General features: G+C 41.7%; 53 protein-coding genes, 1 tRNA gene and 1 pseudogene (2 of these 55 cut by a window edge). 19 read left to right on the forward strand and 36 right to left on the reverse strand.

What is annotated here, in order from left to right:
- Both ACTQ9S_RS10170 and ACTQ9S_RS10175 read left to right on the forward strand, forming a co-directional pair.
- Positions 1-70 carry the 3' end of a thymidylate synthase gene (locus ACTQ9S_RS10170; RefSeq protein ID WP_440454879.1) on the forward strand. The gene continues 818 nt to the left of window position 1, outside the view, so 70 of the gene's 888 nt are visible here — the last part of the coding sequence; the start codon falls outside the window, past its left edge; its stop codon occupies positions 68-70.
- A 49-nt stretch (positions 71-119) separates the two neighbouring features.
- Entirely contained in the window at positions 120-689 is a 570-nt protein-coding gene (locus ACTQ9S_RS10175; RefSeq protein ID WP_440454880.1) for a dihydrofolate reductase, read from the forward strand.
- Positions 690-1,173: 484 nt separating this feature from the next.
- Here ACTQ9S_RS10175 and uvrC read toward each other — a convergent pair whose 3' ends face one another.
- Both uvrC and ACTQ9S_RS10185 read right to left on the reverse strand, forming a co-directional pair.
- Positions 1,174-3,018 (reverse strand): excinuclease ABC subunit UvrC, encoded by a 1,845-nt coding sequence (gene uvrC / locus ACTQ9S_RS10180; RefSeq protein ID WP_440454881.1) that lies wholly within the window; start codon positions 3,016-3,018, stop codon positions 1,174-1,176.
- Between the two features lie 169 nt (positions 3,019-3,187).
- Positions 3,188-4,714, reverse strand: coding sequence for a DUF3360 family protein (locus ACTQ9S_RS10185; protein WP_068038333.1), 1,527 nt, complete (start codon positions 4,712-4,714; stop codon positions 3,188-3,190).
- Positions 4,715-5,211: 497 nt separating this feature from the next.
- Between ACTQ9S_RS10185 and ACTQ9S_RS10190 the strand changes: the two genes are divergently transcribed.
- Complete coding sequence (locus tag ACTQ9S_RS10190; RefSeq protein ID WP_440454882.1) at positions 5,212-5,769, forward strand: DUF4442 domain-containing protein; 558 nt, start codon at positions 5,212-5,214, stop codon at positions 5,767-5,769.
- 194 nt (positions 5,770-5,963) lie between these two features.
- Here the strand turns inward: ACTQ9S_RS10190 and rplS are convergent, their stop codons facing one another.
- The 4 genes from rplS to rpsP form a co-directional block, all read right to left on the reverse strand.
- On the reverse strand, positions 5,964-6,383 hold the full coding sequence (rplS, locus tag ACTQ9S_RS10195) for a 50S ribosomal protein L19 (RefSeq protein ID WP_068038340.1): 420 nt from the start codon (positions 6,381-6,383) through the stop codon (positions 5,964-5,966).
- A gap of 161 nt (positions 6,384-6,544) precedes the next feature.
- Entirely contained in the window at positions 6,545-7,339 is a 795-nt protein-coding gene (trmD, locus tag ACTQ9S_RS10200; protein WP_440454883.1) for a tRNA (guanosine(37)-N1)-methyltransferase TrmD, read from the reverse strand.
- A 63-nt stretch (positions 7,340-7,402) separates the two neighbouring features.
- Entirely contained in the window at positions 7,403-7,936 is a 534-nt protein-coding gene (gene rimM, locus ACTQ9S_RS10205; protein ID WP_068038346.1) for a ribosome maturation factor RimM, read from the reverse strand.
- 166 nt (positions 7,937-8,102) lie between these two features.
- Complete coding sequence (gene rpsP / locus ACTQ9S_RS10210) at positions 8,103-8,372, reverse strand: 30S ribosomal protein S16 (protein ID WP_068038349.1); 270 nt, start codon at positions 8,370-8,372, stop codon at positions 8,103-8,105.
- Between the two features lie 253 nt (positions 8,373-8,625).
- Here rpsP and ACTQ9S_RS10215 point away from each other — a divergent pair, with 253 nt between their 5' ends.
- A complete protein-coding gene (locus tag ACTQ9S_RS10215) occupies positions 8,626-10,095 on the forward strand; it encodes an ATP-binding protein (protein ID WP_068038353.1) in 1,470 nt (489 codons plus the stop codon).
- Between the two features lie 46 nt (positions 10,096-10,141).
- On the opposite strand, the gene ACTQ9S_RS10220 is transcribed toward ACTQ9S_RS10215, so the two are convergent.
- The 13 genes from ACTQ9S_RS10220 to ACTQ9S_RS10280 all read right to left on the reverse strand — a co-directional run bounded on the left by ACTQ9S_RS10220 (position 10,142) and on the right by ACTQ9S_RS10280 (position 23,194).
- Positions 10,142-10,321, reverse strand: coding sequence for a hypothetical protein (locus ACTQ9S_RS10220; RefSeq protein WP_068038356.1), 180 nt, complete (start codon positions 10,319-10,321; stop codon positions 10,142-10,144).
- 201 nt (positions 10,322-10,522) lie between these two features.
- Positions 10,523-12,211, reverse strand: coding sequence for an ATP-binding protein (locus ACTQ9S_RS10225; RefSeq protein ID WP_440454884.1), 1,689 nt, complete (start codon positions 12,209-12,211; stop codon positions 10,523-10,525).
- Between the two features lie 324 nt (positions 12,212-12,535).
- Entirely contained in the window at positions 12,536-13,246 is a 711-nt protein-coding gene (locus ACTQ9S_RS10230; protein WP_068039516.1) for a response regulator, read from the reverse strand.
- 539 nt (positions 13,247-13,785) lie between these two features.
- Positions 13,786-14,202: a F0F1 ATP synthase subunit epsilon gene (locus tag ACTQ9S_RS10235; RefSeq protein ID WP_068038362.1), complete on the reverse strand. Its 417-nt coding sequence runs from the start codon at positions 14,200-14,202 to the stop codon at positions 13,786-13,788.
- 104 nt (positions 14,203-14,306) lie between these two features.
- Entirely contained in the window at positions 14,307-15,740 is a 1,434-nt protein-coding gene (gene atpD / locus ACTQ9S_RS10240) for a F0F1 ATP synthase subunit beta (RefSeq protein ID WP_068038365.1), read from the reverse strand.
- Between the two features lie 38 nt (positions 15,741-15,778).
- The gene (gene atpG, locus ACTQ9S_RS10245) at positions 15,779-16,660 is read right to left on the reverse strand and encodes a F0F1 ATP synthase subunit gamma (RefSeq protein WP_068038369.1); all 882 of its coding nucleotides are present in this window, start codon (positions 16,658-16,660) and stop codon (positions 15,779-15,781) included.
- A gap of 218 nt (positions 16,661-16,878) precedes the next feature.
- On the reverse strand, positions 16,879-18,423 hold the full coding sequence (atpA, locus tag ACTQ9S_RS10250) for a F0F1 ATP synthase subunit alpha (RefSeq protein ID WP_068038372.1): 1,545 nt from the start codon (positions 18,421-18,423) through the stop codon (positions 16,879-16,881).
- Between the two features lie 92 nt (positions 18,424-18,515).
- Positions 18,516-19,139, reverse strand: a complete 624-nt coding sequence (locus tag ACTQ9S_RS10255) for a F0F1 ATP synthase subunit delta (RefSeq protein ID WP_068038375.1) — start codon at positions 19,137-19,139, stop codon at positions 18,516-18,518.
- Positions 19,140-19,152: 13 nt separating this feature from the next.
- On the reverse strand, positions 19,153-19,623 hold the full coding sequence (locus ACTQ9S_RS10260; RefSeq protein ID WP_068038378.1) for a F0F1 ATP synthase subunit B: 471 nt from the start codon (positions 19,621-19,623) through the stop codon (positions 19,153-19,155).
- Positions 19,624-19,740: 117 nt separating this feature from the next.
- Positions 19,741-19,989, reverse strand: coding sequence for a F0F1 ATP synthase subunit C (gene atpE / locus ACTQ9S_RS10265; RefSeq protein WP_010197960.1), 249 nt, complete (start codon positions 19,987-19,989; stop codon positions 19,741-19,743).
- A gap of 33 nt (positions 19,990-20,022) precedes the next feature.
- Positions 20,023-20,892: a F0F1 ATP synthase subunit A gene (gene atpB / locus ACTQ9S_RS10270; RefSeq protein ID WP_068038382.1), complete on the reverse strand. Its 870-nt coding sequence runs from the start codon at positions 20,890-20,892 to the stop codon at positions 20,023-20,025.
- Positions 20,893-21,717: 825 nt separating this feature from the next.
- Positions 21,718-22,116, reverse strand: coding sequence for an ATP synthase subunit I (locus ACTQ9S_RS10275; protein ID WP_068038385.1), 399 nt, complete (start codon positions 22,114-22,116; stop codon positions 21,718-21,720).
- Positions 22,117-22,402: 286 nt separating this feature from the next.
- On the reverse strand, positions 22,403-23,194 hold the full coding sequence (locus ACTQ9S_RS10280) for a metal ABC transporter solute-binding protein, Zn/Mn family (RefSeq protein WP_350657109.1): 792 nt from the start codon (positions 23,192-23,194) through the stop codon (positions 22,403-22,405).
- 359 nt (positions 23,195-23,553) lie between these two features.
- Here ACTQ9S_RS10280 and ACTQ9S_RS10285 point away from each other — a divergent pair, with 359 nt between their 5' ends.
- The 6 genes from ACTQ9S_RS10285 (at position 23,554) to gluQRS (ending at position 29,108) form a co-directional block, all read left to right on the forward strand.
- Complete coding sequence (locus tag ACTQ9S_RS10285) at positions 23,554-24,081, forward strand: Fur family transcriptional regulator (protein WP_440454885.1); 528 nt, start codon at positions 23,554-23,556, stop codon at positions 24,079-24,081.
- A gap of 62 nt (positions 24,082-24,143) precedes the next feature.
- Positions 24,144-24,956, forward strand: coding sequence for a metal ABC transporter ATP-binding protein (locus ACTQ9S_RS10290; RefSeq protein WP_440454886.1), 813 nt, complete (start codon positions 24,144-24,146; stop codon positions 24,954-24,956).
- A gap of 76 nt (positions 24,957-25,032) precedes the next feature.
- Positions 25,033-25,836 (forward strand): metal ABC transporter permease, encoded by an 804-nt coding sequence (locus ACTQ9S_RS10295; RefSeq protein WP_068038391.1) that lies wholly within the window; start codon positions 25,033-25,035, stop codon positions 25,834-25,836.
- Between the two features lie 196 nt (positions 25,837-26,032).
- A complete protein-coding gene (locus tag ACTQ9S_RS10300; protein ID WP_440454887.1) occupies positions 26,033-26,869 on the forward strand; it encodes a metallophosphoesterase in 837 nt (278 codons plus the stop codon).
- Between the two features lie 577 nt (positions 26,870-27,446).
- On the forward strand, positions 27,447-27,887 hold the full coding sequence (gene dksA / locus ACTQ9S_RS10305) for an RNA polymerase-binding protein DksA (protein WP_068038396.1): 441 nt from the start codon (positions 27,447-27,449) through the stop codon (positions 27,885-27,887).
- Positions 27,888-28,139: 252 nt separating this feature from the next.
- The gene (gene gluQRS / locus ACTQ9S_RS10310) at positions 28,140-29,108 is read left to right on the forward strand and encodes a tRNA glutamyl-Q(34) synthetase GluQRS (protein ID WP_440454927.1); all 969 of its coding nucleotides are present in this window, start codon (positions 28,140-28,142) and stop codon (positions 29,106-29,108) included.
- A 105-nt stretch (positions 29,109-29,213) separates the two neighbouring features.
- Here the strand turns inward: gluQRS and ftsW are convergent, their stop codons facing one another.
- Both ftsW and murD read right to left on the reverse strand, forming a co-directional pair.
- Complete coding sequence (gene ftsW / locus ACTQ9S_RS10315; RefSeq protein WP_203226561.1) at positions 29,214-30,410, reverse strand: putative lipid II flippase FtsW; 1,197 nt, start codon at positions 30,408-30,410, stop codon at positions 29,214-29,216.
- Between the two features lie 264 nt (positions 30,411-30,674).
- Positions 30,675-32,111 carry a UDP-N-acetylmuramoyl-L-alanine--D-glutamate ligase gene (murD, locus tag ACTQ9S_RS10320; protein WP_068038405.1) on the reverse strand — a complete coding sequence of 479 codons (1,437 nt, stop codon included), beginning with the start codon at positions 32,109-32,111 and terminating at the stop codon, positions 30,675-30,677.
- A 629-nt stretch (positions 32,112-32,740) separates the two neighbouring features.
- Here murD and ACTQ9S_RS10325 point away from each other — a divergent pair.
- The 4 genes from ACTQ9S_RS10325 (at position 32,741) to ACTQ9S_RS10340 (ending at position 37,577) form a co-directional block, all read left to right on the forward strand.
- Positions 32,741-34,240 carry a SulP family inorganic anion transporter gene (locus ACTQ9S_RS10325; protein ID WP_068038408.1) on the forward strand — a complete coding sequence of 500 codons (1,500 nt, stop codon included), beginning with the start codon at positions 32,741-32,743 and terminating at the stop codon, positions 34,238-34,240.
- A gap of 124 nt (positions 34,241-34,364) precedes the next feature.
- Complete coding sequence (locus ACTQ9S_RS10330; RefSeq protein WP_068038410.1) at positions 34,365-35,219, forward strand: universal stress protein; 855 nt, start codon at positions 34,365-34,367, stop codon at positions 35,217-35,219.
- A gap of 605 nt (positions 35,220-35,824) precedes the next feature.
- A complete protein-coding gene (locus ACTQ9S_RS10335; RefSeq protein ID WP_010197981.1) occupies positions 35,825-36,163 on the forward strand; it encodes a P-II family nitrogen regulator in 339 nt (112 codons plus the stop codon).
- A gap of 151 nt (positions 36,164-36,314) precedes the next feature.
- Positions 36,315-37,577, forward strand: coding sequence for an ammonium transporter (locus ACTQ9S_RS10340; protein ID WP_068329692.1), 1,263 nt, complete (start codon positions 36,315-36,317; stop codon positions 37,575-37,577).
- Positions 37,578-37,720: 143 nt separating this feature from the next.
- On the opposite strand, the gene ACTQ9S_RS10345 is transcribed toward ACTQ9S_RS10340, so the two are convergent.
- The 3 genes from ACTQ9S_RS10345 to ACTQ9S_RS10355 form a co-directional block, all read right to left on the reverse strand.
- A complete protein-coding gene (locus ACTQ9S_RS10345; RefSeq protein WP_068038415.1) occupies positions 37,721-38,104 on the reverse strand; it encodes a DUF2147 domain-containing protein in 384 nt (127 codons plus the stop codon).
- Between the two features lie 231 nt (positions 38,105-38,335).
- Positions 38,336-38,599 (reverse strand): hypothetical protein, encoded by a 264-nt coding sequence (locus tag ACTQ9S_RS10350; protein ID WP_068038418.1) that lies wholly within the window; start codon positions 38,597-38,599, stop codon positions 38,336-38,338.
- Between the two features lie 64 nt (positions 38,600-38,663).
- Complete coding sequence (locus ACTQ9S_RS10355; RefSeq protein ID WP_440454888.1) at positions 38,664-39,512, reverse strand: DNA/RNA non-specific endonuclease; 849 nt, start codon at positions 39,510-39,512, stop codon at positions 38,664-38,666.
- 177 nt (positions 39,513-39,689) lie between these two features.
- On the opposite strand from ACTQ9S_RS10355, the gene ACTQ9S_RS10360 reads away from it, so the two are divergent.
- Positions 39,690-39,780: transfer RNA gene (locus ACTQ9S_RS10360), tRNA-Ser, on the forward strand.
- A gap of 181 nt (positions 39,781-39,961) precedes the next feature.
- On the opposite strand, the pseudogene ACTQ9S_RS10365 reads toward ACTQ9S_RS10360, so the two are convergent.
- A pseudogene (locus ACTQ9S_RS10365) lies at positions 39,962-40,168 on the reverse strand (M48 metallopeptidase family protein); the annotation flags it as partial.
- Between the two features lie 131 nt (positions 40,169-40,299).
- On the opposite strand from ACTQ9S_RS10365, the gene ACTQ9S_RS10370 reads away from it, so the two are divergent.
- The gene (locus tag ACTQ9S_RS10370) at positions 40,300-41,016 is read left to right on the forward strand and encodes a hypothetical protein (RefSeq protein ID WP_440454889.1); all 717 of its coding nucleotides are present in this window, start codon (positions 40,300-40,302) and stop codon (positions 41,014-41,016) included.
- 93 nt (positions 41,017-41,109) lie between these two features.
- Here ACTQ9S_RS10370 and ACTQ9S_RS10375 read toward each other — a convergent pair whose 3' ends face one another.
- The 5 genes from ACTQ9S_RS10375 to ACTQ9S_RS10395 all read right to left on the reverse strand — a co-directional run bounded on the left by ACTQ9S_RS10375 (position 41,110) and on the right by ACTQ9S_RS10395 (position 44,764).
- Complete coding sequence (locus ACTQ9S_RS10375) at positions 41,110-41,355, reverse strand: hypothetical protein (RefSeq protein WP_440454890.1); 246 nt, start codon at positions 41,353-41,355, stop codon at positions 41,110-41,112.
- Positions 41,356-41,636: 281 nt separating this feature from the next.
- Entirely contained in the window at positions 41,637-42,050 is a 414-nt protein-coding gene (locus tag ACTQ9S_RS10380; RefSeq protein WP_068038431.1) for a PaaI family thioesterase, read from the reverse strand.
- Between the two features lie 197 nt (positions 42,051-42,247).
- Positions 42,248-43,192, reverse strand: coding sequence for a DMT family transporter (locus ACTQ9S_RS10385; protein ID WP_440454891.1), 945 nt, complete (start codon positions 43,190-43,192; stop codon positions 42,248-42,250).
- A gap of 814 nt (positions 43,193-44,006) precedes the next feature.
- Positions 44,007-44,252, reverse strand: coding sequence for a hypothetical protein (locus ACTQ9S_RS10390; RefSeq protein WP_440454892.1), 246 nt, complete (start codon positions 44,250-44,252; stop codon positions 44,007-44,009).
- 260 nt (positions 44,253-44,512) lie between these two features.
- A complete protein-coding gene (locus tag ACTQ9S_RS10395) occupies positions 44,513-44,764 on the reverse strand; it encodes a hypothetical protein (RefSeq protein WP_068329730.1) in 252 nt (83 codons plus the stop codon).
- 277 nt (positions 44,765-45,041) lie between these two features.
- Between ACTQ9S_RS10395 and ACTQ9S_RS10400 the strand changes: the two genes are divergently transcribed.
- Positions 45,042-45,341 (forward strand): hypothetical protein, encoded by a 300-nt coding sequence (locus tag ACTQ9S_RS10400; protein WP_440454893.1) that lies wholly within the window; start codon positions 45,042-45,044, stop codon positions 45,339-45,341.
- A gap of 152 nt (positions 45,342-45,493) precedes the next feature.
- Here the strand turns inward: ACTQ9S_RS10400 and ACTQ9S_RS10405 are convergent, their stop codons facing one another.
- Positions 45,494-47,038, reverse strand: coding sequence for an alanine/glycine:cation symporter family protein (locus ACTQ9S_RS10405; protein WP_440454894.1), 1,545 nt, complete (start codon positions 47,036-47,038; stop codon positions 45,494-45,496).
- 788 nt (positions 47,039-47,826) lie between these two features.
- On the opposite strand from ACTQ9S_RS10405, the gene ACTQ9S_RS10410 reads away from it, so the two are divergent.
- Both ACTQ9S_RS10410 and cls read left to right on the forward strand, forming a co-directional pair.
- Positions 47,827-48,267, forward strand: a complete 441-nt coding sequence (locus tag ACTQ9S_RS10410) for a hypothetical protein (protein ID WP_440454895.1) — start codon at positions 47,827-47,829, stop codon at positions 48,265-48,267.
- Positions 48,268-48,469: 202 nt separating this feature from the next.
- Positions 48,470-49,945 carry a cardiolipin synthase gene (gene cls / locus ACTQ9S_RS10415; RefSeq protein ID WP_440454896.1) on the forward strand — a complete coding sequence of 492 codons (1,476 nt, stop codon included), beginning with the start codon at positions 48,470-48,472 and terminating at the stop codon, positions 49,943-49,945.
- 160 nt (positions 49,946-50,105) lie between these two features.
- Here cls and ACTQ9S_RS10420 read toward each other — a convergent pair whose 3' ends face one another.
- The 5 genes from ACTQ9S_RS10420 to ACTQ9S_RS10440 all read right to left on the reverse strand — a co-directional run.
- Positions 50,106-51,068: a putative RNA methyltransferase gene (locus ACTQ9S_RS10420; protein ID WP_440454897.1), complete on the reverse strand. Its 963-nt coding sequence runs from the start codon at positions 51,066-51,068 to the stop codon at positions 50,106-50,108.
- A gap of 153 nt (positions 51,069-51,221) precedes the next feature.
- Positions 51,222-52,340, reverse strand: coding sequence for a phospho-N-acetylmuramoyl-pentapeptide-transferase (mraY, locus tag ACTQ9S_RS10425; RefSeq protein WP_068038464.1), 1,119 nt, complete (start codon positions 52,338-52,340; stop codon positions 51,222-51,224).
- Positions 52,341-52,343: 3 nt separating this feature from the next.
- Positions 52,344-53,792 carry a UDP-N-acetylmuramoyl-tripeptide--D-alanyl-D-alanine ligase gene (locus tag ACTQ9S_RS10430; RefSeq protein ID WP_350657311.1) on the reverse strand — a complete coding sequence of 483 codons (1,449 nt, stop codon included), beginning with the start codon at positions 53,790-53,792 and terminating at the stop codon, positions 52,344-52,346.
- Between the two features lie 98 nt (positions 53,793-53,890).
- The gene (locus ACTQ9S_RS10435; protein ID WP_440454898.1) at positions 53,891-55,504 is read right to left on the reverse strand and encodes a UDP-N-acetylmuramoyl-L-alanyl-D-glutamate--2,6-diaminopimelate ligase; all 1,614 of its coding nucleotides are present in this window, start codon (positions 55,502-55,504) and stop codon (positions 53,891-53,893) included.
- 149 nt (positions 55,505-55,653) lie between these two features.
- Positions 55,654-57,671, reverse strand: the 3' portion of a protein-coding gene (locus tag ACTQ9S_RS10440) for a peptidoglycan D,D-transpeptidase FtsI family protein (RefSeq protein WP_440454899.1). It continues 82 nt past the right edge of the window; only the last 2,018 of its 2,100 coding nucleotides appear in the window; its start codon lies beyond the right edge, outside the window; the stop codon is at positions 55,654-55,656.

Raw genomic sequence — 57,671 nt, forward strand, 5'->3', positions numbered from 1 at the left:
TAAATATGAAGATATTAGCGTTAATGGTTATGAATCCCATCCAGCTATTAAAGCAAGAGTAGCGGTATAAAAATCTGTTTTTTACTTCATTTTTCTGATGAGAATAATAAGGATATATTATGAGTTATGCCCATACTGAAGTTGCCCAAATCGTTGCTATCAGTAGCAATCGCTGTATCGGCAAAGATAATGAGCTACCGTGGCATATCTCAGCAGATTTGCAGCATTTTAAAAAGATGACGACTAAACCAAATGATGGCGATATTCAAGGTATTGTCATTATGGGTCGTAAGACTTTTGAGTCGATGAACAGCAAGCCATTGCCAAATCGTGTTAGCTTTATCATTACGACGCAGCTAGATTATGCCGAGAAAAAAGGCCTCAAAGGCCGTGATGACGCTTATGTCGTACATAATTTAGATGACGCATTAACGCAAGCAGCCAGTCTCGCACACGGTGCGCATCTTGATACGATTTGCGTGATTGGTGGCGAGCGCGTCTTTAGAGAAGCATTTATGTATACCGATCGTATTGAGCTGACTCATGTAGATACTGAAATTACTGATGGCGATGCCTTTTATCCTAAGCTGCCAAAAAACTTTGAAATGTCAGCAGAATCTGAGCAGATGCACGATGAGAAAAGTGGGTTAGATTTTAGATTTGCGACTTATAGAAAAAAAGAAGGCTAATGTCATTTGATGTGACGTTGATTATTTATTACTACAGAGGAGAAACCAAATATGCAAAATTAAAAAAGCTCAGCAAAATTAATTGCTGAGCTTAAAAAAACTTTTAGATTAGACAGCTATGGAGCTAGACTCCGTTGTTAGCATACTAATAAAGTTTATTTACCTTGCAGGGTTTATATATTTTATAGTAAATGCTGAGAATAGCAAATGCTAATAAATGTCTGTGCTTCATAGTTGTGAAATTATTATCATAATTATGGAGGTCATAATGACCATTCAATGCGGTTATCCTAAAGCTGTGCACGTACGTTGGTATCGGAGATATAGATTTAATCGATGGGAGCGCGTTTGTGAGCACTGCCGCAGTTATCCAAACCAACAGTTAAGTTTCGATTTTTAACGATTAGAAGCTTTTAATTGTTCATTATTAGTTTTGAAATGACAATAGTCTTAGGCTGTTGTCATTTTTCTATGGAAAACTCACTTATTCATGCAGCACTTTATAAACGGTTTTCGCTAATACCGGACCAATCCCTTGCACGCCTGCCAGCTCTTGTTGGGATGCGCCAAGCAACTGCTGCATACCGCCAAAATGATTCAGCAAGTCACGACGACGCTTTTCTCCCAACCCCGGTATAACTTCTAGCACCGACGATGAACGGCGCTTATCGCGCTTCTTACGGTGCGCAGTGATAGCAAAACGATGGGCCTCATCGCGAATATGCATCAATAAATGCAACGCCTTGCTATCCATTGGCAAATCAAGCGCCTCATGATCGATAAAGTGCAATACTTCAAGTCCGGCCTTACGACCCTCACCTTTTGCCACGCTGATGAGCAACGTATCATTAAGAATACCTAACTCTGTCAATACTTCTTTAGCGATTCCAAGCTGACCTTTACCACCATCAATAAGCAATAAGTCAGGTAATGGCTGTTTTTTATAGCGGCGTGTTAGCACTTGCTTCATCGCTGCGTAGTCATCCCCACCTTGGATATCATGGATGGCATACTGGCGGTAATCGCGTCGGCGTGAGCCACCTTGGTCAAAGACTACGCAGCTACCAATGGTCGCCTCACCCATGGTATGGGAAATATCAAAACACTCGATCCGATCAATGGTTCGGTCAGTAACATCGGCCAGCACGTCTTTGAGTGCGCCAAAGCGCGAATGTAATTCTAAATAATCACCCAGCTTAGTCTTAAGCGCATTGTTGGTATTCAGTTTGGCTAAGTCCATCCATTCTGAACGATGTTCACGTACATTGGTTTTAATGACGACTTTGCTACCGAAATGCGTAGCCAGTGCTTCACTCACCGCAACCTGATCAGGTAGCTCATGGCTCAATATAATCTCTGCTGGTAAGTCATCGGTCACCTGAAAATAAAACGAGGTAATAAAGGCGGATAAATTATCAGCGAGCGGCTCGCTACTATCGACATCAGGGAAGTAATTTTTACCACCAAGTACGCGCCCACCGCGTACCGTCAATACGTTGACACAAGTCATGCCTGCCTGACTAGCAATAGCAATCACATCGGCCTCACCCTGTACGGTATAAACCGCTTGCTTTGCCTGTACTTCGCGTAGCATAGACAGCTGGTCGCGATAAAAGACCGCTTTTTCAAAGTCTAACTCTTCGGCGGCGCCTTCCATTTTTTCAATCAAAGCGCTGTGAATGTCACTAGAGTCGCCTTTTAAAAAGCGAATGGTATTATTCACATCCTCTGCATATTCTTCTGACGATACCAAACCCACGCAAGGCGCACGGCAACGCTTAATTTGATACTCCAGACAAGGGCGCTTACGTTGCTTAAAAAAAGTATTGGTACATTGGCGCATCTGAAACATTTTTTGCATCAAAACTAATGTCTCTTTTGCCGCATGAGCAGAGGGGAAAGGCCCAAAAAAACGACCTTTTTGATGATTGCCTTTGCCGCGTCCATAAGCCAGTCTCGGATAAGGTTTATCCGCTGAAATAAACACATAGAGGTAAGATTTATCATCACGCAATAGTACGTTATAAGGCGGACGGTACTCTTTAATCAAGTTTTGCTCAAGCAGTAATGCCTCGGTCTCACTACGGGTAATAATGGTCTCAATGTTATGAATCCGCGCCACCAATGCCCGTGTCTTTGGGTGGTCAATCGTCTTAGCGAAGTAGCTGTTGACGCGGCTTTTAAGCGACTTGGCTTTACCCACATATAAAATATCACCATTTTTACCCAGCATTTTATAGACACCTGGCAAATTTGGCAGACGTTTAATTAGATGCTTAAGACGGGCTTTTTTATCATCGACGGGGCTTGTTTCTGAGACGTTAACCATAGAATTTATTGCTCTCAAGATACTGATATATAGCTGTTTATGGGGCGATAGCGAAAGTTTTGCAAGGTAACTATCAGTGTAACGTCAGACAGAAAAAAAGCCAGCACCTAGCCGACTTTTTCTAATGATTAAAATGTTGTTTGTGTAGCTTATATAGAATAAAACCCTATTAATGACGGAAGTTCGGTAGCAATGCTGGGATACCCGGCAACATACCTACAATAGCCATAACCCCAGTTAATATCACAAAAGTGACAACAGGGATAATCCAGCGGCTCATCTTCGACAGATTAGCACTACGCTCTTTAGACCCAATTAAGCCTAAGTTATCAAGTACAAGTGTAATCGACCACCCAAAAGCAGGATTCACGAGTGCCGATGCAAATACCACAATCGCTGCAGACTGCGTGGTTTTTCCTTCGCGTGTCATCTCCATACCCGCTTCAAGTAGCGGAATAAAAACGCCGACAATTAGCGCCACACACATTACTGGCTCCCAAATGGCCAAATCCATCGGGTAGCCCCAGATACCTGCAATGAGACAGAACAACCCCGTTAATACAGCACCTGCTGGAATAGGACGCTTGGCAATCGCTGCTGGCACAATATATGTACCCCATGATGACGCAAAGTTTGCACCGCCCAATACTGAGCCTGCCACCTGACGAATGGAGGCACTGGTCATCGTATCATCGATATCCATCAGTACACGCTCAGTGCGTTTTGGATAGCTTATTTTTTGGAAGACTTGATGACCTAAGAAGTCTGGTGACCACATGGCTACTGCCAAAACCGCAAATGGTAGCACCACAACGAAGCTCTCAACCGTTGGCAGACCTAGCATCCAACCTGTATCTTCACCCCACCAATACATCGGATTCATATTTGGCAAGCCAGGTGCAGTTTCAAAGGCAAAGGGTGCACCCATAGCAAATGCCACGCCACCACCTAATAAGCAGCTAAGCGGCACAGCCAGCCAACGCTTTTGGAAATTCTCTAACACGGCATAAAGTATAATCGTCAATAGAATGACCACAAAGGCGATATGCGCCATGCCAATGCCTTCTGCCCAAGCAAACAGGTTTTTGACTTGTGAGATGGTGCCAATAAAGCCCAAATAAAGCAGCAACCCACCGCACACGCCTTTACTGGTCAAGTTTGCCAGCAAACTCCCCCCTTTACTGATTGCCAGCAATAAACCAAAGGCACCAATAAGTAGACCAAAGGCCATTGGATGACCACCAGCGGCAACAACAATAGGAATAAGTGGAATAAGCGGACCATGCGTACCAGCAAGGTTGGCAGTCGGTAGCAGGAAGCCTGAGAATAAGATGACAAAAAACGAGACAATTAACAGCTCATAACGGACGTTTTCTAGAACAAAAGCATCACTTAGACCAAGTGGTCCTGCAAAAGTTGCTGCAATAGCGCCGACCATAACGACTTTACCAATTGTCGCTGCCATTGCTGGAATAGTATCTTCATATTCAAAACGATAATCACGGAACGGTAAATTGGCACGCCAGCGCTTTGGCTGCATAATTTGTAGTTCATGATTTAGATAATCATCACGGCTATCAAAGCTTGAGTTCGGCTGATGCAAATCAGCATAGCTACCTTGCAATTCGTTATCGTAATGGGATGAATTTGACTGCTGCGGATTAGACCCTGAAGCGGGGATCTTGTTACTACTCATCACATCTCCTTATGCTGACTGAGGATTCGATTTTTTATAAATGACGACTTATTTGCCCGAAGTTGTACAAAAAATAAGCTGCCCAACACAAATTGGCAGCCATTGTATGCTATCAAGACAAAGATTGCGAGTTTCGGAGCTAAAACTGTCCTGCATTTATCAACATCTAACTCATAATTAAAACCATGCTGGGAGCATTCTTACGCTAATTAAAAGACTTTTACACATATTGAAAGTCAGTTAAACATTTAATAAAGTATTAATATTATTAAATGTTTAACACTCGTTACGCTTTAAGACTGGTGACGATTTTTATTTTTGATTATGATGGATATCTTTTCGTCAGCCAGTGCTCAATAGAATAGGAATAATAAGTATAGATGCGCCCACACTTGAAGATTGTTACAGATCTCACTAGATATTAATTCATCGCCTACTCTATTAGCATTCCGATTTATATATCAGGCTTGATTATCGAAAGACAGAAGGATAACAGTATGAGCTTCCTACCCAAGAATTTAGAGAACTTAAGACGCAAAACTAAAAAGAATATTATGCCCCTACTAACACCGCATTTACTCAAGCTGCGTATTAATACTTATGCGCCTTATGTCGGTGCTGGTATTAAGGTCGAGCATGTCGATTTGGATCAAGGTTTGTGCGTAGTAAGTATGGGTCTTAACAGTCTGAATAAAAACATCGTTGGTACGCAATTCGGTGGTAGCTTGTATTCAATGGTCGACCCTTTTTATATGCTAATGCTTATGCATCAATTGGGCAGTACTTATGTGGTATGGGATAAAAGCTCATATATTGAGTTCATTGCACCCGGTAATAGTAAAGTTACTACCCGCATGAAAATTCCCAGTACAGAAATTGCCACTATTCAAAATTTAGCAAAAGATGGTGAACCAGTATTCCGCGAATATAGAACGGATATTGTTGATAGTCAGCAAAAAATTATTGCTACCGTTACTAAAACGATTTACATTCGTTTGCGTAAGCACAGCAAGTCTAAAGACCAAAGCAACCGTATAGATAACATTGACTTCTAGGTTTAAAACTTAAAGCTATACAAACAAAAACCCCAATCTGGCATCTGCACAGATTGGGGTTTTGTCTTTTTTGGTACGCCTACTTATTTATATGATAAACCTATGAATAAGGGCTTGTATCTACTTTTGCTTGGTTGCGTACCGTACTATAGACGGTTCATCAACTACAGCAAGCTTAAGCGAAATGCTTAAACTTAGATACCAGGTGCAGTCTCAACTGCACTAGGTACGCCTGCATCAGTTTTTTTCTGAGTTGGACGTGCAACCAGCTTTTCGCGGATACGTGCTGATTTACCAGAACGTTCACGTAAGTAGTATAGTTTCGCACGGCGAACAGCACCGCGGCGTTTCACTTCAATGCTATCGATGATTGGTGAATGCAATTGGAATGCACGCTCAACACCAACGCCGCTTGAAATTTTACGTACGGTAAACGCTGAGTTTAGACCACGGTTACGCTTAGCAATTACAACGCCTTCAAAAGCCTGTAAACGCTCACGTTCGCCTTCACGTACTTTTACTTGTACCACAACGGTATCGCCGGGTGCAAAGTTTGGGCGCTCAAGCAATTGAGCGTTTTCGATGACCTGAACCAATGGATGCTTGTTGCTCATGAGAGTTATCTCCTCACATTAGATAATAGAGGCTTAACGCATATCACCTGTTTGTAATAATTAATCGTGCCTATTATTAATAGTTTGTATTGATTTATATTAATAACAGACACAACATAAATGGGGTCTGAAAAACGGCCATTATCGTATGGCCTGTTTTATTATTGATCAAGATTCTCAGTATTAACTGTTTTTGAACTATTCTTTTTTGCTAGTGCTTTTAGCCATGCAGCTTGTTGCGCGCTTGGTGTAAACACTTGCCATAAGTCTGGTCGTCGCACTTTGGTACGTTCGACCTGTTGACTAAAGCGCCACTTAGCGATGTTAGCATGGTGGCCAGATAGCAATACCTCAGGTACTGCCATACCGGCAAACTCATGCGGCTTAGTATAGTGTGGACAATCAAGCAAACCATCGACAAACGAGTCTTGTTCAGCTGACTTGTCATCACCCATTGTATCGGGTAGACGACGTATTACACTATCCATTAATACCATCGCTGGCAGCTCGCCACCACTTAGCACATAGTCTCCAATCGACACTTCCATATCAACATACTGCGATAGTAGGCGCTCATCAATGCCTTCGTAACGACCACATAATAAAATCATGCCATCATACTCAGCCATACTGACCACACTACTCTCGCTCAGCGTTTGTCCTTGTGGCGACATATAAATCACCGGACAATGCGCTTTATCGATACGGCAGCCATGTTGACTAGCGCGCAATCGAGCATCTTCAATAGCTTGCGACAATGGCTCTGCCATCATCACCATACCAGGTCCACCGCCATAAGGACGTTCATCAATACGGCGGTAATTATCCGTGGTATAGTCGCGTGGATTAATGCATTCAATTGTGACCTGCTCCTGAGTCACTGCTCGTCCCGTAATACCAAAATTACGAATCGTAGCAAACATCTCAGGGAAAATACTAATCACAGCGAAATACATCTGACCTCTGCTTAAATAACGACTGTATGAATATATTATTAATTCAATTCTATTAAGATTAAATCAATAATCGCTTGGCCATGCGACATAAACTGCTTTATCGGTCATATCGACCTTTATGACAGTTTGTGTATGCCATGGTATCAGGCGCTCTTCATTATCTAAGCTGTCTGATTTTGCCGCTACACGCATAATGTCATGAGCGCCGGTTTCAAACATCTCAGCAATATTACCAAGATACTCATCTTGCTCATTCAAAACTCTCAGCCCAACCAAATCCGACCAAAAAAACTCGTCTTCAGAAGCTTCAGGCAGTGAGTCTTTAGCGACCCAGATCGCAACACCGTTCATGGTTTCAGCAATATTACGGTCAGGAACTTGCTCGAACTGAGCCACAAGTCCTGTACCTTGCTGACGCCACTTGCTAACAGTCAACGGCTTCATACCAGTGGCAGTTTTAATCCACCACGGCTGCATGCCAAATATTGCCTCATGCTGATCAGTGTCACTAAACACCCATAGCCAGCCTTTAATACCGTAAGGCTTTTTAAGCTGGCCGATCTTCATAAGAGTGCTGACGTCTGGAACAGATGACATAACGGCTAACCTAACAATGAGTAAAACAGCGATTGTCGATATAAAAACAACCGAACTAAATAGTAAAAACAGTTAATGGCGTACACCAGTAAAAACCAGTTACGCTATGTATTCTAAAGTAGACTAAATAACGTAAAATACGCTATTAGTACTCAACAACCAAAACTTAAGCAGTTGCTTCAGTTTGAGCTGCAGACTTGTTGTAAGCTTTTACTAATGAAGCAACGCGATCTGAAGGTTGTGCACCTTTAGCGATCCACGCATTGTACGCTTCCATGTTTAGGCGTACTGCTTCTTCAGACTCTTTAGCGAGTGGGTTAAAAAAGCCGATGTTTTCAATATAGCGACCGTCACGCGCGCGGCGTTGATCAGCAACAACTACTTGATAAAATGGGCGTTTCTTGGCACCGCCCCGTGCTAAACGAATAACAACCATGTGAATTCTCTCTTTCGCAGGTATACCAAAAAGGGCATAATTATATCACAGTCTTGTTTTATTGAAAACATAAACTGTGTTTATTTAATCACTATTATTACAATAGCTTAAATACCATTTGCAATCCCATTATGTTAGGCATTATTCGTTGATAAAGTAGCCAATATCCAGCATTTAACGATAGTAATCCCATAGCACCTGAGTCACTATTGCACTATACTTTATTGCATTCTTGCAAGAGCTATAGATTCTTATGATCAATCCAACTCCTCGTTTGCGTCGAATTGCTTGGCTGCCCCATTCATACTCTAGTACTTGGCTGACGACTTTAATGGTCGCTTTCATAGTAATCATCAGTGTCGGTCTGTCAATTTGGTTTTTTTGGCGCAGTCTGTATCTGCCAGAGCTCAAAAACCACGCTCGCTACCTAACGAGTGAGCTGCGCTTAATGAATAGTGTCAGAGAAGATTGGCGAGATAACCCAAAAATGCAACAGTGGGTCTATAAGAATTCGCACGTAGTAGTGATTGATAATCCTAGTGATTTTCCGCAGGTTGAAGATAAAGCCTTTGTAGGAGTATTTACAGACGTCTTACAACGTGAAATTGGCGCACAATTAGGACGACCTGTCGAAGTCTATTTCAAATTTAAGCCCACACCTCAACTGTGGGTACAAGATAGCCGTAATCAAAGTTTTTGGATTCGTGAACCAGTCGTCTATTATTCGCAATACAGTCCAACATTGTTAGCCCTATTTTTATTAGGACTACCTATTTTGACCCTACTAACGATTATATTGTTAGCGCGTCAATTAAACCGTCCCCTTCGTCATTTACAACGTGCTGCAACCAATTATATCAGTCTTGGTCACGCGACTACCTTGCCCACGCGCGCAGGTCCTACCGAGATTCGACAAGTTAATATGGCATTTAATCGACTGTTTACCACACTTAATCAAGCGCAAAAAGAGCGGACTATCATGCTTGCTGGTATCTCACATGACCTGCGCACCCCGCTGACACGCATGCGCTTAACAGCCGAGATGCTGCCAGATGACTTTTTCCGTGAAGGGTTGATTTACGATATTGAAGATATGGATGCAATTTTGGAGCAGTTTATATCTTTTATGAAAGATGGCTCTGATGAGCCTGTGCACCTGACCAATCTAGACGCTATATTTAATGAGATTATGGTGCAGTTTGCGCCTATGAAGTTTGTTTACCAATCAGAACTTCAGAAAGCCGTACCGATACGGCCCCTGTCGATCAAACGCTTGGTTATTAACCTTGTGAACAATGCCAATCGTTATGGTAAACCGCCGATCTATCTATCAGCCACGGTCGTACCGACTTTTATAGAGGCAGCAGTTACAGAAGATACTGATATAGTCACGGAGAGCAAGGTTAATGAAGAAGCTCAAGAGCAATTGATGATATGTGTGCGCGACTGTGGTGATGGTGTCGCAGAAGATCAGTTAGAGCGTATTATGCAGCCATTTGAACGAGGTGAGACAGCACGTACTACTCAAGGTAGCGGGCTTGGTCTAGCCATTGTTAGTCGTATCGCACGTCTACATCACGGTACTGTAGAAGCCATCAATCATCCAGATGGTGGCCTACAAGTTTGTGTCCGCATCCCTCTTCTATCTAAAGTTGCTGGTGAAGAGACCGTCGCTAATAAGCTTCCTAAGCCAGACAATGCTGTTAATGGTGAGGACTACTGATGGTATTAACTAAAGACGACCATAGAAAAACTGTTTGAAGAGAGTATTATTCTTTAGTACCAATCAATGGTGGTATATGCTTAGCACTATTAGTAAATGTCATAGGGTGTGTCAGCTCAGCTTGCGCCGCTTGTAGACTTTCGGTAGCAGTTGGTTGTTGTACAAACAAGTAGTAACCAAGCATTAATGCATTCAATAGCACTAAACCACCAAATAAATAAGGCATCCTCAATCTCCTTTTAAACCTTGTATTCAAAATAGTGATAAATATAGTATTACCGTAAATATGATTATTAGCTCATCACCGCATGACATATGGCTTCTATTAATATTTCATGCGGTCAACTCCATCAACCATGCTAAATAGTATTTTTAACTAACAGCATTTTGTTGTGTTGGCCATTTACTAGTTATCACAAATTCTAGATTATTTATTACTAAAATCACGGTTGCTTTTTTCTTGAGTCAACTCATCAGCGGCTAGAACTTGTGTTAATGGCTTGATAGGCCATGTCATGACAAACCTTGCGCCACCCAAATCATCACTCTCATCTACTTTCATACTACCATTGAACCAAAACGCAATGCGCGACACGATAGACAGTCCTAGCCCATAACCACCTGATGCTCGGGTACGACTATCGTCTAAACGTGAAAATGGAATAAAGACCTTTTCGCGATCAGCTTCAGCAATGCCATGGCCATCATCTTCAACACTCACGAAAGCATTACCCTTTTTGACACCAGCACTGATAATTATAGTGGTTTCTGCATAGCGCAACGCATTACCAGCAAGGTTTTGAATAACGCGGTGTAAATAACGTCGATCCGCTATCGCTGTCACTTTCGCACTAGGTGGCTGCCCAACGATTTCGATAGATTTACCTAAAGCGTTGGTTTCACGCACTACCTGTTCAATGAGTTCCTTAAGGTTTACTGGCTCTAAATCTAACTTTGGCGAACCTTCCTCAAGCTTTGCATAAGTCAAAATCTCGTCAATAAGCCCGTTAAGTGCTTCGATATCTTCATCAATATAGTCACGCTGCATATGCCGCGAGTCTTCATCATCTGTATCAGCAAGCATATCTACAGCAAAGCGAATACGGGCAACGGGGGTACGTAATTCATGCGATACCGCGCGCGTCAACTCGCGCTGCGATTCAATCAAGCGTTTAATGTGTTCTGTCATGGCATTAAATGTCGCGGATAAACGCGCAATTTCATCTTGTCCAATGACCTGTACCTGAATATCAAGATTGCCTTGGCTGACTTCGTTAACCCCTACTTGAATCAGCTGCAACTTACGCTCAAGTGGGAAAATCAACGCATAAACACCTAGGCTAATCAAGAACATGCTGATCAGAACCATACTGATAATTAGATTTAATGGGAACCAGTTAAACAGAGGGACAGGACCCATTACAATAGCCATGTCATTGATTTCGGAAGGTACAATGATTCTAATGGCTGAGTTACCTCGGCTAGTGCTACTATCTTGAAATAATATAACCACTTCATCACGACGTAAACGCGCCATCTGATCATTATCTAAACCTAACGCATTGACACCTTTAAGCTCCAATGGAAAAGAAAATTTCTCTTCTAATTCTTTTAGACGTGTGCGCTTAGCCGACAATGTCGTATAGTAGGACAAGTCATCTAGTAAAAATACTGCCATGGCACGTACTTGTTGTTCTGTGACCTGCGATATTCTGACTGTTAATACGCTGTTGCCATCTGGCAGACGGTGATAGACATCGGCATAGGTAGGCTGATTAATATAGCGCACCACCGTGTCACCATTGTCAAAACGGCGCAGCTCGCTTGAGCTGAAGTCAATCTCATTTATAGGTACAATACGAAAAGTCGAACCAAACAGACTACTGGCATCTGATAACCAATACTCGCGTTGAGTCTCGCTTATTTGACGTCCTATGCCTTCACTGACCAAATAAAAAGCCCCTGTGGCCATATTTTCACGATATGACTGTACCCGTTCCTTATTGATAGTATCCATCAATAACTGGGCAAATAAGGCTACACAGAGGCAGACTATCAACAGTCCGGCATAAATTCGAACAAAAATACTGTGCTTTAGAGAAGAGACTAATGACATACGTGCCGTGACCAAACTGTTGAATAGTAACTGCTAATACCACTCTGTATTGTGAATGACATTAAGCACTGTTTAATAAGATAGAATCTTGAGTTATATATTTCACTGCTATATTTTAATGCGATAAACTACATGCGAAAACTGGCTAAAACCATATCTGTACAGTATATATTCAGCTAGCGTCCATAATTATCGCTTAATTAAACCACATAACGCTTCTCTTAAGTTTAAAAACTTAAAATTTAGCCACAAAAAAACCAGCAGAGCGCTGGTTTTTTATTAATCTGATCGCAACGACAAGTCATTGCCTAGATCAAAGTAAGCTTAGTTGCCTTCTTTAACGAACAGATAGCCTTTACTGCGTACCGTCTTAATACGTTTTGGATTTTCTGGATCATCACCAATTTTAGGACGAATACGTGAGATACGCACATCGATAGAGCGATCTTGACCATCATATTCGATACCACGCAGACGCTCAAAGATATCTTCGCGTGACAGAATGCGACCAGCATTAGACGCAAGTAACCATAATAGATCATATTCAGCACTGGTAAAGTCAACCAACTCATCACCTAGTGTCACAGAGCGACCACCGTTATCGATGACCAATTCACCAAACTCAAGACGCTGTGGTACATCTTCTGATGGTGCATTTTCAGAGCGACGTAGCAAAGCACGGATACGTGCTAACAGCACACGTGGTTGAGCTGGCTTAGCAACGTAATCATCAGCACCCATCTCAAGACCTAACACCTGATCCATATCTTCTGTACGTGCCGTCAGCATCAAAATTGGGTTTTGATAATGTGGACGCACTTCACGACAAACGGTCAGACCATCACTACCAGGAAGCATGACATCAAGTACCACTAAATCTGGTTGTTCATTGACGATACGACGAATGGCGCGATTGCCATCAGTTTCAATGGCTACTTCTAAACCATTCTTGACCAAATAATCTTGGGTCAACATAGCCAGACGCTCATCATCCTCAACAATCAAAATTCGGGGGGTGTTGTCTTCTTCAGTCATTGTCATTGTTGTATCCTCTAATGTATAAAAATTAATAGCAGGGAATTTAGTAGCACAATAAAATGGAACAATTGATGTTCTTATGGATGGTGCAAACGTGGTAGGACAGTATACTATCAAATCGTCAGCTTCCTATACTATAGCTTATTGTCGTTAACAAAACCTATAAAGAAGATATCCTAAAATTTTAGTCAACGTCCAGTAATTTTAAGTTTTTAATTACTACTATGATTAACTATAGCCCTAACTAGCTATAAATCAAATATTATAGAAAAATTGTTCAGTGACTATTAAAGCTCATTACTCACAATATAACTAAATATAACCATTACTGCTAGTGGCTTAGATGTAGCTAGTATATCGAACTCAATAAGTTCGTTAGTTACTTTGATAAAAGTAAACATTTAAGCTCTAAACAGTCTTTACGTTATTGCTGATTATAATCATTAGCACTTTTCTTGCAGCAAAAAAAACAGCCCTTAAAGGACTGTTTTTATAATACATTAATTAGCGTTAAAGTGAAGTATTTTCGAACAACCTTAAGCACGGTTTTTATATTTGCGGATAGTCTGTAACTGTGCAACTGACTCTGCTAATGAAGCTAATGCTGCATTGGTTTGGACAGTATCAGACTGGTTAACGAGCATCTGTTCAGCTTTCTTACGTGCTTCAACGATTTTACTTTCGTCAAGGTTATGTGCACGCATCGCTGTATCGGCTAACACCGTAACCATTTTTGGTTGTACTTCTAACACACCACCTGATACGTAAATGACTTCTTCTTCACCGTTAGGCGTTTGCACTCGCATCGGGCCAGGTTTTAGCAAAGTAATAAGTGGTGTGTGGCCTGGCAACACACCAATTTCGCCTTCGCTACCGCTAGCGATTAACATACTTATTTCGCCTGAATATAACTCTTCACGGGCACTTACGACGCGACATTGTAACGTTGCCATACCTAATTCCTTACGTTCAAAACACAATCAAAACTGCGATGCATTACTGACGAGTAGACATCATAATTATAATCTATCTACTCGTTAGCGACTACTGATACAAATTACGCTGCAGAAGATTTCATTTTTTCTGCTTTAGCAACTACTTCGTCGATGCCACCAGCCATATAGAATGCTTGTTCTGGTAGATCATCATACTCACCAGCGATAATTGCTTTAAAGCTAGCAATGGTATCGCGTAGTGGTACATATTTACCTGGTGCACCAGTAAAGACTTCAGCAACGTGGAATGGCTGTGATAAGAAGCGCTGAATTTTACGCGAACGATAAACGACTAGCTTATCTTCTTCTGATAACTCATCCATACCTAGGATGGCAATGATGTCTTTTAGCTCTCTATAGCGCTGCAAGATTTCCTGTACGCCACGAGCAACATTATAATGCTCTTCGCCAATTACTAATGGATCTAGCTGACGCGAGGTTGAATCCAATGGATCAACCGCAGGATAGATACCTTGTGAAGCAATATCACGGCTTAGTACAACAGTCGCATCCAAGTGAGCAAACGTCGTTGCTGGTGATGGATCCGTCAAATCATCCGCAGGAACATATACGGCTTGAACTGAAGTAATAGAACCTGACTGCGTTGAAGTAATACGCTCTTGTAGCATACCCATCTCTTCAGCGAGTGTTGGCTGATAACCAACTGCTGATGGCATACGACCTAACAATGCTGATACTTCAGTACCGGCTAGTGTATAGCGATAAATGTTATCAACGAATAATAGTACGTCACGACCTTTACCAGTTTCAGGATCTTTGGTATCACGGAAGTACTCAGCCATGGTCAAACCAGACAGTGCAACACGTAGACGGTTACCTGGTGGCTCATTCATCTGACCATATACCATCGCAACTTTAGATTTGCTAAAGTCTTCAGTATTTACAACGCCAGCTTCTTGCATTTCGTGATAGAAGTCATTCCCTTCACGCGTACGCTCACCAACGCCAGCAAATACTGACAGACCTTCATGTTTAAGGGCGATGTTATTGATCAATTCCATCATGTTGACGGTTTTACCAACACCAGCACCACCAAACAGACCAACTTTACCACCTTTCGCAAACGGGCAAAGTAGATCGATAACTTTAATACCAGTCTCTAACAGCTCAGTGCTGTTTGACTGATCCGCATAGCTTGGTGCTTCACGGTGGATAGACCATTTTTCGTCAGCCTCTACAGGACCTTCTTCATCGATAGGACGACCAAGAACATCCATAATGCGACCAAGCGTACCGATACCAACAGGCACAGCAATAGGTGCACCAGTGTTGGTAACAGATAGGTTACGCTTTAGACCTTCGGTTGATCCCATGGCAATAGTACGTACAATGCCATCACCTAGCTGTTGCTGCACTTCTAGGGTGGTTTCGGTACCGTCTACTTGCAAGGCATCATAAATCTGAGGAACTTCGTTACGGTTGAACTCAACGTCAAGAACCGCGCCAATAATCTGTACAATACGACCGCTACTCATTGCGTTCTCCTTGAACTTCTATATATAGGTGTAGTCAATTATGAAACAGCAGCAGCACCGCCAACGATTTCCGAGATTTCTCGGGTAATCGCCGCTTGACGCAGCTTGTTATAAACCAACTGTAAATCGTTAATTAGGTCACCAGCATTATCTGTTGCCGCTTTCATAGCCACCATACGTGACGACTGTTCAGAGGCAATATTTTCCATTACCGCTTGGTACACAATCGATTCGATATAGCGCCCAAGTAAGTCATCAATCAAAGTTTTGATATCAGGCTCGTAGATATAATCCCAGCTAAGTTCCGTCTGCATACCGCTTTCTTCATCGCTAAATGAACCCTCTGGCAAAGGTACCAGTTGATTAACAGTTGGCTTTTGAGTCATGGCATTGACGAACTTGTTATATACGACATAGATACGGTCTATTTTACCGTTACTATAGTCATCAAGCATAGCTTGAACCGGTGAGTTTATTTGCTCAAAGGTCGGCTTATCGCCATAGTCAGTTACTGCAGAAGTTACTTTACCGCCAAAGCTCTTAAAAAAGCTAACACCTTTAGCACCAATAACGGCAAATTCAGCTTGAACTGACTGATCTTGATAGTTTTGAATACTTTTAGATAATGCTTTGAATAGGTTAATATTCAAACCACCCGCAAGTCCGCGATCGGATGTGATGACGATGTAGCCAACCTTATCTACTGGACGCGATACCATGTACGGATGTTTATAGTCTGATGAAGCATGCACCAAATGTGAAATAACCCGGCGCATACTATCAGCATACGGGCGACCCACTTCCATGCGCTCTTGAGCACGGCGCATTTTACTCGCCGCTACCATTTGCATGGCACGAGTAATTTTTTGGGTGCTTTTAATACTGGTGACTTTGGCACGTATCTCTTTTAAGCTTGCCATAATGATTCCAATATAAGAGGGTTAAAAAGCATTGGCGCATGCAACAATCAATTAATATAAAAAATTAAACTTGCAGAATAATGTTTTTCATTCTTGTAGCATTGCGCGATCTAATACCGTCAATGGTTAGAACAGTGGCGCAAATATCTATTCAGACAACGCGCCACTTTATCAAGCTATAAACTACAGCTATAACCAATTCGGCTTAACCCGTTAAATTAATAACTGTGATTTTGTTTAAAGGTCTCTAAAGCTGACTTTAAACGACCTGCGATGTCATCATTGTAGTTCGCAGTGTCATCAATCTCACGCATCAATTCACTTTGCTCATCATGCATATAACGTAAGTAAGCTTCTTCAAAAGAACCAATTTTTTCAACTGGTACATCTGCTAAGAATCCTTCGTTTGAAGCATAGATAACAGCTGCTTGTTCAGCAACAGACATTGGCTGATACTGTTTTTGCTTCATAAGTTCAGTAACACGCTCACCATGATCAAGCTGTTCGCGAGTCGCATCATCAAGATCTGATGCAAACTGAGCAAATGCTGCCAGTTCACGATACTGAGCTAGTGCAGTACGAATACCACCAGATAGCTTTTTGATAATCTTAGTCTGAGCAGCACCACCAACACGAGATACCGAAATACCAGCGTTTACTGCTGGACGAATACCTGAGTTAAATAAGCTAGATTCTAAGAAAATCTGACCATCAGTAATTGAAATTACGTTGGTTGGTACGAATGCAGATACGTCACCAGCTTGAGTTTCAATAATCGGTAATGCGGTTAACGAACCAGTTTTACCAACTACTTCACCGTTAGTGAATTTCTCTACGTAAGCCGCATTTACACGTGATGCACGCTCAAGTAGACGTGAATGTAAATAGAATACGTCCCCTGGATAAGCTTCACGACCTGGCGGACGACGTAACAATAGTGAAATCTGACGATAAGCGACGGCTTGTTTTGATAAATCATCAAATACAATTAGTGCGTCTTCACCGCGGTCACGGAAGTACTCGCCCATCGTACAACCTGAGTACGGTGCGATATACTGTAGTGCTGCTGGCTCTGAAGCTGAAGCAACTACTACCGTAGTGTATTCAAGTGCGCCAGTTTGCTCAAGCTTACGTACAACGTTAGCGATCGTAGAACGCTTCTGACCGATGGCCACGTATACACACTTAATACCAGATGATTTCTGTGCAATGATTGCATCGATAGCCATCGCGGTTTTACCCGTCTGACGATCACCAATGATAAGCTCACGCTGACCACGACCGATTGGGATCATGGTATCAACAGCTTTATAACCAGTCATTACTGGTTGATCTACTGATTGACGGTCGATAACGCCTGGAGCGATTTTTTCGACTTTGTCAGTCATCTTAGCATCGATAGGACCTTTACCATCAATAGGATTACCCAAGGCGTCAACAACACGGCCTAGCAGCTCAGGACCTACCGGTACTTCAAGAATACGACCAGTACAATAGGCTTTTTGACCTTCTTGCAGCTTTAGGTAATCACCAAGTACTACCGCGCCAACAGAATCACGCTCTAAGTTAAGAGCCATTCCGTAGATTTCGCCTTCAAACTCAATCATTTCGCCGTACATGGCATCTTCAAGACCATGAATCTGCACGATACCGTCAGATACTTTGACAATCGTGCCTTCATTCTTTGCAGTTGCACCCGCATCAAGGTCTTGAATACGCTGCTTAATCAGGTTACTGATTTCCGCTGGATTCAATTGTTGCATTGCCTTGTTTCCTTTAATTTATGATAACCCGCCCACTGACTTAAATGCTCTTATATCACGCAGTTTTTATTCAACTGCGTCGACGAATGGCATTAGGCAGTTAGCTGTGTTTTTAACTGTTGTAACTTGCCACGCATAGAATCATCGATGATTTTATCACCAATTTTGATCGTAGCGCCTGCCAAAAGACTAGGATCAACCGCTTCATGAATTACTACACTAGCATTTAGCGAGGCAGCAAGACGTGTTTCCAACAGCTCACGCTGTGCGTCGGTCAATGGATAGGCAGAAGTCACATATGCGTCAAGCTGCTTTAAGCTTAAAGCCTTGTGACGGCGATAATGCTCATAAACTTCAGGAAGCAGTGCCAGACGCTCTTGTTCTGATAACTGATTAACGAAGTTGCTAAGCGCTATTGATACTTTTGGATAGCTGGCGTTACTGTCATGGCGATGCCCTTGGGTCTCACCTAACAACTGCTTAAAAGCAGAATCACTAGCGCTAGCTACTTGTGTATCATAAAGATCGACCAAAGCAGCTGACTTATGCTCAGCAGAAACGGCTGGATTGTCTAGCAACGGTTGGAACGATTTGTCATTGACAATCGTACTGGCAATGAATAAGAAGTCTTCCCATTCATTGACCACTCCGTGTTCATTGGCATAGTCAAACGCGGCTTTAGCGTACGGTCGTGCTAAGGTTGATAAGTCAGCCATTATATCCTCACAATTACAGCTTCGCCGCCAGTTGGTCTAACATACTGGCATGTTTTTGCACATCGACTTTTTCTTGCAAAATCTTCTCTGCACCAAGTACAGCCAGTTCAGCAACTTGGGCACGCAATGATTCGCGCGCTTGATTGATTTCTTGGTCGATAGACGCTTGCGCTTGTTGACGAATGCGCTCGCCTTCCATTTGGGCTTGCGATTTAGCATCTTCGACGAGCTGATTGGCGCTTTTATTTGCTTGCTCGATCAAAGCCGCAGCTTTAGTCTTTGCAAGATCAAGCTCCTGCTGTACATCTTGCTCCGCGGTAGCCAAATCTGCTTTTGCTTTTTCTGCGGCATTCAAGCCTTCAGCAATTTTACGCTGACGCTCATTAATGGCACCGATAAGTGGTGGCCACACGAATTTCATGCAAAAAATCACAAATATTGCAAAAGCAATGGCTTGACCGATGAGGGTAGAATTGATATTCACGTGATCACCTCTTTGTTAATGAAAAATCAGTTTCATTGATCATGTTTGGCAGTCAAATTTTGACTATATTTGATAGAAAAACTCCGAATACCAAACATTTACAACTGAGCTTTCTGATTAACCTGCTAGAGGGTTTGCGAACAACAATAGCATAGCAATACCAACACCGATCATCGGAATAGCATCAAGTAGACCTGCTACGATGAACATACGAGTTTGCAATTGTGAGCCAAGCTCTGGCTGACGCGCAACACCTTCTAAGAACTTGCCGCCTAAAATAGCAAAACCAATACCTGTGCCAAGTGCGCCAAGACCGATAAGTAACGCTACTGCGATAACTGTGTAACCACCTAATACTGGATCCATTGATGTATCCTCATTTACCTATTGAATGTCTAATTAATGTTCAGTTGATGATGCAAGCGACATGTAAACTATCGTCAGCATCATAAATACGAACGCTTGAAGTGTAATAATCAAAATGTGGAAGATAGCCCACGGTACCGATAACGCCCATTGAATCCAAAACGGCATAAGAGCAATCAGTATGAAAATCAACTCCCCAGCATACATGTTACCAAATAGACGCAGACCTAGTGAAACAGGTTTTGCAATCAAGGTAACAGCTTCTAAGATAAAGTTGATGGGGATTAAAATAATTTGTAAGATAGGGTTTTTGGTACTAAACGGATGTAGTGTTAACTCACCGATAAAGCCGCCCAAACCTTTTTCTTTAATACTATAAAAGATAATCAACACAAAGACAGAGAACGACATGCCAAGCGTGATGTTAGGATCGGTTGTTGGAACAATCTTAAAGAACACATGATGTGGATCATGGCCCATAGCGGCGCCAATCTGCCCAGCAAGACTTGGAATAAAGTCAATAGGCAATAAATCCATCAAGTTCATCAAGAAGATCCACACAAAAATGGTCAATGCCAAAGGTGCGATCAATTTTGAAGTACCACTGTACGAATCGCGGACGTTGTTATCAACAAACTCAACGATTAACTCAACCGCTGCCTGAGTTTTGCTTGGCACGCCTGAAGTAACTTTTTTGGCAACCATCCAAAAGATGGCACAAAATAAAATACCCAGACCAATTGACCATAGCATAGAATCAAGATGGATAGCCTTAAAGCCCATCAAACCCGCTTCTTCAGCAGTATAGGCGACTTTCCAACCTTCGCCCGGCAGATAGCCGTACGTCCAGTTCGTTAAGTGGTGAGAGATATATTCTGATGATGTTTGTTGCTCGGCTGCCATAATGTAAGCTTCTTATTAATCAACGATTTAATCAACTACCAAAGAATACGGTTGTTATCTGATAAGTATACTAATAACAATATTTGCTTAGATTTAACTGAATCCTTTAAATCGGCCAATAGCCCACTATAAATTCATCTTATCTGCAAATAAATTGCGTTCATATTCTCATGTAATCAACAACATCCAACCCATACTTCTCGTGCAAATACTGATTTTTGACAGACTTTAATAAAATTTAGTTATCAAAAAAGGGCTTGTGATGATTCATTACTAGCCCTTAGCATCTGCACTTAAACATACTTAAAGTTATAATATTAGTGTTTGCCGTTATCTTGTTCGCAAGATATGTGCTTAATACAGCACGTTTAAGCAAAATAATTAGCTGCCTATCTTAATGCAGCGTAGTATTCGTGTAAAGGCAATTATGTGTTTTTTGTCTACTGTGTAACTAAGGTAGCAGCTAGTAGCGTTTAACAATATAGGTTTGCGCCTATAATTAAATTGTAAAACATTATTTTCGCTTGATTATTGTGCTTGGTAACTAAACATCTGCTTAAACATCAGTTAACAGTCACCTCACGCAATTGATATTGCGACCTTTACCTTTACTCTTAATATGTTGAGCAACTATCTTTATAGTAATTTCACAGTATTCTAAAAACAAATTGTTTATTAATTTTCGACTTAGTCGTAGAGAAGTTAGACGGCAGGATGACACTTTTCGTGCTATTAATAACGTTATGCTTGTATAGTTAGCATTGCTATCGTATTAAACAAGTACAGGAGCTTGATAATTGTTTTGAGCAACTGTTCTTCTTGTCGTTAGCGTATGTGCCACAACATCCAACTGTGACTAATTTGCATTACCATAAAACCGATAAATAGCGCAGGCGCAGATAGGGGTTGTACGGTAATAAAAATTAGTGCGAAACCAAACACTGTCAGTAGCCATTTGGCTGCCTGACCTCGATATAGCTGGCTGACAATATGTCGGCGCGCGCGATATCCCGTGTGCCAAAAGATAAAAAAAGCAAATACAGCTTGAGTAGCAAAGCTTAATAGTGCACCAATGGCTGTACTCTTCGCTACGACAAGCTGACTTTGTAGCCAGCTAGTATCTAAAATCCAAGCGACAATGATTAGGATAAATAGTATCCATGCCTGACGCCTAAGGTAGATAGCGATTTTATCTCTTTGCGTGCGTTTGGCAGGTTTGGTCATTAGCTTACCTATAGCGTTGGAATAATAACCGCAGCATTTGGATCATAACAGCATATAAATGGCATGCTTACCTATGAACGGTTCACTATACAGCTGTAACCTTTTAACCAAAATAAAACGCCACTTATTATAAGGAGCAACTAATTATTTAGCAAGCTATATATAGCAAATATCAAGCCTTTAGCTGCTAATTTGCCAATTAATTAGCTATAAGTCCAGTAACCATTACTTAATATTCCAACTAAACCCTTTATAATCTTCAGAAATCTCCGAGTGCTATCAATTGCTAAGATATGCAATCTCGTATCTGCTGAGCCATATTAGTCCAGCCGCTGACGAAGTCTTTACTACCACTCATATCTTCAGCTTGTACGGTAGTATCCACTGGCTGAAGCTTGGCCAGCAAACCTTTAGCAGGACGGCTAGGACTAACCATACACATCCGTTTAGCAGGACGCTGCTCATTAAGCCAACGTAGCTGACTGGCTTTGGGCGCTAGATGATCATCCGTACTTAAGCTACCAATAAGCTCTAACTGCAAAGCTTTTTCAATATATTGATAAGCATCATGATAAGCCCAATAAGGATATGTTTTTTGACTATTTGACTTTGTCAAAGCTACTGCCCTATCGATATGTTGAGCAAATTTCTTTGCGTTGGCTTGATATAGATTTTTGTGTTGTGGATTAGCATGACTGTGAATGACCGCAAGCGCACGGGTAATTGCCTTAGCATTTTCTGGATCTAGCCAAATATGTGGATCCAACGTACCAGCGATAGGTTTGCCCTCGACATCACGCAGTGGATGGCGATTAAAAGCATCAAAAGCAAATAAAGAGATGGCATTAGGAGCAGTATTCAAACTGGATGCTAGGTTGTTCTCTAGGGGCTCGCCAAACCATACGACAAACTTACTATCTTGAATTGCCTTGATATCGCCAGGGCTAATGCTACCATGATGTCCAACCTCTCCTGCTTGTAATAATCTCTGCGCAGACGGCGCGCCCTCAGTCACTGCATTACTTAATAAAAATAATGGATAGTTGCTTACACTAACCGTTGCTGCTTGTGCAGTCATTATAAATGAGCTCAAGAACAATAAAGATACAGTTAACATCCGTTTGGGCTGACGTAATAATCGCCGTATTCCATCGAAAGATAAGCAACTGAGCTTATTGTGAGAATGCTTACTTCTTTTGACCATATTCACGAGATTTTGGTGATTAGGATGCATGTGACATTTGTCCTATGAGTATAATTTAGAAAATAGAACTTAGATGAATGGATTAGCAGTCTAGAGATTATAATCTTATGCCGCTATTTTATTATGTTATACTATAACAATAAAAATGGCTAATATATTTGTCATTAATAACCTTTTGAATGTTTTAGCTTATAATGTCGGACGCTATATCATTGTTTTTTGGAGTCTATGCTATGTCTTCTACCTTATCCGCTTGTGAGCATTTGCATGATGTTCAGTATTTTACGCCGCGTGATGTCAATGAGCGTTTAGAAGCAGCTAAAGAGCAATGCCGACTACGTGGCGTGCGCTTTACCCCGCTTCGTCAGCAAATATATGCGCTGGTATTGCAAACTAATAAACCAGTAGGTGCTTATGATTTAATCACGAAGCTGCAGCAAATGCGTACTATAGCGACCGCGGCGGGTGATAAAGAGGAAGCGCAAAAAAACGTAGCCCCGCCAACCGTTTATCGAAGTTTAGAGTTTTTGTTAAGTGAAGGATTGATTCATCAACTGACTTCAATCAATGCCTATGTCCCTTGTTGTCATCCACGTGCGCAACATACCGCAGCATTTTTAATCTGTGAGCAGTGCCAGCGTGTGCAAGAATGTAGCAGCTTGCCGGTGCAAGAGATGATGAGCTTTGCGGAGCAAGACGCTGGGTTTATTGTTACCCGTAGTGTCATTGAAATTAGCGGACGCTGCCAAGCTTGCCAATGAAGCATTTATACAATTTTTAGATTTCCACTCCGTTTTTTAATTAATTTATCGGCTGTCACCCTATGAGCCTTTTAGTACAATCGTCTAATAAGAAACCCCTTCATATACGTACTGACACTCTATCTGCATCTAGTGCTGATAAAGGCCTACCATTACTTACCTTGAATGATATTAGTTATCATATTGGACAGCAGCGATTGGTCCAAAATATTAATATCGATATTGCTGTCAATGAAACTGTTAGCCTAATCGGTCCAAATGGTGCAGGCAAGTCAACGTTGGTTAAACTTATTTTAGGGCTAATTACACCTACTAAAGGCAAGATTACCGATCATCAGCCGCTACAACTGGGTTACGTTCCGCAACGCTTTTCTGTACCTCCTATCTTGCCATTACGGGTGCAAGACTTATTGGGACAAGCAGATAAAAAGCGTTTAATGCCTGAGCAACGCCAGTTCATTTTCGATAACTTGTCTTTAAACCATTTATTATCACGGCAAATGCTCCATCTCTCTGGCGGTGAAACCCAACGCGTACTATTGGCACGAGCCTTATTAGATAAGCCTAATCTGTTGATTTTAGATGAACCAATGCAAGGGTTAGATCCCGACACTGAGATTTGGCTATATCAGTTTATTGATGAGTTACCAGATTTTTTACGTTGCGCGATGCTGGTAGTGTCTCATGATCTACATTGGGTCATGAAAGGCAGCCGACGGGTGATTTGTTTAAACAAGCATATTTGCTGCGAAGGCCAACCTAGCGAGCTTGCCATTACTGCTGAATTTCAAAAGTTGTTTGGTCATCATTATGAGCAGCCCTATGTGCATAAGCCGCATGCTTGTGAGCATCACGTGCTAAATGATTTACAATAGAGCAAACTAAACGTGCCAAAACTAAAAATAGTTTTTACGACTCCTTTCTTATGAAAAAAATTAACGGATATCAGTTATGACCGCCTGGTTAGCCATCATTGCCCCTGCTTGGATTGCCGGCAGTATTTTAGGTCTACTATCAGCACCGCTTGGCTGCTTGGTATTATGGCGACGCATGGCGTTTTTTGCCGACGCCTTGGCTCATGGGACACTATTGGGAGTTGCACTTGCCGTTTGGTGGCAGCTGCCAATGGGTATTGGTGTTGCCTTGGTCAGTGTCGTGGTAGTATTAGGACTGGTATTGATTGACGATGAACGTCTACCTACTGATGCGGTATTGGCAGTGGTAGCTGTATCGCTGTTGTGCTTAGGGCTATTAACCTTGACCCAGCTTACTGATCAACAAGCGAATGTATTAGGATTTTTGTTCGGTAATCTACTTGAGCTTGATTGGGCTGACTTACCACTACTCGCTGGCAGTGTGCTGGTAGGATTGGGTTTTCTAATATACATCTGGCCTGCTCAAATAAAACTAGCCACCCATGAAGCGCTTGCTCGAATTCAAGGGATTAATCCGACACGGCAGCGCCTATTCTTTATGGGTGTATTGGCAGGTTTCTGTGCGATTGCGTTGCAGGCGGTGGGTAGTTTATTAATAAGTGGTTTATTGGTGTTGCCCGCATTAACGGCACGTTTATGGTCGGCGGCGCCTAGACAGATGGTAATCTTTGCGCTGATCGTAGCACAAGTAGGCGTGACGCTAGGAGTTTGGGGTAGTATTTGGCTTGATATACAGACTGGACTTGCTATTGTATTAGTGTTGGCTATTTTGTTTTTTGGTGCACTGATCGTATCCAAAATTTGGACTCAGCCTCATTAAACATTTTACATATCAACTGCTAAGCTGGGTTAAATAATGAAATTGCTTGACAGGACCTGAAGAAAACCATCAACTTTATTTGGCATTTAAAGCTAGAGGTTTTATAACATTTGTGCTATAAATTCGCTTTAGCATCAGCTTCTACGGCAATTTTTCTTAATCTTTAATTGTCTTGATTTAATAAGGGAATGACCTTATGCCAAGCTATCCTGCTCGTAAAATCAGCAGCTCAGATGGTCAAATAAATGTATTACAGATTACAGATATGCACTTATCTACAGTAAAAGGTGTAATCGACAAAAATTTAACATCTAAATGTTGCTGCACACATAGTTTCGAAGCTGTTTTAAAACAAGCGTTGAGTGAGGATATTCGCTGCGATTTAATTTTAGTGACAGGTGATTTGGTTAATGAAGTCAAACCTGATATTTACGATCATATATTTGAAGTATTACACGCTACCAATATTCCCTTTGCCTGTATCGCTGGCAATCATGATGTAACCGATGAGCTTGGGGGTGAGTTACCATATTTTCAGCGTCAATTAGTTCCTCAGCCTGCAGATGCGCGTTTGCTCAGCCGCCATATTATTAATACTGATTATTGGCAAATCCTACTACTGAATTCTGCAATTCCTGGCAAGGTTGCAGGTGAGGTTACTAATGCTGATATTGATTGGCTATGCGCGCAGCTAAGCGCTTGTGACAAGCCAGCACTTATTGCATTACATCACCATGTGATGCTTATGCATTCAGAATGGATAGATGCCCACATCGCGGACAATGTATCTGCTTGTTGGCAGCGGATGGCAGCATTTCCACATCTGCGCGTTATCATTAGTGGTCATACTCACCAAGATCAAGTGCGCTATCATAACGGTGTTACCGTCTATACTACCCCATCAACCTGCTATCAGTTTAAGCCTTACGAAGATGACTTCGCTTATGATAAAAGTGCACTACCTGGTTACCGTTGGTTGCAATTAGCCAACAATGGGCAGGTTGCAAGCTGGGTTAAAAGGTTGGATACTTGACGGCCAGTTTTATTGGCTCAAATTGACTCAAATAGTATCGCTATTCAAAAGTTAGTATTATCATAAGTATTCTAGTTACTTAAAGCGCTTGTTTATTACAGTAATGTTCAAGGCTTTTGTTAAATAACACTAGGCAATAATACTAGAATAGATGATACTGCGAGTATTAGCGGGACCTAATTAAGTTAAATGGAGCCAACCCAGACAGACATTACAAAATAAGATGGAAATAGGAGCGCCTAGCATCTCACGTTAGGCAGATTATAATGGCTAGGATAGCTAAGACGACCACCAGCCAAGTTTTCGCAATCGGCCATGTACTCATGAACATTATTATTTATACCTAGATGATAATGTTGATAATAGCAATGACAGGATGCGTACTCGTTCATAAATAAGGTTTTATACCCATTATTATGTTGAGACCACCGTACCATTAGATCAGCTGTGATACTTGCGTTACCATGTGGTAAAACGTTCTATAAAGGATAAGTGATAGCATCTGTTGACACCTATCTAAGTTTTATCTTTTAAAACGTCGTTTTATTGAATTAATTTGAAAAAGTAGGATACCCATATGAGCACCCTGACTAAGAACCCAAGTGATATTAAATTCACCCCTTATGTACCTGCTAAAGACGAAGAGTATATGTCTGATGCGCAGTTAGAGCACTTTAAAGCCATTTTATTGGACTGGAAGCATCAACTGATTGGCGAAGCTGATCGTACAAAGACTTATATTCAAGATGAATCTAGTGCCATGCCAGATATCAATGATCGCGCGACTCAGGAAGAAGAGTTTGCATTAGCACTACGCACGCGTGACCGTGAACGTAAATTGATTCGCAAAATTGACAAATCTATGGCAGAAATCGAGAACGATGATTATGGTTTTTGTGAGACTTGTGGTGTAGAGATTGGATTGCGTCGTCTAGAAGCACGTCCAACCGCGACTCAGTGTATCGACTGCAAAACTTTATCTGAGATGAAAGAGCGTCAAAACCAAGGTCATACCTAAACATTAAACTGACACTTTCATATTAGTACAGTAAATGCCACTAATTGATTATCTGATATTTAAAATAATGAGCGACCAAGTAATTGGTCGCTCATTGCATTTTGGTCAATAAATTTAAGCTTGTTAGCCATTGGTTAACAAAATACATCAGTTTAATAAATATCTTTTTATCTTCATCTCTCTTACTCTACTCTCATTCCTTTATTTCAATAGCTGCCCATTTTGACATTTATCCATACTACTGAGACCCAAATGCTGATACCTTCTCAGCCACCATCACGCCCTATCGGACGCTTTGCACCATCGCCTACTGGTGAGCTGCATCTTGGCTCTTTGACTACGGCGCTGGCAAGTTATTGCCATATTAAATCTTTAAACGGTGATTGGCTTTTACGTATTGAAGATACCGATACTGAGCGCTGTGACCAGCAATTTAGTGAGCAAATACTAATAGATTTAGAAGCCTTAAGCTTGCATTGGGACGGTGATGTTGTCTACCAGTCTGAACGCATTGATATTTATAATGATTATCTATCTTCAACACTTTTGCCCCTAACTTATGGCTGTCAATGCTCACGCAAGAGTCTAGAGCAGTATTGGGAGCGCAAAGCTATTGTAGAAACTTCAAACTTGCAAAATGCAAACCAGAAACTGCTTAATAGACAACGCTATCCACGCTGCTGTGTAGATGCAAGCCTTAATAAAGATCAACATAAACTGCGCATACAGCTGCCAGACTATTTGATTGGTTTTAGAGATGGTATTCAAGGACTGCAATGGGATAATCCGCAGCAAACCTTGGGTGATATGGTCGTTCGTCGGCAAGATGGCATGATCAATTATATTTTGGCAGCAAGCCTTGATGATGGTTTGCAAGGCGTGACTCATATTATGCGTGGTCTAGATATTTTACCTATGACCACAGCGCAAATCAGTATCATGCAAGCCGCTCGCTTACCTGCTATTGAACAGTGGTATCACCTGCCACTAATATGTAACCCTAATGGCCAAAAGCTCTCTAAACAAAATCTTGCCCAACCGATTGATACCCGCGATCCAAGTAAGCTAATCGCTCATGCTTTACAGCTATTGCAACAGCCTCTAGTCGACATGGACACCCCAGCACGCATGTTAGAGCAAGCAGTGGCTCAATGGGACAATACGCCCTTACAAGGTAAAACCTCTCTAAATATCCCCAATTCCTATATCCCTAATCCTTAAAAAGCAAAAAGCGCCGCTTAATAGCGACACTTTTATTACGTTAATTTTTATGGCTATCGCTAAACGGAACACGCTACCCTTACTTTTAAAATTAACGAGTTTTTGTTAGAAATAACGACATTGGCTTTTTTCTATCTCAGGGCTTTCTTTGTAGATTTTGAGTAGTAACGCGACCATCACCAAACTAATTAGCATTGATGAGCCACCATAACTAAAGAATGGCATCGTCAAACCTTTAGTCGGCATCGCACCCATGTTCATAGCCGCATTAATAATCGTCTGCGCAATAAAGATAATCCCAATACCAAAAGCTGTATAACTCATACGCATTTGGCGACGTTTTAGAGCATTGTAGCTGATACGCATAGCACTACCGATGATAAGCGCTTCTAATAATAGAATCATAGTTACGCCAACAAAGCCGAGCTCTTCACCCGTAATAGCCAATAAAAAGTCTGTATGTGCTTCAGGTAGATGTGATAGCTTTTGCACGCTCTCACCATAGCCAACACCTGTAAACTGCCCGCGACCAAAAGCAATCAAGCTACGTGCCAGCTGATAATCAGTATCTTGAATGTCATCAAATGGGTCTAAAAACGATAAGACCCTTGTGAGTCGATACTGCACCATAGTAACTGCCAGCACACCAAGCACACCAACCACTGCTCCTAGTGCCACAAACTGCTTATAGGGCGCGCCAGCGATATAAAATATCGCAAATACTGTCCCTACAATGACAACCAACGAACCAAAATCAGGCTGTAGCAATAGCAGGAAAGTCAGTAGGCCAATGACTAAGGAAATACGTAAAAATCCATCCCAGCCATTGCGTACCTCAAACGAGCGCCGTACTACAAAGTCAGCAACGAAGACAATCACTACCAGCTTTGCTAATTCTGCAACCTGAAAGTTAATAACGCCTAAATTTAACCAACGTTTTGAGCCGTTGATAGGCGCACCAAATAACGTTGCTATTAGCAGTGCACCAGTCACACCCAGCAAGATAAACTGCGTTTCGGTCTGATACAGCGTCCTTAATGGCACAAAGTAGTATGGTATCGCAGCAGCAATTAATCCAATACCCATGTATAGCAGCTGATGCTCAAAGAAATACAGCTCGGTCATCCCACGACTCAGCGCGAAAGGAATAGAAGCCGAAGCCACCATGAGCAAGCTGAGCACCATCATACAACCGACGCTAGATAACAAAATAGCGCGCGCTGAGGGCAAAGATAAAACACCATCTGAACCAGAAGCCGATTCAGATTTTTGAGAAGAACGAGAAAGGAAAGAGAGTGCCATAATATTTAAATACGCTAACAAACAAAAAAACACGACGTCTATTCAACGCCACCGTTTAAACTAAATAAAAAATACGCCGAATGACTGTTATAGCTAGTAGCTGTTATAACTTGTCGCTATACAGTCATTTATAATAGCAATTAATAAATGATAACTGGGTCTCATTAGAGAAAAATGACCCCATTAAACTAGAACTGGTTAACTGTGATTGACAGTAGCAGTAATTCATAAGCAAAACAATCATTTATCATCTAAATACTCGGATTAGACAGTCGTATCAGCAGCATCGGTATTTGTAACCAATTGTGCTACCAACTGGCTGAAATAATCACCGCGCGCCGCATAACCGCTAAACTGATCGAAGCTAGCACATGCTGGCGACAATAGTACTGCTTGTACTTGCGACAAACTACTCGCGGTGACTTGCTGAATACTTGCAAATGCACCTTCGAGGGTTTGACATTGATGTAGCACCACATCATCACTTAGCTTGGCAGCGCGCAGATGCTGTTCAATCTGCTGGCTATCCTCACCGATAAACAGAACTTGACTGACGTACTGGTTAATAAAAGGTGTCAACTCGCCAAATTGCTGACCTTTACCTTGGCCACCTAAGATTAATAGTAGCTTACCATCTTTGGGTGCATATACCGCGCCTAGCCCTTCAATAGCAGCGATGGTCGAGCCAATATTGGTTCCTTTGGAATCATTAAAATAATCAATTCCTGCCGCAGTTGCGACATATTGGCAGCGGTGATCAAGTCCTGTAAAGCGTTGTAAGGTAGCAAGCATGCTATCAATAGGTATTCCTGCAAGCTCACCGAGTGCTAAAGCTGCTTGAGCATTAAGCAAATTATGGCGACCTTTAATAATAAGTTTTTCTGCTGATAATAATCGCTCTGTACCGTGTGCCAGATGAATCTGTCCATCAGGATCAGTAATCAGACCATACTGACCTTTGTCAGGAGCATGAATACCAATGCTTAAACGTGGCAAATTATCTGCTACTAGTGGACGAGTCAACGCATCTTCACGGTTAATAACTACCGACTTGGCACCTTGAAAAATACGATGCTTGGCCTGATGATAACCAAGCATGTCGCCATGACGATCCAAATGATCAGGCGACATATTAAGGACTGTCGCTACTTGAGCACCCAAATTGGTCACGGTTTCTAATTGAAAGCTGGATAATTCAAGGACTGCCAAGGTCATGTCGCTATTAGATAAAAGATCTAATGCTGGCACGCCAATATTACCGCCGACACCAACATTGATACCTGCATCAGCGGCCATTTCACCAACCAAGGTGGTCACCGTACTTTTGGCATTAGAGCCAGTAATGGCGATGATTGGTACATCGCATGCTTCACAAAACAGCTGAATGTCGCTTACAACCGGAATATTAGCCTGTCGTGCTGCTGCGACAGCCTCAGTTTCAAGAGATATACCAGGGCTAATAATAATACGCGCCGCTTTCTGCAATAGCTCAGCATCAATAGCGCCAAACTGACGAATTTCAACAGCAGCAGGTAATTTATCTGCTAACACTGGTGCGGACTGTCCATCTGTTACTGCCACGCGGTAACCTTGTTCAGTCAGATAACGTGCTGCCGATAGCCCTGACTGTCCCAATCCGACTACCACTTGTAGGCCACCGCCTTTATGGATTAAGTTGTCTGTTGCAGCGAAGGTCGTCATATATTTTCCTTTTATGAGGCTATTTACTTGGCTATCAAAAACGATGGTTATTGACACTGCATCGGGCAAGTGCACGATATAAAATTTCTAATTACAATGATGGTGAGCATCATAACGGTATCGTTCATGTTTCGGTACTGCTTTTTTATCACTTTGTGGTATTATGCGGATGTTTTTATATTAAGTTGCTGAGGTCTTAACTGGTAATTTAATTTTGTATTCCGATTAAGCAAGTTGTGACCTTTATTACGCTATTGTCACTTTGTCCTCAATAGCTACTCATACTGTCATTATGTTGTGGCAAACGCTTTTATTATAGCTGTTTTGCCATCTTACCTGACAATCTATCTGCTGTGATACATCATCATAGCCATTTGTGCATTATCTTAGGTTTTAATCATATTTTACTATTGGCAATACTGCAAACGACTCAGTGGCCATACTCTTTATTAAGCATTAATAACTTTTAAAATAGTGCAAGTGCAAGACCGCTTAGCAGCATTAGTCTGTTGGGCGACGCGGTAGCTTTCTTAGTGGCTGGTATTATCAATAGACCGTTATGGTTGACAGGTAGTATGACTACTAGGTAATGATTGCTTTTTTTGCCTCTAACTCTATGCAGTTTACTTATGACATCTTTTTTTGATAGCTTACGTGACGAATGGTTTTCTAATGTACGTGGCGATGTGTTATCCGGTATCGTCGTCGCATTGGCGCTGATTCCAGAAGCCATTGCTTTTTCTATTATCGCGGGCGTCGATCCAAAGGTTGGCTTATACGCCTCGTTTTGTATTGCGGTAGTGATTAGCTTCGTTGGTGGTCGTCCGGGAATGATTTCCGCTGCGACAGGAGCAATGGCTCTCGTCATGGTTGACCTCGTCGCTGATCATGGTTTGCAGTATTTACTTGCAGCAACGCTACTATGCGGTGGTATTCAAATCGTAATGGGTATCCTAAAGCTTGGTAACCTTATGCGCTTCGTCTCTCGCTCAGTGGTGATTGGCTTTGTCAATGCGCTTGCAATTTTGATATTTGCCGCCCAGATACCAGAGCTTAATCCGGCGACTGAACGTGTTGGCTTGACCGTTTATATTATGACGGCAGCAGGTTTGGCGATTATTTATCTGTTTCCGCTTATTCCCAAAATTGGGCGCATCATTCCTTCGCCACTCATCTGTATCGTTGGACTGACGGCAGTTGCCCTATATATGAATTTAGATATTCGTAACGTTGGCAGTATGGGCGACCTTCCCGACTCGCTTCCGGTATTTTTGCTACCTGATATTCCCCTTAATCTAGAGACTTTGTTTATTATTGCTCCTTACTCTATCGCCCTAGCTATCGTGGGTCTGCTTGAATCAATGATGACAGCGACGATTGTCGATGAGCTGACTGATACCCCAAGTAATAAAAACCGTGAGTGTCGTGGTCAAGGTATTGCCAACGTCGTTTCAGGTTTCTTTGGCGGTATGGCTGGTTGTGCGATGATTGGTCAGTCAATGATTAACGTAAAATCCGGTGGTCGTACGCGCTTATCGACGTTGATGGCTGGTGTTATCTTGTTAATTATGGTGGTTTTCCTAAGCGATTGGGTCAGTCAAATCCCAATGGCCGCTTTAGTCGCTGTTATGATTATGGTCTCAATCGGTACTTTTAACTGGCAATCTATTCGTGAATTCAAAACCCATCCAATGTCATTTAACATTGTGATGCTAGCGACTGTTTTGACCACTGTATTTACCCATAACTTAGCTTATGGTGTTGGGGTTGGCGTACTACTATCAGCCTTAGCCTTTGCTAATAAAATTGGTCAGTTCTTAACCATATTTAGTGATTATGATGATAGCAGCAATACCCGCTATTATTATGTCCAAGGACAAGTGTTCTTTGCCTCAACGACACAGTTCTTGCAAAGCTTCGATACCAAAGAAGCTTTGGACAATATTGAGATTGATGTGAGCCAAGCCCATTTTTGGGATATCAGTGCAGTCGATACTTTGGACAAGCTGGTCATGCGCTTGCAACGTGAAGGTATTGATGTCAAAGTAGTTGGCTTAAATAATGCCAGTCGTACCCTGATCGATCGTTTCTCTATTCACGATCGCCGCGATATCGGCCTATTGGATTAGACAGACAGGCACAAATTTCTAACTTTTTATCAGAGTCTACTGATCAGCAGCTATTTATTTTAGCTGCTGTGTCGCTCTGTTTCGCTTGACTGTCCTTTCTCCTTGAGATGATGTGATTGCCCTTATGAGTAACTTAAAACCAGATAGTGTTATTGCTTGTCTAGACTGTCCTGATCATGTACAAGCGGTGCTAGATGCTAGTATGTGGGCTTCTTCGCGCCTGCAAGCGCCCGTAGGCTTGTTACATGCAGTGCCAAGCGTACAACAAAAGGCAGCCGTCAATTACTCAGGCTGCCTAAATATCGATGATGAAAATCATTTGCTTGATCAATTCACCAGCCACGAGCACTTGAGTAACTCAGAGCTTAAGGCCCAAGGTAAACTCTTACTGCATCAAGCAACGGCTTATTGTGATCAGAATTTACACAAGCGAAAAATATATACTTTGCATCGACATGAAACCCTAGGCGAGAGTATCGACTATGTTGATGAAAAGTCGCAATTGATAGTTATCGGTCATCACGTTACCTGTAAATCAACTTTAAGCCAGCTAATACGCTTAAGCCACTGCCCTATTTTGGTGACTCATGCACCATTTTTGCCCCCTACTACTGCGTTATTTGCTTTTGATAATCGTGCCACTTCCCACAAAATGCTTAATTGGTTATGTAAAACACCCCTTGTTCGATCATTAACCATTCATATTGTGATGGTTGGTAAAGACACTTCCGAAAACTGCGATGCGCTGCGCGAAGCTTATGCGCGCCTCAAACAAGCAGGTATTAACTGTAAAAAATCCTTATTAGACAGTCGCGATGTTTGCTCCGCTTTGAACTACTATCAAAGTGAGCACAATATCGGCTTACTGATGTCTGGTGCCTTTGGGCAATCACGACTACGTGAGCTACTCAAAGGTAGCGAAACCAAGAAGCTATTGGGCACTACCAAAACTCCTTATTTACTCTTTCCAAAAGCCTAAACCTCTTCATAGTTAACTCTATCATTCTTGAATCTCCATAAATATAGACGATATGTCCGCTGCTCTTAGCGCACGTATCGCCTTGCCTTGCGGCTTAATCTAGCGACTGATTAGCTGTCACTATAGTTGCGAAACTTACTCTACTTCTGTCTCTCTTAACTTATCAGTTGATTAATCTTAAATTGCTTAACTATCTATATCCTTATGATAGATATTTCTATGTTCATTCTATTTTAATATTTGCTCCTTGTTCTTTGTAATATTTTCGCAAATCATCACAGGATAGCCTCCCCGCAAAGCACCAAAGTTGGTTATAATAAAGTTCTCGTTGCACCTAACGTTACAGGCACTTCTGCTATATTTGTCCTAAATTTACTTTGTATTTATGCGGACTATTTCGTTTTTATTGCACCAAATACTATGACAATATAAAGCTTTTGCCTGTTATAGTGGCTATCGTTCTGGTATTGAATAAGTCTAAGCGTTCCTCCCCCTTGAGTGCGCTTGGCACAATTCTTGAACGACTTACCATAGGCATGGCGAAGGTATGATGCACTAAAAATTATGCAACGGCCTGCGACATCACTCATATAAGGAAATTTCTTATGAAGTTAATCACTGCGATTTTAAAACCATTCAAACTTGATGACGTGCGTGAAGCACTATCTGATATTGGCGTTAAAGGCGTCACAGTCACTGAAGTTAAAGGGTTTGGTCGCCAAAAAGGACATACTGAGTTATATCGCGGTGCAGAATACGTGGTGGACTTTTTACCAAAAGTAAAAGTTGAAGTAGCGGTTATCGATGAGATGGTTGAACCCGCTATCGAAGCTATTACTCGTATTGCCAGCACCGGTAAAATCGGCGATGGCAAGATATTTGTCACGGCACTTGAGCAGGTTATCCGTATTCGTACTGGTGAAACGGGGCCAGATGCTATTTAAAGCCTGTAGTTAAACAACGGATAAGCAGTCTTGCACATTATTGGTGCAAGTATATTTTTAATAAATATAGTCTTAAAGAGGATAACTGCACCGTAAAGTACATCTAGAAACAAGCCGATCTACCGCATTCACAATTCAAGGGGGAATTAAGATGCAAAGTCAGATTTTTGAGCTGCAATACGCACTCGACACGTTTTATTTTTTAGTGTGTGGGGCACTGGTCATGTGGATGGCCGCCGGTTTCACGATGTTAGAGGCCGGACTGGTTCGATCCAAAAATACCGTCGAAATCTTAACCAAAAATATCGCGCTATTTGCCACCGCTTGCACTATGTACATGATATGTGGCTATGCCATCATGTATGGTGGTGATTTATTTTTAAGTGGTATTGCAGGCGGTGAGACTTTAGTAGAAGATGCCTTAGCAGCCTCTGCCGAAAATGGCTTTTCTGGTGATTCTGTTTACTCTGCAGCATCCGACTTTTTCTTCCAAGTCGTTTTTGTAGCTACCTGTATGTCGATTGTCTCAGGTGCTGTTGCTGAGCGTATGAAACTTTGGGCTTTTTTGATGTTTACGGTAGTGATGACTGGTTTTATCTACCCATTAGAAGGCAGTTGGACGTGGGGCGGCAAAGATGTCCTTGGACTATTCAACTTAAATGACATGGGCTTTTCTGATTTTGCAGGCTCCGGTATTGTACATATGGCAGGAGCATCGGCAGCACTAGCTGGTGTATTGTTTTTAGGAGCACGTAAAGGTAAGTACGGATCTAATGGTGAGATACGGGCGATTCCTGGTGCTAACCTACCATTAGCAGCGCTGGGCACCCTTATATTGTGGATGGGCTGGTTTGGCTTTAATGGTGGCTCAGTACTCAAGCTAGGTGATATAGCCAGCGCTAACGCAGTGGCCATGGTGTTTTTAAATACCAATGCAGCAGCTGCGGGTGGTGCAATCGGTGCCTTGTTGTTAGCACGCCTTATTTTTGGTAAAGCTGATTTAACCATGCTCTTAAATGGTGCACTAGCAGGTTTGGTAGCGATTACTGCAGAACCCTCCACTCCATCTGCATTGCAAGCGACTCTTTTTGGTCTAATCGCAGGCGCCATTGTAGTGTTATCTATTCTGGCTTTAGATAAGATAAAAATTGATGATCCTGTCGGTGCTATCTCTGTCCATGGGGTCGTCGGCCTGTTCGGTCTACTAATCGTCCCTATTACCAATCCTGCTGCTAGCTTAGTCGGACAAATTGCAGGCGCTGCGACTATTTTCGTTTGGGTATTTATTGCCAGCTCAGTAGTATGGGCAATTATCAAAGTGGTCATCGGTCTACGTATCTCTGAAGAAGATGAGTACGAAGGCGCTGATATTGCAGAATGTGGTATGGAAGCTTATCCTGAGTTTACTAAATAATACCGATATCTAAAAATATGATTAGCTATAAAAATAATAAAAACCCGCATCACCAATTGGTCATGCGGGTTTTATTGTTTTGATTTAAAATATTAACTGAGCAGATATCTGTCATTATCAATTAGATAGATGAGAATAAATGCTTATTTCTTTTTCCACGTTTGACTGCGTGAAAATGGTCCTAAGTAACCTTTTAGATTAAGAGTATCACCGCTTAAATTCGCAGTCATACGATAAGTCTTGTTTTTCTCAGGATCAGTGATAGTACCACCACTGTACTTACCACCACCATCAGCTTTTAAATCAGAGATGATGGTCATACCAACGTGCTTTTTACCCTTTTCAGATACAGTGCTAATTAGCTTACCCGTCAATACGCCATTTGACTCTGTGATTTTGACTACACCTTTAGGCTTGCCGTCATCAAAAGTTTGCCAAGTAGTATTGGCTAATGGATCAGCGGCAAATGCCATAGTGGCCATACTGATACCAGCAACTGCTAAAATAGATTTTGTAAATAGTTTCATAGATCGACTCCATTCGTACGATGATTACTCAAAAACATTATGTTTTCGTGCTTATCCTATGCTATCAGTTGTTTGCTGGTAAATTCTATTAGTAACTTAAACTACTAATAATTTAAACTACGCAATCAACCTAAATAACATCTTCTGCACTCATTATAGACAAAATCCGAACTTTGCCTAGTAATTTTTTATAGATTATTGTTTCTATAAAATTAAAACTATATCAAATAGTTACAGAAAAGGATTGTCTATATTTTCATCTTGTCGGTCATTTTTTTCTTTTGACGTCAGCGTTTTTTTACTGTTTTCGGTAGAGTTTTCAAAAGCTTGTAATATCTTGGTCGTCAGTTCATGTAACTGCTTTGCTTGCTCATGACCTGAATCATTGAGATATAAGTCAACGTCACCATAGATGATAATTTTGTCTTCTTGATTTTCTATAATCAGCTCACCAATCTGCATACTTTGGTGGTTATTTGCAAATGGCTCAATCATTTTACTCTCCATACTCAAGTAGTATTGGGCAATATTAATAGACATTATTTAGGCTGGTATTGATCTAAGCTTGCAACTGTGCGACTAACCATTCAAGAATCGCCCATACAAACAACATCCAAGCAGGTTCTTCAATTGGCGCGTCATCTGATCTATCTATGTTTTCTCCAGCCTTCAATGGTAGCTCTAATGCTTGCGCTTTGGTTTTTAGGTCAAGTACTGGTAGGACATCGATACCAGTTTTGGCCGTTAACTCATCAATACTGATGACCTCTATACGCTCTGACTCGTCATTAGGGGCATAGTAAACACCTGCTTGATTGGTCGCTGGAACATAAACTGCCTTAAAAAAATGACTAGGTACTAGCACCCGCCCAGCAAGCTGTTTGGTTTTTTTATCGGTAAATGCGACACCCGTGATGGTATAAACCTCACCATATTGCTGAGTTAAATAGCGAGTAGCAGACTCTATATTACGCCAAATATAGCGATTATTACGTGGAGACTGTGGGGCAATATTGGCTAAACTAAAACTGTCATATTGCTGGCTACGTGTCGCCATGTCAGCATTAGGCGCTAAATGCCCGCGGTCATAGCCGGAGCCTGAATAATCAGACAATGAGGCACGCGCTGACCTTGGTACTCGGCTCTCTTCGTGAAAGCTGTCTTCACGGTCGATTTCTTTGGCTTGCTGTAAGCGCTGACGGGTCAAATGCTCTGCTGACCATAATGGTGTACGCGATACGCCTGAATACATAACAGCAAAACCGTCCATACAGAGGGGTTGGGTCTTTGCACTTAGCTTATCATTGACAAATTCAGGATAGATACCACCATAAAAAGACTGGCTACATTGGGTAAGATCATCTGCATGTGCTGGCGATATGCTTACCATGACAGTAATTATCGTCATTATTATGCTATTTTTAAAACTATATATAGGTCTAACAAAACTTATCATTCAACTTTCAACCGTCTATGCTTACTATTACGTATACGCTATCCTAGCAGGGGTCTACAAATAAAGAAAGATAAGGCTCAAGCCGTGACATTTTAATTCGTATCCGCTATACTGAGTCGTTCAAAAAACGGTGAAGTGGGTGAGTGGCTGAAACCGCACGCCTGGAAAGTGTGTATACGTTCATAGCGTATCGAGGGTTCGAATCCCTCCTTCACCGCCAATCTTATTCTGTTTAATCAAAATCTCATTTCTACTATCTTGTTCTACCCCTTCGTTAATACTTTCAAAGATCTTATGCATAAGGCTTACAGCTTCATTGTGTCACATCTTTTAAAAAAACTTCCTGCAAAAAAAACAACTATGTCATGCTTACCCTATCTATGATTATAGTTTTTATACGCTCACTCATTTAAATACAGATCCGCCATACTATCAAGTCTAGCTTTTACCTCTTTCCAATTCGGCATCACTTGCGTTAGTAAATGCCAAAAACGCTCACTGTCATTATGCTCGGCAATATGACACAGCTTACAAATTATCATATAAGCAATGCCTTCCTTTATTGCCTTCAGTAAATGCCGATTGAGTATCAAATTACTTTTAATTGAGCAACTGCCCCATTATTTTTTCATTGTCACTGATTTAAATATAGAACTATTCGTTGTTAGAGACATTGCTCAAAAATTCGATTATAGTAGACATTTATAGCAATTATCTAAATCAACTGAGGGGTTAAACCATGAAAACACTAGGATTGTGTATTGCAGCAGGGCTGGGCTTAAGCGCTTGTGCTGGTGGTATGAATGGTGGGACGACAGGTAATACTAACCAAAACAATATAGTGACTCAATATCCTGTTGAGGCTGCCATGCTCAACATTTATACCAAACAACGTAGTGATAAATTAGTTGCCGCTGTCGGTAATCAAAGCCTATCAGCAGACATCCAAGTTATGCCCAAAGGCAGCATGCGATTCAATAATAAATCCGTACAAGGTACAGAAATAAATACAATCAATAAGATGAATAATCAAATCACTGAGCAATCGGTCGCTATTAATTACTTTACCCTGAACCCATTGGTTTTCTATGGCTTCACGGATAGCACGGGTAAATACTCACTATCGAACCAAACGACCACCATCCCTAAAATGGCTATGGTGGGTGATTCTAGTAAGCTGATTACTGAAAATGTTTATGCTGATAGCAGCATGCGTAACAAGATAGGGACGTATAACCAAGACTGGTCTCTTACGCGAGATACTAATAACACAGCATGGTTCTGTATAGAAACATCAGGCAATCTATTAGTCAGCTCTGATCCTTCAAGAACTTCAGGCACTTCATCAGAATGTTATAAAATCAATGCCAAAGGCGATCTCTTAGCGAGTAAGGTGACACTAAGTCAGCCGAGTATTAATGGCAGTACTAAGACCGTAACCTTTACCAGTCAGTAGTTATTATGTTTATCACATGACCTTTGTTGCATAGCAATGAACAAAAAATAGCGCCTAATATGGGCGCTATTTTTATACGATTAAACATGACTATCAAGAACGGTGTTCATGAATATCTTTATGTTTACTTTTCGCGCTCTGTGCAGCCGCTATTCTATTAGACTTATGACGTGAGACTGTCACCTTGTTTTTTACGTGTTTATGTTTAGCGTCTACCTTTTTTACGATAACTTTTTGGTGCTGTACTTGAGCGGTATGATGTTTATTAAAATTGGGTGCCGCATTTGCTTGGCTAACCATTGCCAAGCAAGCAGAAGCCGCTAGAATTGAGTTTACCATTATATTTTTCATTATTATTTCCGTCTGAATTCATATCAACTATGAATTGTGATTGAAGATGCTTTATCTAATATCAAGCTAAACAGCTATCATGAAAAGAGCATCGTGATAAAGGATTGCTTTATCGACAACGAAAATGATAAACGATTCCAGTGTTAAGTAGATTTATGAAAGCTAAAGAAAGGTTGCGATTGTTGCTGGTACTCTGACCTTATCTAAAGCCAACCACATAATAAAAAATTCAGTTTCAGTAGTCAGCACTTTCTGGAACAGTGTGAATTTTAAACAAGTTTGGGCGGTACGGAATATGTGCCAACTACATGAGCTACCATATCGCTAGAGCCTTCTGAGTAAAGGGAGACCTCGCCTACTATCAGCGTGCGCCCTACTTTCATTAAGGTACAATCAGCAATAATACGTGCTTGTGCTGATGGTTTGCGCAAAAAATTAATGGTAAGACTCGTCGTCACAGTTAATGGAACAATACCTATTTTACCTAGTATCGCCACGTAGATAGCTACATCAGCGATGCTCATTAATACAGGGCCAGAGACTGTGCCACCAGGACGCAGCTCGTTTACACCAATATCGTGTGCTAAGGTCGCACCATTCTCATCTACTGCTTCGACAACGCACTTGGTTTGTGGAAACTCTAATGCCATAAAGGCGACAATTTCTTCTTTGGTTGCAGACATATATATCCCTTAAGTCTAATTATCCTTGTTGTGTACTTCCTGCTTTTCTTCTAATTTAGTATCGTCAAGTCGTTGATGCTTCTTCGAATAACGCCTTTCTAAACAATACCTTTTTGAATGATAGCTTCCTAAATGATATCAGTCCATGATTTTGAATGTTTAATTGAAATTATCATAGAATTTGACTATAACCATATTTAAATATCTTCTGTCGGTAGCGTCGCCATTTTCACCCCGCCCCATGTAACAAGTACGACCCCGAGCGCAATCAGCGATGCACCCAAAAACAGTCCCTCTGGAGGAGTCTCACCCTGCAAAAAAATAGCGGCAGGAACTCCAACGACTGCTCCTACTGCTCCCAACAAACTTAGTAAAACTGGACCGCCAGTTTTCTGCAGCAAGAACAGCAGTAAGAATTGGCCTGCGAAAATGAATGCTTGTACAGCGATTAACGCAAGTGGTCTGAATGCTTTTGGCGGAATAGCGAGTGAGAAGTTTGGTAATATGCTAACGATACCAAGTAACACTGCAGCTGCGATCAACATCCCTGGCGCCAGCGCACTGGGAGAGGCATTATCCGGCCAACGTAAGGTACGGTATAGATTGCCAATCGCTAGTAAAACAGGCCCGCACAGCGCCAGTAACACCCAAAATACGCTGGCATCTGGTGCAGAGAACTTGCGCGCCGCTAATACTCCCGCACCTGCCAGTGCGGCTGCTACACCAAAGGCGCGAAGTGCATTGAAGCGCTCCATTCGTAGTGCTAGGGCGCCAAGATAAGTGAGAAGCGGTGGCAAAGCGATAATCAGTGCAACGAATCCTGCACCGACTTGAGGAATAGCTGAGAAGAATATTAAATTGGAGCCTGCAACGCTTACCAGTGCCGCTACTAAATAGTATTCAAAGCTGCGTTTATTTAGAGGTGGCAGCTCATTTCGTAAGAGCGCGATAACTAACAGGATAATAGACGCCCCTGTAATCGACCAAAAAAGAAAAGCCAGCGGGGTTAAGTCTATTTCGCCTGCATATTTTGCCAGATTAGTAGACACTCCTATTAGCGCACCTCCAGCTAACAGGCAAACAAAAGGAATAAACCATCTGGTTTTGTCGCAAGACATTCCTTGCTCTCTGAACTCACTCATCGTTTATCCTAGCTTTGCTCACTTTTTTTGCTATTTTGAAAGCGAGTTATTTAGAGGCTAACTTGTTTATTATTTAGAAAATAACTTGTCTAGAAATCATCCTCAAAAATCCATTGTCATTTATTATTTTCTCTATTTTTAAGAGCTTCTTTCTTCTTTCCATCATATTGATTTATTGATATTTTTGTCAAAAGATACCTTACTAGATAAGCTCTATACAATCAAATTCAACCATATTGGTAGCTATTATTACCTGACTATTATCCAATCAACCTTTGAGTAAATCCTTAATAAAAAATTTTTATGGAAGTAGCAACTATCCTTTACTTAAAGGTTTCAAGTATAGTGTTTATATAATAGAATACGCACAACAGCAGTCATAAATTTTATCAAAAATTAGATTATTCACGAACTATAGTTTGCATATATATGTTCTTATCGTGTATATTCTTTTATATGGATATTAACGATAAAAAAAGGGATATATGGAAATGCAAAAAAGAGTGCATGGTATATCACTCACTGATCATGAGGTATCACTGATACACACTTCATTGAGTAATTTTCAACGAGATCTAATTAATCGTTTTAGGTCTTTAAAAGAAGTGACTGAAGAGGGAGAGGAGGTTTGGATTGGTGATTATGATAGAATTCAACTGGATGTCATCGATTCAATACAGAAAAAACTATCACAATTTTAGGCCAGAGTCATAAGTCGCTGTGCAACTACTTAATTTTTGTTATTGGCCCTGCTATCTTGTGTAAACTAATTAACCGTCAATCTCTGACTGGTTAATAAAGCCATGAAAGAAATTTAGAGTCCTACCTCATCTTGCGTCAACGGAACTATTTTGATAGGTACAGCAAACGACCATGCCATACCTGCTGTACATAAGAAATTCCCGTCTTTAAAGGATACGATACGAGCGGTAAAGTCGTTGTCGACTTGATCTAACATAGCTTCCTCATCACTATCATCGCCTACAGCACACCATATTTGCTTATCACCACGATTCAACATCTCACGCGTTAACTCACTACCAGTTAATCCTTGATACATCCTGATCCCTCCTGTTCATGGCCTACTGTTAGAATGCGAAAAACATCTCATAGTTTGATATCTCGATAAACTCAACTCTTTGAGTCCATCTGAAATGTTTATATACTGTCACTATCTAATCGTGATAATAAACCAGATTTAATGAATCAGAATTCTATAAGTTATTGTTTTTTTAGCTATTACTTATTATATAGATGGCGCTTTTTTCATGTTGAACGGTTGCTCAAAAAATATATGTAAGACGAAAAAACATCCCTTACTTATATTTCTACTTCGTTTTGGCTAATTTCAACCCTTTTGACAGGGACAGCACAAACCCATGAAATACCCCTATTACAAAAGAAGCAGCCATCATCGAAAGAAGTAATACGATGTATACAACTATAGTCCTCACTATTAATAGTGATATTAGCCTGCTCATCGCTATCATTACTTACAGCGCACCAGACTTGCTTGTCACCGCGACTCAACATTGCACGAGTCAAATCACTACCTACTAAATTATTACTCATAGTTATACCCTTATTAATGAACAATCATTGTTTATTATAAGCATACACTTTGAAATCTCGATTCATGTCTACAGAATGTTAGATTTTGTGACTTTCTTATTTTTAAACTTGCTCGCAATCACTGTATAAAATATTATTGAGAAGGAGCATAAAATAAGCTCTGAGAAGTAATAACTTGGTTAATGCTATATTAATAAATTAACTCTGTGCCATTTCATTTTTAGATTGCTAAAAAACCTTACCACATCTTTATGGCAATCTTGTTAAGGATAATAAAATGAAAAAAATACTATTAAAATCGAATAGCTCACTTCGAACTGCACTATGGACAGCACTTATCGTTGCTCTTATAGGTGTTAGTGCTTGTAGTAATGAAATAGAAGAAGCTGACGTAGATTCAGGTGAAGTCGTCGCCGTAGATCAAGTCGAAAGTGTTGCTGAAGACAATAATGCTGAGGGGACAACCATAACACAAGACATGCCAGAGTCTTCAAATGATGCAGGTATTGATAAAACAGCAACCGATTCTGTCGAAAATACAAACTCGGATAAAACAGCTGCAGATGGATTGCAGTAGAGGCTAAGTTAAAAGCAATAAACGCTTAGTTAAGAACAATAAGATAAAGAGGCAAGCGAAAATCACAACCGCCTCTTATCTTACTTTAAGCTTATTTTTATGCAGGTGCTTTCAACCGCTAATAGCTGATAGCGTTGATTACCAATACATTATTAGGACTCTTTACGTATTAGCGCTTCCTTGGGAGATGGTTGCTCTTTTAGATGACGCTTCTCCCAATATAGGGCATTTTTGATACCCAGTTTAGTAGGATCAAAAGTATAGCGAGTGACTCCCGCTTTGCGCTGCATCTCGTAATCTTTGAGAGCCTTTAGTGCAGGACGCGCCATAAAGAAAATAAGCAGAATTCCGACGATGTTTAACCACGCAATTAGACCCACCCCAATATCACCAACAGCCCAAATATAACCTGCTGAATTAAGACCACCATAGGCAATCATTGCCATCGTCAATATTTTAACGAGAAATAATCCTATTCTATTGGCTTTAGGACTAATAGAGCGTGTTAAATAGGCCACGTTGACTTCAGCAATGTAGTAGTTGGCTAAGATAGTGGTAAAGGCAAAAAAGAATACGGCAACCGCGATAAAAATATTACCAAAAGCACCGTAGACTGATTCCATTGCCATCTGAGTAAAAGCAGGAGAGTTAATTTCAGTACCAGCTATTACATTTTGTACTAGATACTGTCCTTCAGGCAAGGTTCCTTGAATGTTATAGGTTCCCATTGTCAAAATCATAAAGGCCGTTGCAGAACAAACCAATAGCGTATCGATATAGACAGAAAATGACTGTACCAATCCTTGCTGTGCGGGATGATCAACTTCAGCAGCAGCAGCAGCATGAGGTGTCGTACCTTGACCAGCTTCACTAGAGTAAACACCACGTTTGACACCCCAACCGATTGCTGCTCCTAACCCCGCTTGGGCAGTAAAAGCGTCACTAACGATTAATCCAAATACTTGTGGAACCATCTCAAAATTGATGAGCATAATTATCAAAGCCAAAACGATATAGCCGATTGCCATAAATGGCACTACAATTTCAGTAAAGGTTGCAATGCGCTTGATACCACCAAAAATGATAATACCAAAAACAACTAGGATAAGAGCTATCGCACCTAGACGCATGCCACTCACATTTGCGCCCAAAATATTTAGATTGGTGCCTTCTCCCATTACTTGGGTGACGGCATTGACCACACCATTGGTCTGAATACCGGGTAAAAATATACTTAGAGCTATAATAGCAGTAATCGCAAAAACGATACCGTACCAACGCTGACCGAGCGCTTTTTCAAAATAGTAGGCTGGCCCCCCGCGATACTCACCAGTGGTCGCGTCTTTTTCTTTGTATATCTGCGCCAGAGTCGCTTCGATATAAGCAGTGGTAGCACCTAAGAATCCGACCACCCACATCCAGAATACGGCTCCTGGTCCGCCAAAACCAATAGCAGCAGCTACTCCAGCTATGTTACCCATCCCTACGCGTCCAGCTAGGGATAGAGTCAATGCCTGAAAGGAGGAGATGCCATCGCGGCTGGCCTTGCCTTTGAATATGAGACGTATCATTTCGCCGAAAAGACGCACTTGTGCAAAGCGTGTCACTATGGAAAAAAACAGACCTGCTCCCAAGCACAAGTAGATTAGCGCAGAGCTCCAAATGACTCCGTTTATTGTATTGACTAAACCTTCCATGTGTCGATTCCTAATACTGTCTAATAGTGTTGGTTTGTAGCGTTAGCGTTAGTTTTAATATTGTCAATGTCATTAAAATAAAGAGTAACAACCTCTCTATCACTGCAAATGAACGATGATTTTTCTTTATTCAGCCACTCGGCTTATTGCGAATACTATTGATATCTATCCATAAGAATCATATGAAGATAGCAGCGGACAATTAAGAAGCTGCAATTTGGCATAATTTAGGGATAATTGCTAGACAGTTTTCTAATCGGTTTTGTTTGAATTAAATGATATTTAATTTGTTTTGAAGATGGCAGATTTAATAATGGTTAACTTTAATGAACGCCTTTCCCAGCTCTATTGCCTAATATGATAGAATTAAAAAATCCACTCTATTGACATGGATTTACTGGGGCGTGTCCTCATTTTGATAATGGTGATCAAAATGAGATAGATTTTTGTCAATCAAAGGAAATTCTGCAGAGAATATGAACATATTTTCTAGAAATTTTCAAAGATTGACGGAAATATAGCCATTTTTAGCCCATTAGAGGTTTACTCGTTCAGATTGAGGACATGCCCTAGAATGCTTAATAATATACAATTAAGTGGCAATCGTTACCTTTCTTAATACCTCAAAAACACTTACCACTTATCTAACGTTTATGATGGGTATGTAGATATTGGACACTCTACTCTAGTAACCAAAGCCCAATACAACATTAAGATGTCGGAATAATAATCTTTTATATCTAAAACATTTTCGAAATAAAATTGATAAACGAAAAAAGGATAACATTATGAAAAAATTATTACTAAGTTCAGTAGTAGCTGTCTCTAGCCTATTTGCAATCACTGCCTGCGCCAACATTGGAGAAGCTAAAGATGCTACGTCAGCACCTGCTATGCAGCATCATAACCAAGGACAAATGCAGGCCCAGATGCAAAATATGATGTCAGAGCTCAATTTGACTGCTGATCAACGAGCTCAAATGCAAGCTATGAGACAGAATAACAGTGGTAATCATATGCAGAACCACAATGCTATGATGCAAATACTGACCCCAGAGCAGCGTCAAAAACTCACACAAATGCGCTCTCAACATATGCAGAAGGACGGGCAAATGATGAATCAAGACAGTCATATGATGAATCAAGACAGTCATATGATGAATCAAGACAGTCATATGATGAACAAAGATGGACATATGATGAATCAAGGCGGACATATGAATCAGTAAGGTTAGCGCCTTTTTACATGACCTATATAAGCCTAATAAAAAGCGTACCCATTAACTCTGGTGCGCTTTTTGTCTATTAAATAGATTAATATTGGGTAAAAAGCATTTCGATACAGAGTACGTTATAATCCATGAGCACTATTAATCAATAGTAATAAAAACCAATCAATATGAATAACAATAAAAAATAACGGACCGCGCTATGGTATTGGATATCTTGCTCACCATTCACTTTATATTATTGCTGCTTATATCCTTACGAGTGCTGGCGCGTCATGAATTAACTTCATCGGCACGGCTCGCTTGGTTAGTCGTGTTGTTTGTGCTGCCGTATATTGGCGTGGTCGTCTATTGGATGTTTGGCGAAATTCATTTGGGACGCGAATTTACACGTAAATATGAGCAAATTATCGACCAGCTACACAGTAGCAACCCTGAAGTGCTCGGCAATGACGCCTCGTTAATAGAGGCTGTCAAACCAGAGTATCGCGCTGCTTTCGCTTACTCAGCTAACGTGACTGGTTTTCATACTACATTGGGTAATCGTGCTGAGCTGATGGCAGATGCAGCGGCTACACGTAAGCGTATGATTGCAGATTTTGAGGCGGCAACTGATCATATTCATGTGCTGTACTATATTTGGCTAATTGATGGCATGGGTATTGATACTGCACAAGCATTGATACGTGCAGCTAAGCGCGGTGTCACTTGCCGCGCGATGGTCGATGGAATGGGCTCACGCAAGATGGTTGGCTCGAAGGTATGGCAAGAGATGAAAGACGCAGGCGTACAGCTTAGTGTTGCGCTACCGATTAACAATATAATAAGAGTACTCTTACTGAGCCGTATTGATCTGCGTAATCACCGCAAAATCACTGTTATTGACGGTAAAATTGGCTACTCTGGTAGTCGCAACTGCGCAGACCCTGAGTTTCGAGTAAAACCAAAATTTGCGCCATGGGTGGACATTATGCTGCGGGTTGAGAGGCCAGTAGTCGCACAAAATCAAATGCTCTTTGCTAGCGATTGGCTGACTGAAAATCCAGATACACCGCTTGATAGCTTTCCTTATTATACCGAGTCTCATACTGAATCTAATACGCAATGTCAGAAAAATTCAAAACACCAAGGCTTTGCTGCCCAAGTTTTCGCGGATGGCCCGACCCAACGGCATGGATCGAGCCCGCAGTTTTTGGGTGCTCTTATCAGCCAAGCCCAGAACACTTTAACTATCTCAACCCCTTACTTTGTACCAGATTATTCGCTGGTCAGTATCTTATGTGCCACTGCTTATCGCGGCGTAGAAGTCACGATGATTTTCCCAAAGAATAATGATTCGTTGGTAGTAGCAGCGACCAGTCGCAGCTACTATTGGCAATTGCTGCAAGCAGGGGTAAAAATCTATGAATATAGACCAGGTTTGTTGCATGCCAAGACTTTGACCATTGATGGGGAAATCAGTTTGATTGGCTCGACCAACTTAGATTTGCGTAGCTTTGATTTGAACTATGAAAACAATATTGTGTTTAGCGATAAGGCTTTGACTGCTGACATTATCGAACGCCAATATCAGTATATCGCAGACTCCGATGAGGTAAAGCTCGAACAAGTAAAGGACTGGCCGCTACCTTATCGGATTTGGAATAATGTCGTTGCCACAATGGGACCTATACTATAGTCAATCCACTATAAAATAAATACAGTGCGACTGGGAGAGATTTTGCGCAGCCTTTGTCTACGTAGGCACAGCAAGCAAGAAAAATTTATACCAGTCGCAGGTTATAATATTTGTACTTCTTTTATTTAGGACTGACGATATAAAGTTATTAACTTTATTTTTAAGTGGTGAGTTTTTTTAAAACATATACTACAAATTTTGCTTCAGTCATAAATGGTGCGGTCTCAGCACTGGCTAGCAAAGCTTGACGATTCTCAGCACGAGCGCGATAAGCATAAGGCGTCATAGTCAAAAGGTCTGCTAATGCACCTGCCGATAAGCTTAGTGATGTACTAATATTATGCGTGTCTACAAGCTCAAAATAAGGCGCTAAAGTAGGTAAGAATTTATCAGAATCATGCTCACGGACGCTGTCAAATAATGCCTCACGTATACTAGCCAAATGCCCTATATCAGGCTTGGCAATCAACAAATAACCATCATCTTTTAAGACTGTTGCAAATGCTTCTGGCAATATGGGGCTAAATATACTGCTGATACCCGTTATGCTATGGGCGCGTAATGGCAAGTGTGCGGCGCTGGTCACTAGCGGATAAATAGCAGCGGTTTTGGTTTTTGTATTTTCAGCTTCTGTCTTTTTATTTGCAATATCTTGTTGATACCAAAGGCAACTAGCCGCTTTACTGACTTTAGCAAGGCTGGCGAGCGCAGGCTTACTGATATCAGCAGCGATTAAAGTATCCATGCCAGTGTGCGCCATTGCCTGCGTGTAATAGCCTTCGCCGCAACCAATATCTAGCCAGCGTACTGGTTTTTTACTAAGGTTAGATGCTGTTTTGCCTTGTCCCAACAACTGCGTCAGTTGCTGACAGATTAATGCTTGCAGAGGCTCATAGTATCCTGCGTCCAAAAATCGCTGACGAGCATTAATAGATTGCTGGCTGTCACCAGGTGCTTTGGATTTTTTTTGTTGGACTGGTAACAGATTGACATAACCTTGCCTTGCTACGTCAAATGGATGCGAGGTTTGTTTAGGGTGCAGGCTGCCATCACAGCGCCACGTATCTTTAGCAGGCTGCAATGGCGATTGACAAATAGGACAAGTAAATAAGGACACAGGCATCTCAAGTTCAGATATATTTGATGAGCATATTAGCAAAATTCAGCCACAACGGACGACATTAACTATCATTAAATGACAAAAAAGCCATCTCGATATATCGGAGATGGCTTTATATCGGAGATGGCTTTTTATTGAGCTAGTTAAGATTTTAAACTAACGTAACTTCAAGGTCATTAAACCTAATACCACTAAGACGATAGCAATAATCCAAAAACGGACGACCACTTGGGTTTCTTTCCAACCGATTTCTTCAAAGTGATGATGCAGCGGTGCCATACGAAACACCCGCTTCTTACGTAGCTTATATGAACCAACTTGAATCATAACTGACAGTGCTTCGGCAACGAATAGACCACCCATAATAGCAAAAGCAATCTCTTGACGCGTCATTACTGCAATCGTACCTAGCATCGCGCCAAGTGCCAGTGCGCCTACATCACCCATAAAGACTTGTGCTGGATGAGCGTTAAACCATAAGAATCCAAGACCGGCGCCAATCATTGCGCCGCAGACGATAATCACTTCAGAGTTATAGGCGATATAAGGAACGTGCAAGTATGCCGAAAATCTAACGTCACCTGATACGTATGCCATCGCACCCAAACCTGCTGCCACTAGCACTATCGGTAAGATAGCCAAGCCGTCCAAGCCGTCAGTTAAATTGACCGCATTAGAAGCACCATTAATGACAAAATAGGTAAAGATAATAAAACCGATGCCAAATGGAATCGCAGAGAATGGAATCGTTAAGTTTTTGAAGATAGGAATCAATAAATCCTGCATCTCACGCGTCGTTGCCATATCGGGCTGTAGCGTCGCAATATAGTAGAGTGAAGCCCCTACGAACAACGCACCAATCGACAACCAAAAATACTTTTTGCGAGCAATAAGGCCTTGAGGGTTTTTATATTTAATTTTTAGCCAATCATCTGCCCAACCGACAGCGCCAAAGATAATCATCACAATGAGCAGAATCCAAATATAAGGATTACTCAGTCGCGCCCACAGTAATGTCGCTACCCCGATAGAGGTCAGAATTAATACCCCGCCCATCGTTGGCGTACCGGTCTTAATCAAATGTGACTGCGGCCCATCGTCACGGACCGCTTGACCATACTTGAGTGAGCGCAGGTGACGAATGACCCGCCCACCAAAAAACAAGCTAAAACTAAGTGCGGTAATGACCGCAAGTAGCGCCCGCAGCGTCAACGAAGAAACCGCAAAAAACGGTGTGTAAAACTGACCAAGCCATTCAAACAACCAAACTAACACCGCCTACTCCTCGACTAGCGCATCAATAAGTGTTTCCATTTCCATGGAACGAGAACCCTTGAACAATACAGTACAAGGTTGCGCTTGCTGCGCTTGCAAAAACTGCTGCAAGTACTGCAGTAGACTTTCTTTATCATCAAAAGCATGTGCATTAATCGCACTAACTTCTTCCGCACCAGCAACGCTATACGCAGCATATTCGCCTACGCACAGCAGTACATCGATACCTGTCGCACCGATAGTACGGCCAAGGCTTTGATGTTCACTGACAGCAGCATCGCCTAGCTCAGCAATATCACCCAATACCATAACTTGCGTACCAGTTTGCGCCGCCAATACTTTTGCTGCGGCACGTACGGAGTGTGGATTGGCATTATAAGTATCATCGATAAGCCTGTGCATACCGAGCAGCTGACTATTTAAACGACCCTTTGCTGGGCGAGCATTTTCTAGTCCGACAACGATATCGCTGATGTCGATATTTAACGCATAGGCACAAGCAGCGGCGGCTAAGGCATTATTGACATTATGCTCGCCGGCAAGTGGCAGATTAATATCATGAACACTATTGCCAATATGCAGCTTAAATTCACTGCGTTCAGGCTCTACGTCTAAATGGCTGGCGCTCACGTCAGTATTGCCAAAACCAATCACATGTGAGGTATGCTTTTCAGCAATACGGCGCAGTTGGTTGGTAAAGTCATCTTTATCAGGGACAATAGCAAATTGTGCATCACTTAAAGTATGATAAATTTCAGCTTTGGTCTGACATATACCTTCACGGCTGCCAAATTCACCTAAATGTGCCGTACCAATATTTAAGATACACGCCACATCAGGACGGACAATCTCAGTCGTATAAGCAATCTCACCAATGTGGTTGGCGCCTAGCTCTAAGATTGCATAACGATGATGATCAGATAGCTCAAGAAGCATCATCGGCACACCCAAATCATTATTTAGGTTGCCACGAGTAATGAGTGTCGGTGCCAAACGACCAAAGATACTACCTAGCATCTCTTTACAAGTAGTCTTACCACTAGAGCCAGTGATAGCAATGACTGTAAGGTTTTGATGCTGATTGCGTCTATATGCGGCAAGCTGCCCCAATGCCAAGCGCGCATCACTAACCACTAACTGCGGAATACTAGTAGAAATCGGGCGCGATACAATTGCTGCGACAGCACCTTGAGCGGCAGCGACATTGATATAATCGTGCCCGTCAAAGTTGTCGCCACTTAATGCTAAAAATATATCACCTGTTTTGATGGTACGTGTATCAGTGGTAATGCGATTGCTGTTGACTCCAATCTCTGTGCCTGATTGCCCTGCCTGCTCTATCTGTGCTACCTGCCAGTGACTGCCAAGTGCCGCGGTAGCTGCCAGCAAGTTATCTGCTTGCCAGACATAAAGTCCTTGCGACTGAATGGTGTTATTGTTGCCAGCTGTCATAGTGATTGCCTTGTATGGTGACGACTTTATTTCGTTATTTTTTATCTATCTGTTGTTTTTTCATGTGGCTATATTTAGCCGTATGAGGAATTAATTATCTAGATGCGTCCGGCTTGCTGTAATGCCTGCTGCAAGATAACGCTGTCATCAAAATCATGACGGACACCGTTAATCTCCTGATAAGTCTCATGGCCTTTCCCAGCGATAACGACAATATCATCGTCATTGGCATGACTCACTGCATACTCAATTGCTTGTTGGCGGGCAGGTTCGATATGAGTACGCTGATATTGTTCTGGACTCATGCCGACCTGCATGTCTTGCAAAATTATATTAGGATCTTCAGTGCGCGGATTATCTGCAGTTAATATCACTTGATCAGCACCCGACAATCCTGCCTGTGCCATCAGTGGGCGCTTGCCAGCATCGCGGTCACCACCGCAACCAAACACTGCCCATAGTTGTCCACGGCAATGCGTTCTTAGGCTATCTAGCACTTGCGTCAAAGCATCAGGCGTATGCGCATAATCTACAATAAAGCAGCCATCAGTAGACGGTACCCGCTGCATACGTCCGATTGCGCCTTGTAGCTGTGGCACTAAGCTGGCAACACGCTCAAGACTGATACCTAATGCTACTGCTGCCGCAATCGCCGCTAGTAAATTGGCAACATTAAAACGCCCTAATAAAGGGCTAATAATATTGATATTAGTAGATTGGCTATCGTCCAGTGCACTGCGTAAAGCGATTTTCACGCCTTGTAGGCTCGGCTCAATGTCAGTGGCGATAAAATTAGCTTCATTAGCACTGCCATCAGCTTGCAAGCTATATGTCCATACGATCAGACCACTAGCTTGTGCGGTGTCGATCATTACCTTCGCATACTCATCATCGATATTAATGATAGCGTGCGTCAACGTTGGGAAGTGAGTTTTATCAAATAGCTTAGCTTTGGCAGCGACATACTCTGCCATATCTGCATGATAATCTAAATGATCGCGACTCAAATTAGTATAAATGGCGACTTTTACTGGTACGCCTTGCAAGCGCTGCTGGTCAAGTCCATGCGAGCTAGCCTCAAGCACCAGTAGATCAGCGTTTTGCTCACCCATTTGATATAAAAACTGCTGAACCACTAAGGCATCACCAGTGGTATGGCTAGCTTGTGTCAGTGCACCAAGCTTGCCATTACCTGCCGTTCCCATGACCGCGCTGTTCATACCAGCCAGCTGTCCTAACTGCGCTACTAATTGGCTAATAGTCGTCTTACCATTAGTGCCTGTCACCGCGACGACAGTTGGCAATGCTACTAGCTGCTGATATTGCAGGCGTGCTTGCACTAAACCACCTAAAAAATCACGGATATTTGGTACGTACAGAATGGGGCATGGCAGTACATTGGTATTGTCGAATAAATCTAATAGATTAATTTCCGATAAGATAAAAGCAGCGCACTTGGCAGCTTGCGACAGATAGTCGCGGATTTTTTGATAGTCTTGACCTTGTTGCGTCTGACTCTTTAACAAGATAAATACGTCATCACTAGCGACATGTCGACTATCTAGACGTAAATCTTGAAAAACCGTATTGGCAATCGCGTCTAGATTATCTGCATTTTGCACCATCTTTGATAATTGTCGCCCTAACTCGTCACTACTACTGCTATCTATAAGTTGTTGCAACGTAACAGCGTCGTGTGATGATGTGGTCATGGGCAAATCCTAGACGATTAAGAAAATTGAAAGATTAAGGCGTGTTGAACAGTGACAAATAGCGATTTCAAAACTGCAGGTATTGTTGATAATTTATAAAAACAATACCTAAATTTTGATATCAGTCATTTGATTCCTGTCATGTACAGTTACTCAGTCTGTAAAGGCTTATCTAAAGGCACATTATACAAGCGTAAAGCCTCTCTCATAACATTATGAAAAACTGGCGCTACTGTTAAACCTGCATAAATCTGACCACGTGGGTCTTCGATGAGCATCACGCCCACGAGTTTCGGATTGGATGCAGGCGCCATACCAGCAAAGACGTTGCGATATTGGTCAGTATAGTAACCGCCATCTGGGTTAATCCGGCGCGAAGTACCTGTTTTACCAGCTACGCGGTAGCCATCAATGGCCGCTGCTTTTGCTGTACCGCCCGGCTCCGTAACTGCTTCAAGCATCTTGACGATCGACATCGCCTGCTCATGCTCCATAATACGCTTACTTGGTAGCGGCTTGTCAGTCTTGGTTAACGTTAATGGATGCATAACCCCACCTGCTGCCAATGCAGCATAAGCTTGCGCTACTTGTGCTAGTGTTACTTGTAAACCATAACCATAACTGACAGTCGCGCGGCGAGCAGTTTCTTTCTCTTTTGGTGTAACCACCAAGCCACTGCCTTCACCAGGGAAATCTAATGGGGTTTTTGACCCAAAGCCAAATTGCTTTTGCATATTGGTAATGGCATCAGGCGGTAGAGACAGGGCAATTTTAGTCGAGGCAACGTTACTAGACTTCTGTAGTAGTGTCGCCATATTAATCCTTCCTAGATTATTATGGTCACGAATCGTATAGCCACGGACGCGAATAGAGCCTGGGTTGGTATCAATTAGAGAATTAGCAGTATATTTACCAGAGTCTAAAGCTGCAGCGACGGTAAAGGGCTTCATCACCGAACCTGGCTCAAAAACGTCAAGCAGCGCGCGGTTACGCTGGTTTTCGCCGGTCATCTCATTAAGATTATTAGAGTTAAACGATGGCCATGTCGATAACGCTAGTACCTCGCCTGTTTGAACATCAACGACCATACCCGTTGACCAACGTGCTTGCTGCAAGCGCCCTGCTTTTTCCAGCTCTTTATAGAGCAAATACTGCAAACGCGAATCAATAGTCAACGCCACATCTTGCCCTGCAACTTCCGATTCAATCTGCTTAATTTCTCTTAGGCTGTTTTGCTTAGCATCTTTTAATACCAACACCTTGCCATCGTCACCTGCTAGGGTTTTTTCATATTGGCGCTCAATACCTGCACGACCTTCATAACCACCTTCAGGATCGCTAGAATTTTGTCCCATAAAGCCTAATAATTGCGAATTAGGTTGTGGCTGCGGATAATAGCGCTGAAAGAAGTTCTTTTCATAAACCCCAGGAAAATCAAGCGAGCTAACACTTTGGGCAATCTCAGGTGTGACTTTATTAAGTAATGGCAAATAATGTGAGCCCGCTCCCGATGGTAAAGCAGCTTTTACCGCTTCTTCATCTGTGACGTCAATACTGTCGTCAATAGCGACCACTTTTTCTAACTCACTGACTGGAATATTAGCAGCGGCAGCTAAGCGAGTTAGATCCATATTGTCTAAGCGCTTTTGCATACGTGCTTGTAGCTGCGGACTTTCAGGATTGGCAATTTTGACGCGATTGAGCTCGTAATATTCGCGCGCATAATCATGCGGGCTAAACGATACTGTTGCAAGCGGTGCGCTGACTGCGAGGGGTAGCTTGTTGCGATCGGTAATCATACCGCGATAGGATTTTTGGGTGCGCACACTAGTAATAAGCTCATTACCTTTATCTTGATAAAATTGCGCGTTAGCTACTTGCAGATAATAGGCGCGTGCTATGAGTAAACCTAATACAACCAGCGCAATTCCCCAGATAGTACGAAAACGGTTTTTATCATTCTCAAAACCACCACGCGATGAAGCACCAGAGGCTTTACTAAAAATAATTTTCTTACGGTTTTTAACACTGGTATAAGCGCCTTGAGTTTCATTCTTTTTTAGGCGACCGAATAGTTTGCCAGAGCGATCATTCGCATTCGCTTTTTCGGACTTGTTATTTGTAGTTTTGCTATCTGATTTGGCAGCGCTAGCACGGCGTAAGGGCT

The sequence above is a fragment of the Psychrobacter sp. ASPA161_9 genome, from assembly GCF_051970275.1.
Taxonomy (GTDB): Bacteria; Pseudomonadota; Gammaproteobacteria; order Pseudomonadales; family Moraxellaceae; genus Psychrobacter.

Bases quoted from the DNA above. Each gene is read 5' to 3' on its own strand.
- ACTQ9S_RS10175 (WP_440454880.1), top strand. From the start codon at position 120: ATGAGTTATGCCCATACTGAAGTTGCCCAAATCGTTGCTATCAGTAGC.
- uvrC (WP_440454881.1), bottom strand. From the start codon at position 3,018: ATGGTTAACGTCTCAGAAACAAGCCCCGTCGATGATAAAAAAGCCCGT.
- ACTQ9S_RS10185 (WP_068038333.1), bottom strand. From the start codon at position 4,714: ATGAGTAGTAACAAGATCCCCGCTTCAGGGTCTAATCCGCAGCAGTCA.
- ACTQ9S_RS10190 (WP_440454882.1), top strand. From the start codon at position 5,212: ATGAGCTTCCTACCCAAGAATTTAGAGAACTTAAGACGCAAAACTAAA.
- rplS (WP_068038340.1), bottom strand. From the start codon at position 6,383: ATGAGCAACAAGCATCCATTGGTTCAGGTCATCGAAAACGCTCAATTG.
- trmD (WP_440454883.1), bottom strand. From the start codon at position 7,339: ATGTATTTCGCTGTGATTAGTATTTTCCCTGAGATGTTTGCTACGATT.
- rimM (WP_068038346.1), bottom strand. From the start codon at position 7,936: ATGTCATCTGTTCCAGACGTCAGCACTCTTATGAAGATCGGCCAGCTT.
- rpsP (WP_068038349.1), bottom strand. From the start codon at position 8,372: ATGGTTGTTATTCGTTTAGCACGGGGCGGTGCCAAGAAACGCCCATTT.
- ACTQ9S_RS10215 (WP_068038353.1), top strand. From the start codon at position 8,626: ATGATCAATCCAACTCCTCGTTTGCGTCGAATTGCTTGGCTGCCCCAT.
- ACTQ9S_RS10220 (WP_068038356.1), bottom strand. From the start codon at position 10,321: ATGCCTTATTTATTTGGTGGTTTAGTGCTATTGAATGCATTAATGCTT.
- ACTQ9S_RS10225 (WP_440454884.1), bottom strand. From the start codon at position 12,211: ATGTCATTAGTCTCTTCTCTAAAGCACAGTATTTTTGTTCGAATTTAT.
- ACTQ9S_RS10230 (WP_068039516.1), bottom strand. From the start codon at position 13,246: ATGACTGAAGAAGACAACACCCCCCGAATTTTGATTGTTGAGGATGAT.
- ACTQ9S_RS10235 (WP_068038362.1), bottom strand. From the start codon at position 14,202: ATGGCAACGTTACAATGTCGCGTCGTAAGTGCCCGTGAAGAGTTATAT.
- atpD (WP_068038365.1), bottom strand. From the start codon at position 15,740: ATGAGTAGCGGTCGTATTGTACAGATTATTGGCGCGGTTCTTGACGTT.
- atpG (WP_068038369.1), bottom strand. From the start codon at position 16,660: ATGGCAAGCTTAAAAGAGATACGTGCCAAAGTCACCAGTATTAAAAGC.
- atpA (WP_068038372.1), bottom strand. From the start codon at position 18,423: ATGCAACAATTGAATCCAGCGGAAATCAGTAACCTGATTAAGCAGCGT.
- ACTQ9S_RS10255 (WP_068038375.1), bottom strand. From the start codon at position 19,139: ATGGCTGACTTATCAACCTTAGCACGACCGTACGCTAAAGCCGCGTTT.
- atpE (WP_010197960.1), bottom strand. From the start codon at position 19,989: ATGGATCCAGTATTAGGTGGTTACACAGTTATCGCAGTAGCGTTACTT.
- atpB (WP_068038382.1), bottom strand. From the start codon at position 20,892: ATGGCAGCCGAGCAACAAACATCATCAGAATATATCTCTCACCACTTA.
- ACTQ9S_RS10275 (WP_068038385.1), bottom strand. From the start codon at position 22,116: ATGACCAAACCTGCCAAACGCACGCAAAGAGATAAAATCGCTATCTAC.
- ACTQ9S_RS10280 (WP_350657109.1), bottom strand. From the start codon at position 23,194: ATGACTGCACAAGCAGCAACGGTTAGTGTAAGCAACTATCCATTATTT.
- ACTQ9S_RS10285 (WP_440454885.1), top strand. From the start codon at position 23,554: ATGTCTTCTACCTTATCCGCTTGTGAGCATTTGCATGATGTTCAGTAT.
- ACTQ9S_RS10290 (WP_440454886.1), top strand. From the start codon at position 24,144: ATGAGCCTTTTAGTACAATCGTCTAATAAGAAACCCCTTCATATACGT.
- ACTQ9S_RS10295 (WP_068038391.1), top strand. From the start codon at position 25,033: ATGACCGCCTGGTTAGCCATCATTGCCCCTGCTTGGATTGCCGGCAGT.
- ACTQ9S_RS10300 (WP_440454887.1), top strand. From the start codon at position 26,033: ATGCCAAGCTATCCTGCTCGTAAAATCAGCAGCTCAGATGGTCAAATA.
- dksA (WP_068038396.1), top strand. From the start codon at position 27,447: ATGAGCACCCTGACTAAGAACCCAAGTGATATTAAATTCACCCCTTAT.
- gluQRS (WP_440454927.1), top strand. From the start codon at position 28,140: ATGCTGATACCTTCTCAGCCACCATCACGCCCTATCGGACGCTTTGCA.
- ftsW (WP_203226561.1), bottom strand. From the start codon at position 30,410: ATGGCACTCTCTTTCCTTTCTCGTTCTTCTCAAAAATCTGAATCGGCT.
- murD (WP_068038405.1), bottom strand. From the start codon at position 32,111: ATGACGACCTTCGCTGCAACAGACAACTTAATCCATAAAGGCGGTGGC.
- ACTQ9S_RS10325 (WP_068038408.1), top strand. From the start codon at position 32,741: ATGACATCTTTTTTTGATAGCTTACGTGACGAATGGTTTTCTAATGTA.
- ACTQ9S_RS10330 (WP_068038410.1), top strand. From the start codon at position 34,365: ATGAGTAACTTAAAACCAGATAGTGTTATTGCTTGTCTAGACTGTCCT.
- ACTQ9S_RS10335 (WP_010197981.1), top strand. From the start codon at position 35,825: ATGAAGTTAATCACTGCGATTTTAAAACCATTCAAACTTGATGACGTG.
- ACTQ9S_RS10340 (WP_068329692.1), top strand. From the start codon at position 36,315: ATGCAAAGTCAGATTTTTGAGCTGCAATACGCACTCGACACGTTTTAT.
- ACTQ9S_RS10345 (WP_068038415.1), bottom strand. From the start codon at position 38,104: ATGAAACTATTTACAAAATCTATTTTAGCAGTTGCTGGTATCAGTATG.
- ACTQ9S_RS10350 (WP_068038418.1), bottom strand. From the start codon at position 38,599: ATGATTGAGCCATTTGCAAATAACCACCAAAGTATGCAGATTGGTGAG.
- ACTQ9S_RS10355 (WP_440454888.1), bottom strand. From the start codon at position 39,512: ATGACGATAATTACTGTCATGGTAAGCATATCGCCAGCACATGCAGAT.
- ACTQ9S_RS10370 (WP_440454889.1), top strand. From the start codon at position 40,300: ATGAAAACACTAGGATTGTGTATTGCAGCAGGGCTGGGCTTAAGCGCT.
- ACTQ9S_RS10375 (WP_440454890.1), bottom strand. From the start codon at position 41,355: ATGGTAAACTCAATTCTAGCGGCTTCTGCTTGCTTGGCAATGGTTAGC.
- ACTQ9S_RS10380 (WP_068038431.1), bottom strand. From the start codon at position 42,050: ATGTCTGCAACCAAAGAAGAAATTGTCGCCTTTATGGCATTAGAGTTT.
- ACTQ9S_RS10385 (WP_440454891.1), bottom strand. From the start codon at position 43,192: ATGAGTGAGTTCAGAGAGCAAGGAATGTCTTGCGACAAAACCAGATGG.
- ACTQ9S_RS10390 (WP_440454892.1), bottom strand. From the start codon at position 44,252: ATGTATCAAGGATTAACTGGTAGTGAGTTAACGCGTGAGATGTTGAAT.
- ACTQ9S_RS10395 (WP_068329730.1), bottom strand. From the start codon at position 44,764: ATGAGTAATAATTTAGTAGGTAGTGATTTGACTCGTGCAATGTTGAGT.
- ACTQ9S_RS10400 (WP_440454893.1), top strand. From the start codon at position 45,042: ATGAAAAAAATACTATTAAAATCGAATAGCTCACTTCGAACTGCACTA.
- ACTQ9S_RS10405 (WP_440454894.1), bottom strand. From the start codon at position 47,038: ATGGAAGGTTTAGTCAATACAATAAACGGAGTCATTTGGAGCTCTGCG.
- ACTQ9S_RS10410 (WP_440454895.1), top strand. From the start codon at position 47,827: ATGAAAAAATTATTACTAAGTTCAGTAGTAGCTGTCTCTAGCCTATTT.
- cls (WP_440454896.1), top strand. From the start codon at position 48,470: ATGGTATTGGATATCTTGCTCACCATTCACTTTATATTATTGCTGCTT.
- ACTQ9S_RS10420 (WP_440454897.1), bottom strand. From the start codon at position 51,068: ATGCCTGTGTCCTTATTTACTTGTCCTATTTGTCAATCGCCATTGCAG.
- ACTQ9S_RS10430 (WP_350657311.1), bottom strand. From the start codon at position 53,792: ATGACAGCTGGCAACAATAACACCATTCAGTCGCAAGGACTTTATGTC.
- ACTQ9S_RS10435 (WP_440454898.1), bottom strand. From the start codon at position 55,504: ATGACCACATCATCACACGACGCTGTTACGTTGCAACAACTTATAGAT.